Origin of the sequence: Intrasporangium sp. (assembly GCF_035688975.1) — a bacterium.
GTDB lineage: Bacteria > Actinomycetota > Actinomycetes > Actinomycetales > Dermatophilaceae > CALMNV01.
In genome coordinates, this window is the sequence record NZ_DASSMH010000143.1 from 1 (window position 1) to 46,827 (window position 46,827).

A 46,827-nucleotide genomic window follows, 5' to 3' on the forward strand; every position below is an offset into this window, starting at 1 on the left:
TTCAACACCCCCACCCACCCCACCAAAGAGGCAGACAAGAGCAAACTTGAACCCACAAAGGGCCCGAAAACCTGACCGAAACAAAACAACTAGCAAAACCTAGTCATCCGAATCAACCAAAGGAAATCATCACCACGAGACCACCCCAACCCAGCCACAACGACCAGGCCAGCGCCACCCCGCGACGAGGTAAAACTTGGCATCGATTATTTGACACGCTGTTGAGTTCTCAAGAATCGGACACCCACCATCACCCAACCCAACCCAACCAGGCCAGACTCCGGGGCAACCCTTCAAAGTTTGCCGCGATCCAGCTTGGGAGTCAAATCCGTGAACCGCCTCTTGGAGGGGCCGGACGAGATCGCTTGGTTTCCCGCGGTGACCCGACTCTAGCAGGGCCCGGGGACCGGCGCTAATCGCCTGGCGCGCCCGGCCCGCGGGGACGGGCCGTCGGGCGGCGGCCACACCCGCGGCTCAGGCGACGCGCTCGATGACGATCGGCGAGAGCGCGGGCCGAGACCCCTCGGGAGCGATCGTGACGCCGCCCTCGAGGGCCTCGAGGGCTCGGGGGATGCGCTCGGGCGTGTCCGTGTGCAGGGTGAGGAGCGGCTCTCCGCCACGCACCGTCGCTCCCGGCTTGTAGTGCAGCTCGACCCCGGCCGCCGCCTGCACCGGGTCCTCCTTGCGCGCGCGGCCCGCGCCGAGTCGCCACGCGGCCAGGCCGACCGCGAGCGCGTCCAGCTCGACGAGGACACCGTCGGCCGGCGCCAGGACGGTGTGGGTCTCCTTGGCCGTGGGGAGCGGCGCGTCGGGGTCGCCACCCTGCGCGCGGATCATCCGGCGCCACACGTCCATGGCGCGCCCGTCGGCGAGCACGTCGGCGGGGTCGACGCCGGTGCGGCCAGCGCCCTCCAGCATCTCCCGCGCGAGCGTGAGGGTGAGCTCCACCACGTCCGGTGGCCCGCCCCCGGCCAGCACCTCGACCGCCTCGCGCACCTCGAGGGCGTTGCCGGCGGTGAGGCCGAGCGGGGTCTGCATGTTGGTCAGCAGGGCCACCGTCCGCACGCCGGCGTCGGTGCCGAGGCGGACCATCGTCCCGGCCAGCTCGCGGGCGTCCGCGAGCTCCTTGAGGAAGGCACCGGAGCCGACCTTGACGTCGAGCACGAGCGAGCCGGTGCCCTCGGCGATCTTCTTGCTCATGATCGACGTGGCGATGAGCGGGATGCACGAGACGGTCCCCGTGACGTCCCGCAGGGCGTAGAGCTTCCGGTCCGCGGGCGCGAGGCCCGCGCCGGCCGCGCAGATGACGGCTCCGACGTCCTCGAGCTGGCGCATCATCTCCGTGGTGCCGAGCGACGCCCGCCATCCCGGGATCGACTCCAGCTTGTCGAGCGTCCCTCCCGTGTGGCCGAGTCCCCGGCCCGAGAGCTGCGGCACGGCGACGCCGCACGCGGCGACGATGGGTGCGAGCGGCAGCGTGATCTTGTCGCCGACTCCTCCGGTGGAGTGCTTGTCGCTCGTCGGCCGGCGCAGGCCCGAGAAGTCGAGCCGCTCTCCCGAGCGGATCATCGCGTCGGCCCAGCGGGCGATCTCCCGGGCCCCCATCCCGTTGAGGTAGATGGCCATCGCGAGGGCCGCCATCTGCTCCTCCGCGACGACGCCGCGGGTGTAGGCGTCGATGACCCAGTCGATCTGCGCGTCCGACAGCTCGCGGCGGTCCCGCTTGGTGGCGATGACCTCCACGGCGTCGAAAGCCTCCGGTGCCGAGCCCATCCTCAGTCCTCCTCGACCGTCGGTGCGGCGAGCCGCGTGAGAGTGTCCCGCCCGAAGGCTTGGGGCAGCAGCTCGGTCATGGGCAGCACCCCCTGCGGGGTGAGGACGAGGCACCCGGGGCCGCCGTGCTCCCACAGCAGCTGGCGGCACCGGCCGCACGGCATGAGCGCCGCGCCGTCCCGGCCGACGCAGCATACGGCGACGAGCCGCCCGCCTCCGCTCGCGTGCAGGTCGGAGACCATGCCGCACTCCGCACACAGGGCCACGCCGTATGCCGCGTTCTCCACGTTGCACCCCGCGACGACCCGCCCGTCCTCGACGAGGGCGGCCGCGCCGACCGGGAAGCCGGAGTAGGGCGCGTACGCCCGCCCCATGAGCTCCACCGCGCGCCTGCGCAGCAGCACCCAGTCGACGTCGGGCAGGCCCTCCAGGGTCGGCGACCCTCCCGCGGTCACGTCGCCTCCCCCTTGCGGTAGATGGCGCCGTCGGCGGCTGGCATCCGCAGCCGCTGGGCGGCGAAGGCGAGCACGAGGAGGGTGGCGATGTAGGGCGTCATACCGGTGAGCTCGTTGGGGACGACCGACGTGAGGGCGAACCAGCCGAAGGCGAGCACGGCCGTCACGAGCGCCACCACGCCCGTGGCCGGCTTGCCCCGGCGTCGCCGCGCGAGCTGCCAGACACCCCACGCGAGCAGCCCCGCCGCGAGCGGCAGCAGGTAGGCGTGCACGACGTCGCCGCCTCCGCGCAGCTGCACGGAGTCGGAGTAGCCGAAGAGGAGGGCCCCGCTCGCCAGCCCTCCGGGGCGCCAGTTGCCGAAGATCATGGCGGCCAGGCCGATGAAGCCGCGGCCACCCGTCTGGCCGTCGCGGTAGAGGTTGGACGCGACGAGCGCGAGGAAGCCGCCGCCGAGGCCCGCCAGGGCGCCGGAGACGAGGACGGCCACGAACTTGTAGCGGTAGACGTCGACGCCGAGCGTCTCCGCCGCCGTCGGGGACTCGCCGCAGGAGCGCAGCCGCAAGCCGAAGGGCGTGCGCCACAGCACCCACCAGCTGAGCACCAGCAGGCCTGCGACGACCACCGTGAGCACGGACAGCTGGGTCACGAGCGCCCGCAGCAGCGAGGCGATGTCGGCGACGAGGAAGGTGCGGCCCTCCTCGAGGGAGCCGAGCCAGTCCGACACCGGCCCGACGGTCACCGTGGGCAGCTGGCGCAGCGGCGGCGACTGGGTGGGCCCGCCGCCGGGCAGCCCGGTGAAGGTCCGGGCCGCGAGGTAGGCCGCGGCCCCGGCCCCGAGCGTGTTGATCGCCACCCCCGACACGATGTGGTCGACGCCGAAGACGACCGTCGCGAGGGCGTGGATCGCCCCGCCGACGACACCGAGCAGCACGGCCCCGAGCAGTCCCGCCCACGGTCCGTAGTGGTAGCCGAAGAACGCGGCGCCCCACGTGCCGAGGATCATCATGCCCTCGAGGCCGATGTTGACCACACCGGCCCGCTCGGACCACAGGCCGCCGAGGCCCGCGAGGGCGATCGGCGCCGCGAGGGCGAGAGCCGCGCGCAGGGCACCGGAGGAGTCGATGTCGTGCGCCCCGGTGAGGACGCGGACGAGGGACACGACGACGAGGCCGACGGCGGCATACAGCAGCATGCGCTGCCAGCGAGGACGCCCCGTCGCCGCCTCGGGTGCACCGCCCTCGGGAAGCGCGGCTGTGTCGACGAGCGGCGACGAGGTGCTCATACCGGCGCTCCTTCCGCCGCGGGAGCGGCCTGGGCGGCGAGGATCGAGGCGACCCGCCGCTGCTCGAGCGCCACGCCCGCGCGGCGGACGAGCTCGTAGGCGATGACGACCGACAGGACGATGACGCCTTGGATGACGCCGACCAGCTTGTCGCTCACCCCCGCCGTGATCTGCAGGGCGTTGGACTGCTGCTCGAGGTAGGCCCAGAGCAGGGCCGCGAAGCCGATCCCGACCGGGTGGTTGCGCCCGAGCAGCGCGATGGCGATGCCGGCGAAGCCGAGCCCCGGCTGGAAGGTCGAGCCGTAGGCGTAGTCCTGGCCGAAGAGGAGCGGCATCCCGACGAGGCCGGCGATGACGCCGGAGAGGACCATCGACGTGACGACCATCCGCCGGACCTTGACGCCGCTGGCGATGGCGGCCGACTCCGAGGCGCCCGTGGCGCGCAGGTCGAAGCCGAAGCGGGTCTTGGTGAGGACGAACCAGTAGAGGAACCCGACGAGCAGGGCGAGGAACACGAGGCCGTAGACGTGCCGGGAGACGCCGGGCACGAGGGGCACCCCGGGCACCCGGGAGGACTCCGGCAGCGGACGGGTGCTCACGACGTTGGAGCCGCCGCCCTCGACCGCGACCTTGCGCAACAGGAAGGCCACCAGGAAGGTCGCGATGGCGTTGAGCATGATCGTCGAGATGACCTCGGACACGCCGCGGTAGATCTTGAGCAGCCCGGCGATTCCGGCCCACAGCCCCCCGGCGACCATGGCGACGGCGAGGCCGAGCCCCACGTTGAGCGGGCCGGGCAGCCAGCCCTGCCCCGCCACGACGGCGGCGGCGAACGCGGCCACGCGGTACTGCCCGTCGACGCCGATGTTGAACAGGTTCATCCGGAAGCCGATGGCGACCGCCACCGCCGAGATGTAGTAGACGATCGCACCGTTGACGATGGCGACGACGAGGCGCGGCCGAGGGGCGGTGAGCAGCGTCGACCAGACCTGGCCCACCGGGTCCCGGGCCACGACGAGGATGAGCGTCGTGACGACGAAGGCGACAACGACCGCGAGGAGCGGCGCGGCGAGCGCGAGCAGGACGCGACGCACGTCGAGGCGACCAGTCATCGGCTCCTCCCCTCGCCGGGCCGGCCCGCGGCCGTCGGACCCGGCGCGTCGCCGGCACCCGTCATCGCGGCTCCCAGCTCTTCCCTCGTCACGGTGTCCGGGTCGAACTCCCCCGAGAGGCGGCCGCGCAGGATGACCCGGATCGTGTCGGACAGGCCGACGAGCTCCTCGAGGTCGGCGGAGACGAGCAGCACCCCCAGCCCCTCGCGGCGGGCCGCCTTGATGTGGTCCCAGATGGCCGCCTGGGCGCCGACGTCGACGCCGCGGGTCGGGTGCGCCGCGACGAGCACGCGCGGGTGGCGGCGCATCTCCCGGCCGAGGATGAGCTTCTGCTGGTTGCCCCCGGAGAGGGACACCGCCTTGACGTCGATCGACGGCGTGCGCACGTCGTACTGCGCGACGAGCTCCTTCGTCTCCGCGCGCGCTGCTGCGGCGTCGATGAGCGTCCCGCGGGGGCCGGTGAGGTAGAGCGGGTCCGTCTGGTGCCCGAGCACGACGTTCTCCCACAGGGGTGCCTCGAGGAGCAGGCCGTGGCGGTGCCGGTCCTCGGGGACGTAGCCGATGCCCGCCTCACGGATCTCGCGCACCTGCCATGCGGACGTGTCGACGTCACCCAGCAGGATGCGCCCGGACGACGGCTCGCGCATCCCCATGATCACCTCGACGAGCTCGGCCTGCCCGTTGCCCTCGACCCCCGCGATGCCGACGACCTCGCCGGAGTGGATGGCGAGGTCGATGCCGTCGAGGAGCCGGCGGCCCCCGCGCGGGTCCTCGAGGGACGTGTCGATGACGGTCAGCAGCGGCGTGTCGGTGACCGTCGACTCCTCGGTGCTCGGAGAGGGCAGCTCGGAGCCGACCATGAGCTGGGCGAGGTCGCGGGGCGTCACCCCCCTCGGGTCCACCTGCGCCACGGTCGTCCCGCGACGGATGACGGTGATGGCGTCGGCCACCTTGAGCACCTCGTCGAGCTTGTGCGAGATGAAGATGACCGTGAGCCCCTCGGCCTTGAGCTCGCGCAGGTTGTCGAAGAGCTCGTCGACCTCCTGGGGGACGAGCACCGCGGTCGGCTCGTCGAGGATGATGGTCCGCGCGCCCCGGTAGAGCACCTTGAGGATCTCGATGCGCTGGCGCGCGCCCACCCCGAGGTCCCCGACGAGGGCGTCCGGGGAGATCCCGAGGCCGTATGCCGTCGACAGCTCGCGGATCGCGGCCCGGGCCCGGTCGCCGATGCCGTGCAGCTTCTCGGCGCCGAGCACGACGTTCTCGAGGACGGTGAGGTTGTCGGCGAGCTGGAAGTGCTGGAACACCATGCCGATGCCGGCTGCGATGGCGTCGGCCGGGCTGCGCAGCTGGCGGACCGTGCCGTCGAGGGTGATGCTGCCCTCGTCTGGGGACTGCACGCCGTAGAGGATCTTCATGAGGGTGGACTTGCCGGCGCCGTTCTCGCCGACGATGGCGTGCACCGTGCCCCGGTCGACCGTCAGCTCGATGTCCTTGTTGGCCACCACACCCGGGAAGCGCTTCGTGATGCCGTGCAGCTCGACCGCCGGCGTGCCGTCGGCCGCCGGTGTGCCGGCCGGCCGCCCTCGGTGACTCGCAGCCTGGGTCCCGACGATGGCGCACGCTCCTCATCCCGGCCCGCTGATCGCGGGCACGACGATTCTCCACTCATCCCCGCCGAACCTAACAACGTTGACCCTGGCGCGAAGCGGAACGGCCCGGACTCTCGACCACGTCGAGTGGCCACTTCCGCCCGCCCGCCCGCCACGTCGAGTGGCCACTTCCGCACGACGCCCGCCACGTCGAGTGGCCACTTGCGCACGCCAGCGCACCGAAGTGGGCCGCTCGAAGGGCGCGGCCGACCTGGATAGCCCCGCGGTCGGGGTCAGCGAGCACACGGACGACCAATGGTGCGGCGCTCGCCGCCTGGTGAGCATGAGCCGCGAGTCGCGCCTCTACCAATGGTCGTCGGTGTGCACATGGGCGCGACCGGTCCGTACGGAAGTGGCCACTCGACCGGGTGGGCGAGTACGGAAGTGGCCACTCGACCGGGTGGGCGGGGACGGAAGTGGCCACTCGAGTGGGTGGGCGGGTACGGAGCCCAGAGGGCCTCTCAGGCCGAGGGCACCTTGATCTCGCCGGAGATGATCTTGGACTTGTAGTCGTCGAGCTTGGCCTTGATGTCGTCGACCTTGCCGCCGGTGGTCGAGTAGTCGATCCCACCGGCCTTGAGGTCGAACACCTTTGTGCCGGCCTTGAAGGTGCCGTCCTTGACCGACTTGATGAAGTCATACACGCCGACGTCCACCTTCTTGACCATGGAGGTGAGGATGACGTCGCGCACGGCGGCGTCTGCCGTCAGCGCCTGGTCCGAGTCGACCCCGATCGCGAGCTTGCCGGCCGCCTTCGCGGCCTGGAAGACGCCGCCGCCCGAGCCGCCGGCAGCGTGGTAGACGACGTCGGCCTGCTGCTGGTACATCCCCTCGGCGGCGGCCTTGCCCTTGTCCACCGACGCGAAGCCGCTGAAGTCCGGCGGCTGGGTGAGGTACTTGATCTTGACCTGGATCGACGGGTTGACGGCCTTGGCGCCCGCGACGAAGCCGGCCTCGAACTTCTTGATGAGCGTGGTCTCCACCCCGCCGACGAAGCCGAGGACGTTGGTCTTCGTCTTGAGCGCCGCGGCGGCACCGACGAGGAAGGAGCCCTCGTGCTCGGCGAAGGTGACGTTCTCGATGTTCGGCCCGGCGGCATCCGTCGAGTCGACGAGCGCGAACTTGACGTCGGAGTTCTCGGCCGCCACCTTCTTCACGGCGGGCGCGTAGGCGAACCCCACCGCGACGATGTTGCTGTAGCCGGCGTCGATCAGCTGCTGCAGACGCTCCTCACGGGCGGACTCCGGCTCGCCCGTCGTGGCGGCCGCCTCCTTGCCGTCGACGCCGAGCTCCGACTTGGCCTTGTCCAGCCCAGCGGCGGCGGAGTCGTTGAACGACTGGTCCCCGCGCCCGCCGACGTCATACGCCATGCCGATCTTGAGGGCCCCCCCTCCGGCAGCGCCCCCGGTGGACCCGGCACCCGTCCCACCGGGCGCGGGGGGCTCGGCCGAGCTGCCGCCGCACGCCGCGAGGCCGAGCGTTGCCGCCGCGACGACCGCGGCCACCTTGGTTGCCTGACGCAAGAGGGTGCTCCTTAGCTGTCATGTCTGGGCGGGGAACGACCCCACCTGCCTCCGCACTGTAGCCCGGTGAGGAGCACGGCCCGCACCCGCGACCGGCGACTTCCGGGAAGTGTTACCGATCCGCGACCGGCGTCCCGGCGGGGACGCCGACCGGCAACACCGGACCAGCCGGCTGCGGCAGCGCGACGCTGCCGAGCACCGCGCCCGCGAGGGTGCGCGCCCCGATCGCGATGGCGTCCTCGTCGATGACGATGTCACCCCGGTGCAGGTCGTAGGTCGGCCCGCCGACGCTGCGGGTGCCGAGCCGGGCCATGGCACCGGGGACTCTCGTCAGGTACCACGCGAAGTCCTCGCCGCCCAAGGACTGCGGCGTCGGCGCGGCGATGGCGTCGGCCCCGTGCACGGCCTGCGTCAGCGCCTCGATGCTGGCGGCGTCGTTGACGACCGGCGGCACCCCCCGGACGATCGACACGTCGGCGGTCACGCCGTACGGCGCGACGACGGCCTTGACGAGCTCGTCCAGGAGCCGCTCCGAGCCCTCCCACGCGTCGGCGTCGAGCATGCGCAGCGTCCCGGACGCCTTGCCGGTCGACGGGATGACGTTGTGCGCGCCCCCCGAGTGGATGCTGCCCCACACGAGGGCCGCGCCCGCCCGCGGGTCCATGCGCCGCGACAGGGCTGCCGGCACGTCGGTGACGAGCTTGGCGAGGGCGAAGGTCAGGTCCTCGGTGAGGTGCGGGCGGGAGGTGTGGCCCCCGCGACCCGTGAGAGTCACGTCGACCTGGTTCGCCGCGGCCGTGACGGGCCCGACGCGCAGGCCGACCTCGCCGACGTCCAGTGACGGGTCGCAGTGGAGGGCGAAGATGCGCTCCACGCCGTCGAGCCCGCCCTGGGACATGACGTCCTCGGCGCCTCCGGGCATGACCTCCTCGGCGGGCTGGAAGATGACGCGCGCGCCGACCCCGCGTGCGTCGAGGTGGTCCTCGATCGACGCCAGCGCGAGCGTTGCCCCGAGTGCGGCCGCCGTGTGCACGTCATGGCCGCACGAGTGGCTCACGCCGTCGGTCCGGGACGCGAACGGCAGGCCGGTCTGCTCGCGGATGGGCAGCGCGTCGAGATCGGCGCGCAGCCCGATGAGGCGGCTCGGCTGTCGCGCGCCGAGGTCGACGAGCAGGCCGCTGGCGCGCAGCCGCCGCACGGCGATGCCTGCCGCTTCCAGCCGGTCGGCGACGACGGCCGTGGTGCGCACCTCGCTGCGGCCGAGCTCGGGGTGCGCGTGCAGGTCGCGCCGGATCGCGACCAGCTCGTCCGTGTTCGCCGTCACGCTGCGCCGGATGGCGTCGAACGGCGAGGACTCGGTCACGAGAACGGGAGTCTAGCGAGAGGATGTGCCGGTCGACGTGCCGAGGACGGGAGCAGCCAGTGGACGGCCCGGTGGCGCCGCGGCCCGACGCCGCGGCGGTCCTGCATCTCGTGGACCGCTCCGTCGGCTGGGTGGACGTCGGCCTCGAGCGGCGGCCCGGGGACGTCGCCTGCGGGGAGCTGGTCCGCGCGGCGCGTGCGGGCGGGGACCCGCTGAAGCGCTGGCGTGACGCGCTCCGGGACCAGCTCGCGTCAGAGGGCGGCACGGTGCCGCGACACCTGCCGGCGGCCTTCGTCCTCCAGTGGTGGTGCCAGGTCGCCGCCGTCCCGCTCGCGTATGCCGCCTCCCTGGGACCGTGGGTGCTGCGGCCGCGCCCCGACGACGTGGCCTTCGACCTCGCGCCGGGGCTCTACCCGGGCCGGATCGTCCTCGACCCGCAGACGCCTGTCGACGTGGTCGACGACGTCGCTGCCCGGCTGGCGGCCGGGCGGACGGCATACGGGATGCTCGTCGACGATGTCACCCGCGGCTTCGCACCCGACGTGCGCATGGGCTCACGCCAGCGCTGGGGCGTCGTCGAGGACACGTGGCGCGCCGCCCTGCACGGCGCTGCCAGGGTGCCCGGCGCGCTGACGGGGCCGGCTGCTGGGGGGCCGCCGCGGCGGGTGTCGTGCTGCTTCCTCTACCTCCTCCCGGGCCGGCACGAATGCGCGACATGCCCACGTGGCGCAAATCCCCGCGGCGGTCGCTGACCGGAACTACCGTGGGGCGATGGGGCGCCCGCCTGTTCGGCCGGTGTGCGGCCTCGTCGTCGGGGACGAGGCGCGTGGCGCGCTGCACGTCGGCCTCGGCGCCCGCGCGCACCGGGTTGGTGGGCATCCGGTTGGTGGGCATCGGCTTGGTGGGCATCGGCTTAGTGGGCATCGGTGGGGTGCGTCATGACGGCCCTCGCCGAGCCCTGCACCCGTCCGGTGGTCGTCGTGGGCGACGTCGGCCTCGACGTCATCGCCCGCCCCCGCGGGCCGGTCAACCTCGCCTCCGGCACTCCCTCGAACGTGCACCTCGCGCCCGGTGGTGCGGGCGCCAACTCGGCGTCCTGGCTCGCGTGGGCAGGGATGCCGGTGACGTTGCTCGCCCGCATCGGCGACGACGAGGCCGGCCGCGCGGCGCGCCGTGAGCTCGAGTCGCGACACGTCCGCTGCGCCTTCGCCACGGACCGGGTCCGGCCCACGTGCGTCGTCGTCGTGCTGCTCGACGCTTCGGGTGACCGGACCATGTTCCCCGACCGGGGCGCCAACGAGGGCTTCGGCGTCGAGGACGTCGACCTCCCCGGGCTCGGCATGGAGCCCGTGCCGGTGCCGCACCTGCACCTCAGCGGCTACGTCCTGTTCGACGAGGGCTCGCGGGCAGGCGGTCTCTCCGCGCTGCGCCAGGCGCGGGCGCTGGGGTGGACGACGTCGGTCGACCCACAGGCGGCGGCCCTCATCGAGGCGGTCGGCGCGCGGACCTTCCTGGAGTGGGTGGACGGGACCGACCTGCTGCTGCCCAACGAGCGCGAGCTCGCGGCCCTCGGCGGCCTGCGGGCGGTGCTCGCGCACGTGCGGGAGGTCGTGACGACCTACGGCCCACACGGGGCCCGGTGGGTGGGCGACGGCTTCGAGGACACGGCCCGCGCGCCGCACGTCGACCACGTCGACGCGACGGGCGCCGGGGACGCGTTCAACGCGGGCCTGCTGTCGGTGTGGCTGAGCGGTCGCGACCGCTTCGCCGCGCTGCGGGCCGGGATCGAGGCCGGCAGCACGGCCTGCCTGCGGCTGGGGGCCCGACCGAGCTGACCGGCCTACCGCCGGCCCGGGTCACCTCGCCCGTCGGGTCGCACCAGGTGTCGCACCAGGTGTCGCGCCAGCAGCGCCGACGATCTGACCGCCGACGTGCCCCGTCAGAAGGACTCCCGCGGCTGGTAGACGCCCCACACCTCGCGCAGGGCGTGCGCCACCTCGCCCCCGGTCGCACGCGCGGCGAGGGCCTCCTTCATCGGGTAGAGGAGGTTGTCCGTGCCGCGGGCGGCGTCCCGCAGCCGCGCCAGCGCCGCGGCCACCGCGTCCCCGTCCCGATCGGCGCGCAGGGCGGCGAGCCGCGCGCACTGGTCGGCCTCGATGGTCGGGTCGACGCGGAGCGGGTCGTACTTCTCCTCCTGCTCGACGGTGTAGCGGTTGACACCCACGACGACGCGCTCGCCGTTGTCGACCTCGAGCTGCACGCGGTAGGCCGAGCGCTCGATCTCCGACTTCTGGAAGCCCTGCTCGATCGCGGCGACGGCCCCGCCGCGGTCCTCGACCTGCTGGATGAGCTCGAGCGCGGCCCGCTCGATGTCGTCGGTCATCGACTCGACGACATAGGACCCGGCGAACGGGTCGACCGTCTTGGTGACGTCGGTCTCGTAGGCGAGCACCTGCTGGGTGCGCAGCGCGAGGCGGGCCGCCTTCACGGTCGGCAGCGCGATGGCCTCGTCGAAGGAGTTGGTGTGCAGCGACTGCGTCCCCCCGAGCACGGCGCCGAGGGCCTGGAGGGCGACGCGCACGAGGTTGACCTCGGGCTGCTGGGCGGTCAGCTGCACTCCCGCCGTCTGGGTGTGGAAGCGCAGCATCTGCGACTTGGGGTCGCGCGCCCCGAACTGCTCCTTCATGATCCGCGCCCAGATCCGGCGGGCCGCGCGGAACTTGGCGACCTCCTCGACGAGCGTGGTGCGCGCCACGAAGAAGAAGGACAGGCGGGGCGCGAAGTCGTCGACCTCGAGCCCGGCCGCCTGCGCCGCGCGGACGTACTCCATGGCGTTGGCGAGAGTGAAGGCGATCTCCTGCACGGGCGTCGCGCCCGCCTCGGCCATGTGGTAGCCGGAGATGGAGATGGTGTTCCAGCGCGGCAGCTCCTTGGCGCAGTACGCGAAGACGTCGGCGATGAGGCGAAGCGACTCGCGGGGCGGGTAGATGTAGGTCCCGCGCGCGATGTACTCCTTGAGGACGTCGTTCTGGATCGTGCCCGTGAGCCGGTCTGCAGCGACGCCCTGCTCCTCGGCGACGAGCTGGTAGAGCAGCAGCAGCGTCGACGCGGGTGCGTTGATCGTCATCGACGTCGAGATCTCGCCCAGCGGGAGGTCCTGGAAGAGCACCCGCATGTCGTCGATGGAGTCGATCGCGACGCCCACCTTGCCGACCTCCCCGTGGGCGATCGGCTCGTCGGAGTCGTACCCCATCTGGGTGGGCAGGTCGAACGCCACGGACAGGCCGCCGGTGCCGGCGGCGACGAGCTGGTGGTAGCGCTGGTTGGACTCCTTGGCGGTGCCGAAGCCGGCATACTGGCGCATCGTCCACGGCCGGCCGGTGTACATCGACGGGTACACGCCGCGGGTGAACGGGTAGGAGCCTGGGGCACCGAGCTTGGCCACCGGGTCGAACCCCTCGAGGGCCGACGCGTCGTAGACCGGGCGGATCGGCAGGTCGGACTCGGAGCGCGCGCCAGCGGGGTCAGCCATGCGTCGAGCCTAGCCGCGGGCCAGTGCCCGGGGACCGCGCGGCGGGCGAACGTAGCCGACATCACCCGGGCTCCCTCCCGGAACCACCACCTGCCGGGGACCGCGCGCGTAGCGTGGTCGCCATGAGCTCCGCGATCTCGGTCGCCGGCCTGCGCAAGCGCTTCGGCGCGACCGTGGCGCTCGACGGGCTCGACCTCGACGTGGCGACCGGGGAGATCCACGGCTTCCTCGGGCCCAACGGCGCGGGCAAGTCGACGACCATCCGCATCCTGCTCGGGCTCGTCCGGGCGGACGCGGGACGGGCGAGCCTGCTCGGCGGTGACCCGTGGCGCGACGTCGAGGCCCTGCACCGGCGGCTCGGCTACGTGCCCGGCGACGTCGTGCTGTGGCCGAACCTCACGGGGGGCGAGGTGATCGACCTGCTCGGCCGCCTCCGGGGCGGCCTCAACGAGCGGCGCCGCGCCGACCTCGTCGAGCGCTTCGAGCTCGACCCGACGAAGAAGGGACGCTCCTACTCCAAGGGCAACCGGCAGAAGGTGGCCCTCGTGGCGGCCCTCGCCTCCGACGTCGAGCTGCTCCTCCTCGACGAGCCGACCGCCGGGCTCGACCCGCTCATGGAGGCGGTCTTCCGGGCCTGCGTCCGCGAGTTCGTCGGGGCGGGAGGGACGGTGCTGCTCTCGAGCCACATCCTCAGCGAGGTCGAGGCCCTGTGCGACCGCCTCAGCATCATCCGCGCCGGCCGCAAGGTCGAGTCGGGCGCCCTGGAGGAGCTGCGGCACCTGGCCCGCACGACGGTGACGGCGACCGTGGAGCAGCCGGCCGGGCTCGACGCCCTGGCCTCCCTGCCCGGCGTGGCAGGCTTCGCCGTCGCCGGCAACGAGGTCACCTGCTCGGTCGAGACTGCCCGCCTCGGCGCCCTGCTCGAGCGGCTCGGCGCACACGGCATACGGACCCTGACGAGCCAGCCACCCAGCCTGGAGGAGATCTTCCTCGAGCAGTACCGCACGACCGAGGCGGCGACCCACCCGTGAGCGGGTTCGCCGGAACCGGCGCCCTCGTCCGCCTCGCCGCCCGGCGGGACCGCGTGTCGGTGCTGGCCAGCATCGTCGCCCTGGCCGTGCTCGTGGCGGGCTCGGCGAGGGCGACGTTCGACCTCTACCCCGATGCGGGCGCGGCCCTTGCCGACCTCTCCGACGTGCTCACGAACCCGGCCCTGCTGGCGATCTACGGCCCGCTGTCCGACCCGCGCAGCCTCGACGCGCTCGCCACCTTCAAGACGGTCCTGCTCGGGGCCGTGCTCCTCTGCATCCTCGCGTATGCCGTCGTGCGCCGGCACACGCGCACCGAGGAGGAGGAGGGCCGGCTCGAGCTGCTCGGGGCGGGCGTCGTCGGCCGGCGTGCCCCGCTGGCCGCCGCCGTCCTCCTCGGCACCGCCGCGGTGCTCCTCACGGCGCTCGTCACCGCGGTCGCCGCGGTCCGCGTCGGGCTCGACCCCCGCGGCTCGGTCGCCCTCGGCGTCTCCTGGGTCCTCGTCGGCCTGACATGGGTCGGCGTCGCGGCCGTGGCGGCGCAGCTGACGTCGACGAGCCGAGGGGCGGCGGGCTTCGCGCTGGGGGCGCTGGGCCTCGCCTACCTCGTGCGGGCGGTCGGCGACACGGCGCCCGAGGGCAGCGCCCTGGGGTTGCTGGTCTGGCTGTCGCCGCTGGGCTGGGGCGAGCAGGTCGCCCCGTACGGCGCGAACCGGCTCTGGCTGGCCGCGCTCGGAGTCGCCCTGTATGCCGCCCTCGTCCTGCTCGCCTTCAGGCTCCTCGAGCGCCGCGACCTCGGCAGCGGCATCCTCGGCAGCCGCGCGGGCCCCGCCCGCGGCGACCTCGGCACGAGTGCCGACCTGGCCCGCCGCCTGGCCCGCGGCACCGTCATCGGATGGGTGGTGGGCTTCGCCATCGCGGGAGTCGTGGTGGGCAGCCTGGCGGCGAGCGTCGAGTCCTTCGCCCAGTCGCCGCAGATGGTCGACCTGCTGCGCAGGATGGGTGGCATCGGGGGCGCGCTCGTGGACACGTACTTCGCGACCGAGCTGGGCTTCACCGCCGTCGTGGCGGCGGCCCTCGGGGTGACGCTCGCGGTGCGGCTGCGGTCGGAGGAGGTCGGGTCCCGGGCGGAGGTCGTGCTCGCGTCGGGCGCCACCCGGGTGCGGTGGGCGGCGGGCCACGTGCTCGTCGCCGCGGCGGGGACCGTGCTCGTCATGGCGGTGCTCGGCGTCGCGATGGGCGTCGTCCGGGGCGTCCAGGTGGGTGACGTCCCCCGGACTGTCGGCACCCTGCTCGCCGCGGCCCTGCTGCAGCTGCCCGCGATCTGGGTGTGCATCGGCGTCGTGACGGCCCTCTTCGGCCTGGCGCCCCGGTGGACCGCGCTGGCCTGGGCGGTGCTGCTGCTCTTCTTCGCGCTCGGGGAGCTCGGCTCGCTGCTCGGGATCCCCGAGGCCGTCCGCAACGCCTCGCCGTTCGTCCACGTGCCCCGCCTCGGGCAGCCGGTCGAGGCGCTGCCGCTCGTCGTGCTGGCCCTCGTCGCCGGCCTGCTCGTCGCCGTCGGTCTGCTCGCCTTCCGGCGCCGCGACCTCGCCTGACCCGCGCGGGCGGCCCCCCACCGTGCATGCGGACGACCATTGGTCCCGTGGCCGTGGTGCGCTGAGCATGCCCGACTCGTCGTGGCGGCACCAATGGTCGTCGGGGTGCACACGAGCCGGCTGCCGGACCGCGTTGAGCCGCCGGATAGCGTGGCCGCCCATGGACGAGGACTTCTGGGCCGTCATCCCCGCCGGCGGCGCGGGGACCCGCCTGTGGCCCCTGTCGCGGCGCAGCTCACCCAAGTTCCTGCACGACCTCACCGGGTCGGGACAGTCGCTGCTGCGGGCCACCTGGGAGCGGCTCGAGCCCCTCGTCGGCCACCGCTTCCTCGTCGTCACCGGGGCCGGCCACGCCGACGCCGTGCGGAGGCAGCTGCCCATGCTGCCCGACGACGCGGTCGTCGCCGAGCCCGCTCCGCGGGACTCCATGCCCGCCATCGGACTGGCGGCGGCGTTGCTCGAGCGCCGCGACCCCGATGCGGTGCTCGGCTCCTTCGCGGCGGACCACGTGGTCACCGACCCCGACGCCTTCCGGGCCGCGGTGGGTGAGGCGCTGGTGCTCGCCCGCCGGGGGGAGCTCGTCACGATCGGCATCACCCCGACCAGGCCGGCCACCGGGTTCGGCTACATCCGCCAGGGGGCCTCGCTCGGCGTGCCGGGGGCGCCGAGCGGGTGCCGGGTCGAGGCCTTCGTCGAGAAGCCGGATGCCGCGACCGCCGCCGGCTACGTGGCCGACGGGCGGTACAAGTGGAATGCCGGCATGTTCGTCGTGCGGGCCGCCACCCTGCTCGAGCTGCTCGCCGAGGGCCACCCCGAGATGGCGCGCGTCCTGCGGGCGATCGCTGCGGCACCGGAGCGCCTCGGTGAGCTGTGGCCGACGCTGGACAGGGTCGCCATCGACCATGCCGTGGCCGAGCCGGCGGCGGCGGCGGGCCGGGTCGCGGTCGTGCCGGCCGACTTCGGCTGGGACGACGTCGGTGACTTCGGCTCGCTGGCCCCGCTCCTGGCGGCCACCGCCGAGGTGGGTGGGGTCCGCGTCGTCACCGGCGCCGAGCACGTCCTCGCGCACGATGCGACCGGCCTGGTGTCCGCCGGCTCGGGACGCCTCGTCGCGGTCCTCGGCCTCGCCGACGTCGTCGTCGTGGACACCCCCGACGCCCTCCTCGTCACGACCTGCTCGCGGGCCCAGGACGTCAAGAAGGTCGTCGACGCGCTCGTCGAGCAGGGCCGCAGCGACCTGCTTTGACGCGGGGCGCGGCGACCTGCTCTGACGCGGGGCGCGCTCGCCGCCGCTCGGCGGCATACGGCCGGGTGGAACGCCCGCCGACCGGCAAGGGCCCGGCGGCCCGCCCGGGTCGTGCGATCTGTCACACCCGCCCCGCGCAGGGGGTGTAGCAGCCGGGTCACTCTGCTGGCGGGGATAGGTTGTCCTCCGTGGCCACCAACACTCTTCCCCCGCTGGGACAGGTCTCGGCTCGCCGCACCACGGTGTTCCTGAAGATCCTCATGGCACTGTCCGGCGCGTTGTTCGTGTTCTACGTCCTCATGCACATGTACGGGAACCTCAAGATCCTGGGGGGGACGCAGGGCTTCGACGAGTACGCCCTGCACCTGCGCACCCTGCTCACGCCGATCCTGCCCTTCGGCGGGTTCCTCTGGCTCTTCCGGGCGCTGCTCGTCGTCGCCCTCGCGGCGCACGCGTGGGCGGCCTTCACGCTGTGGGCCCGCGCCAACGGCGCGAGGACGACACGCTACGTCGCCAAGGCGGCGGCACGGGCGACGGTGAAGTCCCGGATGATGCGGTGGGGCGGCGTGGCGATCCTGCTCTTCCTCGTCTGGCACCTCATCCAGTTCACCATCGTCAAGGTCAACGTCAACGGCTCCGTGCCCGCGGCGCGGATCGGCGAGAGCGCCGGGGCCCTCGTCGTCGCCAGCTTCCAGGTGTGGTGGATGGTGCTCATCTACCTGCTCGCCCTCGTCGCGCTCGGGATGCACCTCTACCACGGCGTCTACAGCGCCGCCCAGACGCTCGGCTGGACCAACACGGGCAGCGCCCGGGCCACGGCGAAGACGACAGGGCTCGCCGTCGCCCTCGTCACGGCGGTCGGCTTCGCCGTGCCGCCCCTGGCCATCCTGTTCGGAATCGTGAAGGGAAGCTGACGATGACGGATCTCACGACGGCGACCGACCCCGAGGTGCGCTCGGACCTGGTCCAGGGGCTCTACACCGTGGGGGCCCCGGTCAGGGACACCAAGGCGCCCACCGGCCCCATCGAGAGCCGGTGGTCCAAGCGCAAGTTCGAGGCCGCGCTCGTCAACCCGGCCAACCGGCGCAAGCTGTCCGTCATCATCGTCGGCACCGGCCTGGCCGGTGGGGCCGCCGCCGCGACGCTCGGCGAGGCGGGCTACAACGTCAAGTCCTTCTGCTACCAGGACTCCCCACGTCGGGCCCACTCCATCGCCGCCCAGGGCGGGATCAACGCGGCCAAGAACTACAAGGAGGACGGCGACTCGGTCTTCCGCCTCTTCTACGACACGGTCAAGGGCGGCGACTACCGCTCCCGCGAGTCGAACGTCTACCGCCTCGCCGAGGTGAGCGCCAACATCATCGACCAGTGCGTGGCGCAGGGCGTGCCCTTCGCCCGGGAGTACGGCGGCCTGCTCGACAACCGCTCCTTCGGCGGGGTGCAGGTCTCGCGCACCTTCTACGCCCGCGGCCAGACGGGCCAGCAGCTGCTCATCGGCGCCTACCAGGCCATGGAGCGCCAGGTGGCGGCCGGCACCGTGCAGGAGTTCACCCGCCACGAGATGCTCGAGCTCATCGTCGTCGACGGCCGGGCCCGCGGGATCATCGCCCGCGACCTCGTCACGGGGGCGATCGAGACGCACCTTGCCGACGCGGTGGTCCTCGCGAGCGGCGGCTACGGCAACGTCTTCTACCTCTCGACCAACGCCATGGGCTCCAACACGACGGCCACCTGGCGGGCCCACCGCAAGGGCGCCTTCTTCGGCAACCCCTGCTACACGCAGATCCACCCCACGTGCATCCCGGTCTCCGGCGAGTACCAGAGCAAGCTCACCCTCATGTCCGAGTCGCTGCGCAACGACGGGCGGATCTGGGTGCCCAAGAACCCGGCCGACCGGGAGAAGGACCCGCGCCAGATCCCGGAGCAGGAGCGCGACTACTACCTCGAGCGCATCTACCCCAGCTTCGGCAACCTCGTCCCCCGCGACATCGCCAGCCGGGCCGCGAAGTACCAGTGCGACGCCGGCAAGGGCGTCGGCCCGGGCGGCCTCGGCGTCTACCTCGACTTCGCGGACGCCATCTCCCGGCTGGGCCTGGCGGCGGTCAAGGAGAAATACGGCAACCTCTTCGACATGTACCAGCGGATCACCGGGGAGAACCCCTACGAGGTGCCGATGCGCATCTACCCCGCGGTGCACTACACGATGGGCGGCCTCTGGGTCGACTACGACCTGCAGTCGAGCATCCCCGGCCTCTTCGTCACCGGCGAGGCGAACTTCTCCGACCACGGCGCCAACCGGCTGGGCGCCAGCGCCCTCATGCAGGGCCTGTCGGACGGCTACTTCGTGCTGCCCAACACGATCCGGGACTACCTCGCAAGCGGGCCGTACCCCCGCGTGGCCGAGGACGCGCCGGAGGTGCTCGAGGCGCGACGCTCCGTCGAGGAGCGGGTCGCCCACTTCCTCGGCGTCCAGGGCACCCGCAGCGTCGACAGCTTCCACAAGGAGCTCGGCCAGATCATGTGGGAGTACTGCGGCATGGAGCGCACCGAGGAGGGGCTGCGCAAGGCCATCGAGATGATCCGCGAGCTGCGCAAGGACTTCTGGTCCAACGTCAAGGTGCTCGGGGCGGCGCAGACCCTGAACCAGTCGCTGGAGAAGGCCGGTCGCGTGGCCGACTTCCTCGAGCTCGGTGAGCTCATGTGCATCGACGCGCTGCACCGGCGCGAGTCGTGCGGCGGGCACTTCCGGGCCGAGAGCCAGACCGAGGACGGCGAGGCGCTGCGGCACGACGACGAGTTCGCCTACGTCGCGGCCTGGGAGTTCGGCGGCGACGACGGCGCGCCGGTGCTGCACAAGGAAGACCTCGTCTATGAGTTCGTCGAGCTGAAGCAACGGAGCTACAAGTGAGCACCCCACCAAGTCCTACGTTCGTTCCTCACTCCGGCACTGTGCGGGGGCCCCGATGAACCTCACCCTCAAGATCTGGCGTCAGCCGAGCGCGACGGCCAAGGGCGCGATGGCGACGTATGCCGTGCAGGACATCTCGCCCGACATGTCCTTCCTCGAGATGCTCGACGTGCTCAACGAGCAGCTCAACGCCAGGGGCGAGGAGCCCATCGCCTTCGACTCCGACTGCCGGGAGGGCATCTGCGGGTCCTGCGGCCTGATGATCTCCGGCCAGGCGCACGGCCCCGAGGTCACGACGACGTGCCAGCTGCACATGCGCTCCTTCGCCGACGGCGACGAGATCACCGTCGAGCCGTGGCGTGCGGACGCGTTCCCGGTGATCAAGGACCTCGTCGTCGACCGGTCGGCCTTCGACCGGATCATCCAGGCGGGCGGCTACGTCAGCGTCAACACCGGTTCGGCGCCCGAGGCGCACTCGGTGCCCGTGCCCAAGCCGGACGCGGACCGGGCCTTCATGGCCGCGGCGTGCATCCAGTGCGGCGCGTGCGTCGCGGCGTGCCCCAACGCGTCGGGCATGCTCTTCCTCGGAGCCAAGATCACGCACCTCGGCGAGCTGCCGCAGGGCCAGCCGGAGCGCAGCGCCCGCGTCGTGAAGATGGTCAGCCAGCACGACCACGAGGGCTTCGGTGGCTGCACCAACGTCGGCGCGTGCTCGCTCGCCTGCCCCAAGGAGATCCCGCAGGACGTCATCTCCCAGCTCAACCAGGACCTGCGGCACGCGCTGCGCACGAGCTCCTGACCGCGACCTCCTGACCGCGACCTCCTGACCCGCCTCGGCCGCGGTGTGGCGGGCAGGCCGTGCGTGAAAGGTGCCCCGGTAGGCGAAAAGTGCCGACGTGGCTGACACTCCACCACCCGGGGCAGGTTTCGCTGTCAGCGGCAGTCTTCGACGACACCAGCTGTGCCCGGTGCTCGCCCGGTCACGGCTCCAGGGGCAGGGCCGGCAGGATGCGGCCGCGGCACTCGCCGAAGCCGATCCGCGAGCCCCGCGGCCCCGGGGCAGTGGCGGTGAGGACGACCTCGTCTCCGTCCTCGAGGAAGGTGCGCCACTCCCCGGCCACCTGCACGGGCTGCGCGCCGTCCCAGGTCAGCTCGATCAGGGAGCCGCGCTCTCGCGTGCCGGGCCCGGAGACCGTCCCTGAGGCGAAGAGGTCGCCGGGTCTCGTCGAGGCGCCCGCCACCGTGAGGTGCGCGAGCATCTGGGCGGGTGACCAGTACGTCTCCCGGTAGGGCGGGCGGCTCACCTCCTCGCCGTTCCACACCACGCGCAGCTCCACGTCGAGGCCCCAGGGCTCGTCCATGGCCAGGTAGGGCAGCTGCTCGTCCTGCGGTGGGGTCGGCACGCGGGCCTCGGCGAGGGCGGCCATGGGCACGACCCATGCCGAGACGGACGTGGCGAAGCTCTTGCCGAGGTGCGGGCCGAGCGGGACGTACTCCCACGCCTGGATGTCCCGCGCCGACCAGTCGTTGAGCAGGACGACCCCGAACACGTGGTCGTCGAAGTCCCCGGTGCGCACCCGGGAGCCGAGTGGCGAGCCGGTGCCGACGACGAAGCCGAGCTCGGCCTCGAGATCGAGCCGCGTCGACGGCCCGAACACCGGCCCGTCGTCCCCCCGGCGCTGCCCGCAGGGCCGGCGGACGTCGGTGCCGCTCACCACGACGGTGCCGGACCGCCCGTGGTAGCCGACGGGCAGGTGCTTCCAGTTGGGGGGAAGTGGCTCCTGCCCCGGGCGCAGGATCCGGCCGAGGATTGTCGCGTGGTGCTCGGAGCAGTAGAAGTCGACGTAGTCGCCCACCGCGAACGGCAGGTGCAGCCGCACCGCGTCGAGGGGCAGCACGGCATACGCGGGCGGATCGCCGTCGACGACGGCGCGGACCCGGCGGCGCGTCTCGGCCCAGGCCGCCCGTCCCCGCGCGAGGAGGCCGCCCAGCGACGGCTGCGCGAAGCGGTCGTCGCCGAGCGCCGCCGCGAGGTCGAGGACCGAGTCACCGACCCGCACGCCGACCCGCGGCTCGCGGCCGGGCGCCGAGAAGACGCCGTAGGGCAGGTTGTCCCGGCCGTAGGGCGAGCCCGCCGGGACGGGGACCGGCGTCACGGCTGCGTCGGCCCCAGCTGCCGGCCCGCCCACGACCACGCGTAGTCGGGGTCCTCGCAGGCCGTGGCGCCCTCGCCGAGCTCGAGCGGTCGGAAGGTGTCGACCATGACCGCCAGCTCGTCGAAGAACGTGGCGCCCAGCGAGCGCTCGACCGCTCCGGGCTGCGGTCCGTGGGTGTGCCCGCCGGGGTGGACCGACACGGAGCCGCGACCGATGCCCGAGCCCTTGCGGGCCTCGTAGTCCCCGGCGACGTAGAACATGATCTCGTCGGAGTCGACATTGGCGTGGTAGTAGGGCACCGGGATCGCCAGCGGGTGGTAGTCGACCTTGCGCGGCACGAAGTTGCAGACCACGAACCCGTGCCCCTCGAAGACCTGATGGCTCGGCGGGGGCTGGTGGATCCGGCCGGTGATCGGCTCGTAGTCGTGGATCGACAGCTTCCACGGGTAGAGGCAGCCGTCCCAGCCGACGACGTCGAACGGGTGGTGCGGCATCGTCAGCCGCGTGCCGACGACGCCCCCCGCGCCCGTGTGCTTGACGTAGACCTCGACGTCCTCCCCCTCCAGCTGGAAGGTCTCGCTGGGCCCGTGCAGGTCCCGCTCGCAGTAGGGTGCGTGCTCGAGCAGCTGCCCCCACCGCGAGAGGTAGCGGTGCGGCGGGGTGAGGTGGCTCGCGGACTCGATGACGTAGGCCCGGACCGGCTCGGCCCCGCGCGGCAGGAACCGGTGCGTCGTCGCCCGGGGGATGTTGACGTAGTCGCCGGCCACCGCCTCGATGACCCCGAAGACCGTCTCGACGCGGACCTCGCCGGACTCGACGTAGACGAGCTCGTCCCCGATGCCCGAGCGGTAGAGCGGCGACTCCTTCGATCCCACGACGTACTGGATGCGCACGTCCGGGTTGGCGAGGAGCAGGCGCCGGCCGGTCACGAGGTCGGTGCCCGGCCAGCTCTCCGGCGCGAAGAGCTCGTGCAGGCGCAGGTGGCGCGGCCGCAGCGGGTGGTTGGGGACGGTGCGGTGGTCACCCGGCTGCCACGGCTCGCTCGCCACGATCGCCGACGGGACGTGCCTGTGGTAGAGCAAGGAGGAGTCGGAGGAGAACCCCTCCTCCCCCATGAGCTCCTCGGCGTAGAGCGTGCCGTCCGGCGCGCGGTGCTGGACGTGGCGCTTGGGAGGGACGGTGCCGACGCTGCGGTAGTAGGCCATGTGCGCACCTCCGAGGGATGCGGGCGACGTCGCCCGACAGGCGATCACCGCCCGTCTCCCGAACTATCGCACGACCCGCCGTCACCCGTGGCGTGCTGGGTTCCGGGTGCGCCGTATGCCGCCCACGGCGGCGGCGAGTGCCGCGCCGAGCAGCGCCCCGGTCGCGAGCGCGAGCCGGTCCGCCCGCCGCACCTCACCGGTGTGCGGGGCCGCGCCCGGCGGGGCCGCCCCGGCCGGGTCCGCCCCGGAGTGCGCCGGAGCCGGCACCGTCGCCGGAGCCGGCGCCCCGGCCTCCCCCACCCCGGCAACGCGGTCGACGTCGTTGGCCGCCCACGCGGCGCAGAAGAGGACGACGCGGGCCATGAGGTTGAGCCAGAAGAGCAGCCCGACGGCGACCGCGACGGCGCCGAGAAGCGGGTTGCTCGTGGCGCGCGCGATGAGCTGGCCGCCGAAGAACTTCAGCAGGGTCAGGGCCGCCGCGCCGAGGACGGCGCCGTTTCGCACGTCGACCCAGGGCAGCGGCACGCCGGAGAGCACCCGCAGCAGCACGACCATGAGCAGGGTGTCGACGAGGAAGCCGACGAGCAGCCCGACCGCGCTGACGAGCAGGCCGCCCCCGGGCAGCCCGACCAGGCCGGCGAGCCAGCCGGCCAGCCCGCCGACGGAGCTGGTGAGAACGGCGGACAGGGCCACGCCGAGACCCAGGCTGGCGAGGACGCCGAGGTCGCGCAACTTGGTCACGACCGGGTTGCCCAGGCCGCTCTCGAGCCCGAAGACGGCGCGGATACCCGTGCGCAGGGCCCCGATCCACCCGGACCCGGCGTAGAGCAGCGTGACGACGGACACGATGCCGGTGATGGTCAGCGTCGACGTGGCCGGAGCCGACAGACCGAGCAGGCCGTCGGGGTGCCGGGCCGTGCGGACCATGCCGGGCAGCGAGTCGTCGACCGCGTTGCCGATGGCCTCCAGCAGGTCCGGCCGTCCGCCGAGCACCGCACCGAAGACCGTGAAGCCGAGGGCGAGCGCGGGGAAGATCGAGAAGAAGGCGAAGTAGCCGACGCCGCCGGCGAGCAGGTCCCCGTTGGCGCGGCCGTACCGCCGCCAGGCCCGCAGGACGTGGGTGCCCTGGAGCCGCTCCCAGAGGGCGCGCAGCGCCGACACGTCAGCCGCCCCCGAGGGCGAACTCCTCGGCGGGTCGCCAGACGTCGTCGGCGCCGAGCTCGTAGAGGTGGAAGGAGTCGACGGTGAAGTCGGCCGAGTAGCCGGACAGCTCGTCGAACGCGCGGTCAAGGGCCTGCGCCGACGCGTCGTGGGCCACGGTGACGTGCGGGTGGTAGTAGAAGGCCAGCTCCCGCAGGACGGGACCCGACCGCAGGGCGATCTCGAGCCGCTCGCACGCCGACACCCCCTTGGCGACCTGGATGAAGACCACGTCGGAGACTGGGCGGAACGTGCCGGTGCCGCGCAGCACCACCTCGAAGGGCGAGTGCGTGGCGGCCACCTTGGCGCAGTGCTCGCGCATCGCGGCATACGTCTCGGCGTCGACGGCGGTCGGCGGCAGCAGCGTGATGTGGGCGGGGATGCGCCACGCCGCATGGTCGCCGAAGTCGGCCCGCCGTTGCTGCAGGTACGTCCCGTCGGGCTCCGGGACGGCGATCGAGATGCCGATCGTCGTCGGTGACGGCACCCCGGGGGGCTCGGGCTCGCGATCCCCGATCGCGTCGACGTCCCTCGACATCACGCCCGGCTCGCGCTGGGGAGCAGGCCCACCGTGTCGTACACCCGGCGCACCGTCGCCTCGGCGACCTCCCGGGCCCGCTCAGCACCGTCGGCGAGAATCTTGTCCAGCTGCGCCGGGTCGCCCATGAGCTCCAGCGTGCGCTCGCGGAAGGGCGTGAGGGCCGTGACGACGACGTCGGCCACCTCCTGCTTGAGGTCGCCATAGCCCCGGCCCGCGAAGACCTCCTCGAGCTCGGGCACCGGGGTGCCGGACAACGCCGAATGGATCACGAGCAGGTTCGACACGCCGGGCTTGGCGTCAGGGTCGTAGCGGACCTCGCGCCCGGTGTCGGTGACCGCGGAGCGGATCTTCTTCGCCACCCGCGCAGGCTCCTCGAGGACGGAGATGAGCCCCGCGTCGCTCGAGAGCGACTTGCTCATCTTGGCGGTCGGCTCCTGCAGGTCCTGGATCTTGGCCGTCCCGCCCACGATGTGCGGCTCAGGCACGACGAGGGTCTCGCCGAAGCGCTGGTTGAAGCGGGCGGCGAGGTCGCGCGAGAGCTCGAGGTGCTGGCGCTGGTCCTCCCCCACGGGCACCACGGCAGGGTCGTAGATGAGGATGTCGGCCGCCATGAGGATCGGGTAGGTGAACAGCCCGACGCTGGCCGCCATGCCCTTGGCCACCTTGTCCTTGAACTGCGTCATCCGGTTCGCCTCGCCGAACCCGGTAAGGGTGGCGAGCACCCAGGACAGCTCGGAGTGCTGGTGCACGTGGCTCTGGACGAAGAGGACGGATCGCTCCGGGTCGACGCCCGCGGCGAGGAACTGCGCGGCCGTCACGCGCGTCCGGTCGCGCAGCACCTCGGGGTCGGGCCCCGCCGTGAGCGCATGGAGGTCGGCCACGAAGTAGAAGGCGTCGTGGGACTCCTGGAGGCGCACCCACTGCACGAGCGCCCCGAGGTAGTTGCCGAGGTGGAGCGAGTCGCTTGTCGGCTGCATGCCGGACAGGCTGCGGGGCGTGGGCGTCGAGGGCATGGGATGCATTCTGGCTCATGTCGGCCCCGACCCGTGACGGGGTCGGGGCCGACGTGCGGCGGCTGGACTCGGGCGGCTACCGCGGGCCCCCCCAACGCGCTTCCCCCCAGTTATCTGCGGGGCCAGGTATCGCCATAACGACGTCCCGCCTCCCAGTTGTCTGCGGGGCCAGGTATCGCCATAACGACGTCCCGCCTCGCAGACAACTGGGGGGTCAGCTGGGGGTCACTGCCAGGCGATGGAGCGCAGCTGGGTCCCGGCGGCGTAGTAGATGCGGCTGCCCGACACGGCCAGGCGGGGCGTGCTCACGCCGCTCGGCACGGCCGCGGTGACCCGCAGGGTGCTGGGGTCCACGGCGTAGACCTTGTCCATGGCCGCCAGGTAGATCAGGCCGCCGGCGAAGACGATGTCCGCGTTGCGGTACACCGCCCCGGTGGTCGGGGGTGCCGGGTAGACCATGACCTTGCGCAGCACCTGCCCGTTGCGGGGGTCGAGCTCGAAGAGCAGCGGGCCGCTCGCCGCCCACAGGGTGCCGGTGGGGCCCATCGCCACCGCGCCGAAGGCCTCGACCCCGGCCTGCGGGGCGACCTCCCACAGCTTGCGGTTCGTCGACGCGTCGTAGGCGAAGAGCTTGGCCGAGGGCTGCGTCGGGTTGATGCCGAGGCCACCCCAGCGGGACGTCCCGCCGTAGACCACGTTGCCGGAGGCCGCGAGGCTCACGACGCTCTGGTCCGTGACCGGCTCGGAGACGATCCGCGGCGTCGCCGTCTCGTTGTCGATGATGCCGAGCGCACCGCCCAGGACGCCGTACTTCGGGATCGTGCCGAAGAACGTCCGCGTACCGGCCGACGCCCAGGCGAGGGGGCGGTCCTGCTTGTAGGTGGGGCCGAGGACGCTGATGAGCTTGGGGTTGGTGCCGTCGACCCAGGGCTGGGTGGTGTCGTAGCGGAACACCTTGCCGTCGGTGTAGGTGCCGATGTACTGGAACCGGCCGTTGGCCGTGGTGCCCTCGACCTCGCCGAGGCTGTTGCTCGTGGCGGTGGCCGAGGTCGACGGGTACTGGTTGCGGGTGCCGGTGGCCGGGTCGACCACGGTCAGGCTGGAGCCACCGAAGCCACCTGCGTAGAGCGCGCCGTTCGGGCCCGAGTCCAGGGACTTGATGCGCATCTTGGTGGGCAGGAAGGACAGGCCGAAGGACAGCTCCTTGAACGTCGTGAGGCCCTTGGCGGCCACCGACCCGGCAGGGTCGTAGGCGAGGAGCCAGTCGTCCGTCACGCCGCCCAGGGTCGCGTGCACCACGAGCCGGTCACGGCCGGCCGCCATGGTCGTGGCAGCCACCGAGGTCTTGACGCCCGTGTCCGCGTCGACGGCCCACAGCTGCTTGTAGCTGAGGTAGTAGAAGTTGCCCTTCGAGTCGAGCGGCGACGGTGTCTGGGCGGCCATGTTGGCGGCGACGTCCCACGACCCGGTGCGCGTGTCGTAGAGGCGTCGCTCGCTCGCGACGGCCGTCCCACCCGAGGTGGTGCCGCTCGGCGTGCGCACCTCGAGGTAGCGGCCGAGCAGCTCGAGCTCGGACACGTTGCCCGCGGTGACGCTCGTCGGGAAGGGGATCTGGGTCTTGCTGGCCGGGTTGGCGAGCGCGACCCGCATCAGCGTGGGGTTCGTCGAGCCGAGGCCGACGTAGGCGTAGGTGCCGTCCACGGCGAGGCTGCGGGCGTAGTCGTGGCTGGCGCTCACCGTGCCGAGGCTGGTCACCTTGCCCGCGGCCGGGTCGTAGTTCCACAGCTCGGACTTGGGGTAGGACACGCCCCAGATGCGGCCGTCCGGGCCGGTCTCGAGGTCCCAGACGGTGGTGGCCGACGCGGTGACCTTGCCGAGGTCGGTCAGTGCGCTCGCGCCCGGGACGTAGCGGTAGAGGTGCCCGCCGCCGCCACCGAGGTAGATGCTGCCGTCCCTGCCGACGGTCATGCCCCAGCCGACCTCCATGCCCTCGGCGGGGAGCCGCACCTCGACCTTGCCGGTCTCGAGGTCAGCGAGCTGGAACTCGCTGGGGAAGCCCGAGATGACGGTGAAGACCTTGGCCCGGCCGCCGATGACGGTGGTGCCGGAGGTGTTGGAGTTGTTGAAGGCGTCGAGCGGCTCGCCGTTGCCCGTCGAGGCGTAGGAGAGCACCGGGGCGCCGGACGTGGGGGTGATGCCGGCGACGTCCCAGGCACCCGACCCCGTGCCGGCGATCGTCGTGCCGACCTGGACGGCGGCGAAGGCGCCGTTGCTGGGCGCCGTGGCCTGGAAGCTCGCGAGGCTCCACGTGTTGAGGGGCTTGGCGACCGGGACGCTGCGCGTGCTGATGAGGCTCTTGTCGCGGTCGTACCAGCGCACGGTCAGGGCGAGCGAGCCGGCCGTGGGTCGCACCCAGGCCCGCACGTCGTGCGTGACGTTGGGGAAGACGGGGGTGAGGGCGCTCGTGACGTTGGTGGCGCCGGCGGTCGTGGCGTCGGAAACCTGCAGCGACTTCGTCCCGAGCCGAGCCTGCGCGGTGGTCACGGCGAGGCTGGCGCCACCGCTCACCGCCGTCGTCCAGCCGGGCACCGGGGCCGTGCTCGTGGGGGCGGTCTCGAAGCTCGAGTTGCCGACGGCGGGCGCGATGGCGTAGACGCCGTCCCACCACGCCTGCGACAGCGACGCGGAGGCCGAGGACACCTCGATGGAGGCCGTCGTCGCGGTGGCGGGCGCCGCCGCGTGCGTCTCGACGCGGGACCACACCATGGTGGCGCCGGTCGTCGGCGTCGTGGAACGGCCCACCACCGCGCCGCTGGCGTCGTAGAAGACCAGGGACAGGCTCTGGAAGCCCTTGGTGCTGTAGGCGTAGCCCTGCGCGTGGTACGTGGTACCCGGGGTGACGTAGAACCGGGCTCGCGACACGGAGACCGGTGCCGTCGTCGAGGTGTCCTCGACGAGCAGCGACCGGGTGCCGGAGATGGCCCGGCTCGTGGAGACGACCCCGCGGTTCGGGTCGGGGGCGGTCACGTTCCAGCCCTGCGGGGTCAGACCGACGGTCTCGAAGTCCCCGACCGTGTCTCCGGACGTGATCTGCTCGAGCGCAGCGCTCGGAGAGGCAGCGCTCACGAGGAGGCCGGCGGCCGTGGCCAACGCCGCGCCTGCGGCAGTCAGCTTGGTTGACCGCGGAAGGAATCGGACATTGAGTGCATACCGGGAGGACATGTCCCAAATCCTACCGGACAAAACGGGACATGTCACAATTTGGCATCGGCGCAGCGTATTCGCTGGCGCCAAAGCGCCCCCCGGGGGTATGGGCTCGCGTCTCTCCACCAGGTTCGCGGGCGCCGTCTCGCCCCGGGCGGCGCGTTCGGCGCCCACGCCCCCGGCGCACCTACACTTGGCCGGTGGACAGCACCTCCCAGCAGCCCGACGAGACCCAGCTCATCCCCCTGGGCGACGAGACCGGCGACCACACACCTTCGGGGCCGAGGCACCACCCTGCACACGCCGAGAGGCGGCGCAACCGCAAGGTGCTCCTCGCCGCGGTGCTCCTCGTCCTCGTGCCCGTGCTCGCGATCGGCGGTTACCTCGCGTGGCTCAACCACATCGTCACGAGCAACATCCGCGAGGACCTGCTGAAGCCGAGCACGAACACCCAGCCCACCGACAAGGCCGGCCGCGTCGTGCCGCAGCCGGATGCCAACGGCACCAACTACCTCCTCATCGGCAACGACTCCGCCCCCGGGCGCGAGGGCTCCCGCTCCGATGTCATGGTCCTCGTGCACGTCCCGCAGGACCGCAGCACCGTGCAGCTCATCCACTTCCCCCGCGACCTCTGGGTGCCGATCCCCGGCCACGGCCAGGCCAAGCTCAACGCGGCGTACGCCTACGGCGGCTCCCCCCTGCTCGTGTCGACGATGCAGAACATGCTGGGGGTCACGGTGGACCACGTCGCCATGGTCGGTTTCGAGGGCTTCAAGCGGATGACCGATGCCGTGGGGGGCGTCGACGTCAACGTGGAGGAGGCGAGCACGAGCGCCGGCTACCGCTTCGACAAGGGCGTCATGCACATGGACGGCGACATGGCGCTCGCCTTCGTCCGGGAGCGCAAGCAGCTGAGCGAGGGCGACATCTCCCGGGGCAGGCGGCAGCAGGCCTTCATCAAGGCGCTCATGCTGAAGAGCCTGAGCAAGGACACCCTGACCGACCCGATCCGCCTCAAGGACTTCATCGACGCGGCCACGGGCAACCTCACCGTCGACCAGGACCTCGACGTGGGCACCATCCGGTCCGAGGCGGTTGCCATGCGCAACCTGCGCGGCAGCGACATCACCTTCGTCACCGCCCCGTTCACCGGGTTCGGCACCAGCCCCGACGGGCAGTCCATCGACGTCGTCGACGACGCGAAGATGACCGCCCTCGGCGAGGCGCTGCGCACCGACTCGATGGCGTCCTACCGCTGAGCGCGGCGTCCCGGCCCGCGACGCGGCCGGGCGCGATTGCCCACAAATCCGGTAGCGTGTGGCGAATCGACTGGGCCCTGGCAGGGCCGTACCGAGAGTTGGAGCAGTGACCGGGGAAGCAGCCACCGACGTCGAGCGCGGGCCGGGCAGGCTGGCCCGTCGCTGGCCGACCGCCCTGCTCATGCTCCTCGACCTGACCATCCTCGTCGTCACGCTCGTCCTGCTCGCGAGCGCCCGGTACGACCTCACGGTCTCGGCCGTCAACCGCAGCGGCATCGCCCTGTCGCTCCTGCTCGCGTCCGGCGTCTACCTCGTCACCTACGGCCTGCTCGTCGTCCGTCGCTACCGGTGGGGCTCACCCGACGAGATCGTGGGCCTCGTCGTCGTCGGCTTCTTCCTCACCGCCTGCCTGAGCGCCGCCTCGGCGCTCACCGCGCCGAGCGTCGTCCCGCTCTCGGTGGCCATCACGACCCCGCCCACCTCCATCGGCGGCTGGCTGCTGCTGCGGTATGCCGCAGTGCGCTTCCACCGCTCGCGCCAGCGCCGGAAGCGACACGTGGGCCGCGCGACGGTGGTCGTCGGCGCCGGGCAGGGCGGCCAGCAGGCCGTGGCGATGATGCTGCAGGACGCCGCGGGAGCGCTCAACCCGGTCGCCCTCGTCGACGACGACCCGGGCAAGCGACGGCTCAGCATCTCCGGGGTCCGCGTCGCAGGCACGCTCGACACGCTGCCCGACGTGCTGGCGGAGACAGGAGCCGAGGTCCTCCTCCTCGCCATCCCGTCGGCGCCGCCCACCACCGTGCAGCGGGTCGTCGACGCGGCCGAGGACGCCGGCGCCGAGCTGCTCGTGCTGCCCTCCTTCGACGAGATGCTGGCGGGCACGAGCGCCCCCGACGGCCGGGGCGGTGGTCCCACCGGGGCCGCCATCGAGCTGCCGCGGCAGGCGTTCCGGCCGGTCCTGCTCGAGGACCTGCTCGGCCGGGGCTCGGTCGACATCGACACGGCCGGCATCGCGGCATACCTCGAGGGCCGCGTCGTGCTCGTCACGGGCGCCGGCGGCTCCATCGGCTCCCAGCTGTGCCGTGAGATCGCCCACTACCGCCCGGCGCGCCTCGTCATGACCGACCGGGACGACAGCCTCCTGCACTCCGTCCAGCTGTCCGTCGACGGCAGGGGCATGCTCGACTCCGAGGACCTCGTGCTCGGCGACCTGCGCACTCCGGGCTTCGCCGCCGACCTCGTGCGCCGGGTGCGGCCCGACGTCGTGTTCCACGCGGCCGCCATCAAGCACCTCACCCTCGCCGAGCGCTTCCCCGCGGAGGCGTTCCTCACCAACGTCGTCGGCACGGCCGACCTGCTCGCCGCGTGTGCCCGGGCCGAGGTCGAGCGCTTCGTCAACATCAGCACCGACAAGGCCGCCGACCCTCAGAGCGTGCTCGGCTACACCAAGCGCATCACCGAGCGGCTCACCGCCAGCTTCGGCGCCATGGTCGGACCCGAGTCGAGCTACATCTCGGTGCGGTTCGGCAACGTGCTCGGCTCGCGCGGCTCGGCCCTGACCACCTTCGCCGCCCAGCTCGCGGCCGGACGCGCCCTGACCATCACCTCGCCGCACATGACGCGGTACTTCATGACGATCCACGAGGCGTGCCAGCTCGTCCTCCAGGCCGCCGTCGACGGGCGCACCGGCGAGGGCCTCGTCCTCGACATGGGACACCCGCACAACATCGAGGACCTAGCCCGGCGGTTCGCGGCACTGCAGGGCTTCCCTCCACCCGAGATCGTCTACACCGGGACCCGGCCCGGGGAGAAGATCGCGGAGACCACGCTGGCGAGCGACGAGCCGGACGAGCGACCGTTCCACCCGCTCATCAGCCGCGTCCAGGTGCCGACGCTCGACCGGAAACTCCTGCTCGTCGTCGACGAGCTGCGCCGAGACGCGTTGCTGCCCGGCACGGGCGCACGACTCGAGAGCTGGCTGCGCACGACGGCGACGGCTCCGAGTCCCGGGGCCGGCCCCGCGTCCATCGTGGAAGGCCCGGCCACCCGCCCGGACCACCCGGTGGTGGAAGCACCGGCCGCCCGCGCCACCAGCCGGCTGTCGTGACGTCGGCGGCCGTCATCACCGGGCTGGCCGGGGCCCTCGTGAGCGCCGTGATCGTGGCGGTGCTCATCCCCCAGCTGCGTCGGCGCGGCGTCCTCGACCTTCCCGCCGGACGGTCGCTGCACTCGACTGCCGTGCCCCGCGGAGGCGGGATCGGCATCGTCGCGGCGGTCCTCATAGCCCCCTCCCTCGGACTCGCCCTGTCGCCGGACCGGTCGGGCCTCGCCCGCCTCCTGCTCGCGTGGGCGCCCATCGTGTCCTTCGGCGCCGTGGGTCTGGCCGACGACTTCTTCTCCCTGCGGCCCCAGCCGCGCCTGGTGGCGCAGGCGGCGCTCGCCGTCGCCGGCGCCAGTGTCGCCGTCGCTGCCGCCGGCCGCAGCCCCATGCTCGTGCTCCTCCTGGTGCTCGCGCAACTCGCGCTGGTCAACCTCACCAACTTCATGGACGGGGCCAACGGGCTCGTCTCCGGTCACGCCGCGGTGGCCTCGGCCTGGTACGTCGTCGTCGCGGCCAGGACGGGGGAGGGGATCGCGCTCCTCCTCGCCGCCGCGCTGCTCGGCGCCGCCTTGGGCTTCCTGCCCTTCAACGTGCCGCGCGCCCGGGTCTTCCTCGGTGACGTGGGCTCGTATGTGTTCGGGGCGAGCTGGGCGGCCGTCGGCGTGCTCCTGCTCTTCCACGGCGCGCGGGCGGAGGCCGTGCTAGCGCCGCTCCTGCTCATCGGCACGGACGCCGGCGTCACGGTGGCACGCCGCATCCACGCGGGTGACCGGATCTTCGAGCCGCACCGGCTGCACGTCTACCAGCGGCTCGTCCACGCCGGCTGGTCGCACACCGCGGTGGCGGCGGTGTTCGCGGGCACGACCGCCCTGCTCTGCCTCCTCGCCCTGCCCGCCCTCGTCGGGGCCGCACGGCCCTGGCGGGTGGCGATGCTCGCGGTCATGCTCGCTGTGGCGACGGCATACGTCTCGCTCCCACGCCTCGTCGGGACCAAGGCGCGCTGGGCGCAGGTGCGCAGCGAGGTCGGGGCGTGAGGATTCTGCTGCTCACGCACTACTACGAGCCGGAGGTCGGGGCGCCGCAGCAGCGCTGGGGCGCCCTCGTCGACCACTTCGTCGCGGCCGGGCACTCGGTGAGCGTGGTGGCCCCGGCCCCTCACTACCCCACCGGCGCGCTCCTGCCCGGCGCCGAGGCGATGCGACCCGGCCGGGCCCACGACGGCCTCCACGGCGAGCGGGTGCACCGGGTCGCGTTCTCGCCGTATGCCGCGGGCGTCGGCTCACGCGCGCGCGACCAGGCGGTGGCGGCCGCCGACATGGTGCGGACCGGCTCGCGGGTCTTCCGCAGGCATCCTCCCGACGTCGTCGTGGCCACCGTGCCCTCCATCCCCACTCTCGCGGCCGGCGCCGTCCTGGCGCGGCGCCTGCGCGCCCCCCTCGTGACCGAGATGCGCGACGCGTGGCCGGACCTGCTCGCCGTCGCCGAGGACTGGGACGCGACGGCCGGGCGGCCGGGGCGCTCCCGTCCCGGATCCCGGCTGCGGCCCCCGGTGGTGCGCCTGACGACGGTCGCGACGACACTCCTGCAGCGGCGCTCCGCCGCGGTGGTGGCCACGACCGAGTCGTTCGCCTCCGCCTTGCGGACCCGGGGGGTGCATGACGTCGTGGTGGTGCGCAACGGCGCCCGCCCCCTCCCCGCGGCCACGACGGCCGGGCCGCGCCCCGCCGACGGGACCCTGCGGGTGCTCTACCTCGGCACCGTGGGCCGGGCCCAGGGGCTGGCCACCGCCGTGCGGGCGGCCGGCGTCGCCCGGCGGGCCGGCACCGCCGTGGTCCTGCGCGTCGTCGGGGACGGCGCCGAGCGGGACGCCCTGCGCACGCTCGCCCGTGCCGAGGGCGCGCCGGTCGAGTTCGTCGACCCGGTGCCCCGCGACAGGGTCGCCGAGCACTACGCCTGGGCCGACACGGTGCTCGTCTCCCTGCGCCCGTGGCCGGCCCTGTCGCTCACCGTCCCGTCCAAGCTCTACGAGGCCCTGTCCCTCGGGATCCACGTCAGCGCCTCCCTGTCGGGGGAGGCGGCCGAGCTCGTCACGTCGACGGGAGGGGGCGACGTCGCCGGTGCCGGGGACCCCGCCGCCCTGGCCCTCGTGTGGCAGCGCCTGGCGCAGGACCCGGCACGCTTGCGGGTGGGCCCGGGCGGCACGGCCTGGGTCGCCGAGCACGCCTGCGACGAGCGGCTGGGGGCCCGCTACCTCGCGCTGCTCGAGCGGGTCGTGGCCGGCCGTGGCTGAGCCGGGCCAGCCGGCCGCCGTCCGGCGGTTCGCCGGGCGTGCCCTCCGGGTGGCCCGAAACCTGCGGCTGCTCGCCGGCGTCGCCGCGCGGCACGCCCAGGACGACCCCGCGCTCCTCGCCGTCCAGGTCATGCGACGGCTCCCGGGCCGCGCGCGCCACCCGCTGTCCCGCTGCCTCCAGCGGCTCGGGGGCCGCGGGCCGTCCGCGGCGCGGGCCCTCGGGGACTTCCTTGCCGACCGGCCCGCGGATGCCCGCCGCGCGCTCGAGGCCCTCGCCGCGACCGGCTCGAGGGCCACCCGCCTCACGACCGAGGTGGCCGTCCAGCTCGGCCTCGAGGCCCCGGCCGGAGCGCCCCCGCCCGTGCTGGCCCGGTCGCGCTGGAACCGGGGCGACCTCTCGGGCGCCATCGCGGCCCTCGACGCCGGCGCCCGGGCGGACCGCAACCAGCGGGACCGGCTCGCCTCCCTGCGCACGGCGATGACAGTCGGCTACCGCGTGGCCCGCCCCGAGCGGGCGATCGCGCCCAAGCGGGCGACCGCGCCGCGTCCCCCGGCGCCCCGCAGGCCGAGGGCGAGCCTCCGGGTCCTGCACCTGCTCACGAACTCCCTGCCGCGCACGCAGTCGGGCTACTCCCTGCGGTCGCACGCGATCCTGCGGGCGCAGCAGGCCTCGGGTCTGGCCGTCGAGGCGGTGACCACCCTGGGCTACCCGGTGACGGTGGGCCTGCCCCTCGCCCGGGAGGTCGACGTCGTCGAGGGCATCCGCTACCGCCGGCTGCTCCCCGCGCGCCTGGCGAGCACCCCCACGGCGCGGCTGGAGCAGGCCGTGGCGGCCCTGCTTCGCGTCGTCGAGTGCTTCCAGCCCGACGTCCTGCACACGACCACCCACTTCCCCAACGCACTCGTCACGAGCGCGGTCGCGGGGGAGACCGGCCTGCCGTGGGTCTACGAGGTGCGCGGGCAGCTTGAGAAGACGTGGCAGGCCTCCCGCCCGGCGGCCGAGCGGCAGGCCGCCGCGAGGAGCGAGCGCTTCCTGCTCTCCCGCGCCAAGGAGACCGAGATGGCGCTCGCTGCCGATCACGTCGTCGTCCTCTCCGAGGCGCTGCGGGCCGACTTCGAGGCCCGAGGGGTGCCCGCGGACCACATCACCGTCGTGCCCAACGCCGTCGACTCGGCCCTGCTCCGAGACGTGTGCCCACCGGCCGTGGCCCGGCGGGACCTGGCCCTCGACCCGGGGGGCTTCTGGGTCGGCAGCGTGTCCTCCCTCGTCGGCTACGAGGGCCTCGACGTGCTCCTCGATGCGGTCGCCGTGCTGCGCCGTCGCGGCCTCGACGTGCGCTGCGCCATCGTCGGCGACGGCGTCGCGCGTCCCGAGCTGGTGCGCCGCGCCGACCTGCTCGGCCTGGGTGGCGCCGCCGTCCTCCCGGGGCGGGTGCCCCGCACCGAGGCGCCGCGGTGGCACCGCGCGCTCGACGTCTTCGCCGTGCCCCGGCGCGACCTCGAAGTGTGCCGCACCGTCACCCCGCTCAAGCCCATCGAGGCGATGGCGTGTGGCCGCCCGGTCGTGGCGAGCGACCTGCCGGCGCTGGCCGAGATCGTGGCCGCGCCGCGGAGCGGCCTGCTCTTCCCACCGGAGGACCCGGTCGCGCTGGCCGACACGGTGCAGCTGCTGCTCGAGGACCCGGCCCTGCGCGACGAGCTGGGCCGCGGCGGCGTCGACTTCGCCGCGACCCGTACCTGGGACGCCATGGCGGCGCGATACCGCACGATCTACGACGCGCTGACCGCGCGCCGCTGAACGCGGTGCGGCCGTCAGGCGCGCGCCCCGGGACCGAGCCCGTCCCGGGGCGCGCCGACACCGCGCTCGGCGGCATACGGTCCCTCAGGCGGTGGCCATCGCCTGCTGCAGGTTCTCGTCGATGGCGGCGAGGAACTCCTCCGTCGTCAGGTAGCCCTGGTCCGGGCCGATGAGCAGCGCGAGGTCCTTGGTCATCTTGCCCTGCTCCACCGTCTCGACGCAGACGCGCTCGAGGGTCTCCGCGAACCGCGTCACCTCGGGGGTGTCGTCCATCTTGCCGCGGTAGTGCAGGCCGCGCGTCCACGCGAAGATCGAGGCGATGGGGTTCGTCGAGGTCGGCCGGCCCTGCTGGTGCTGGCGGTAGTGGCGCGTCACGGTGCCGTGCGCGGCCTCGGCCTCCACCGTCTTGCCGTCGGGCGTCATGAGGACCGACGTCATGAGGCCGAGCGAGCCGAAGCCCTGAGCCACGGTGTCGGACTGCACGTCGCCGTCGTAGTTCTTGCACGCCCAGACGTAGCCGCCCTCCCACTTCATCGCGGCGGCGACCATGTCGTCGATGAGCCGGTGCTCGTAGGTGAGCCCGGCCGCCTCGAAGCGGTCCTTGAACTCGGCGTCGAAGACCTCCTGGAAGAGGTCCTTGAACTGGCCGTCGTAGGCCTTGAGGATGGTGTTCTTCGTCGACAGGTAGCACGGGACGTTGCGGTCCAGCGCGTAGTTGAAGCTGGCCCGGGCGAAGTCGCGGATCGAGTTGTTGAAGTTGAACATCCCCATGGCGACTCCGCCGTCGTCGCCGTAGGTGGCGACCTCGTGCACCTCCGGGGCGCCGCCGTCCGCGGGCGTGTAGGTGATCGTCACCGTGCCGGCGCCGGGCACCTTGAAGTTCTGCGCCTTGTACTGGTCGCCGTGGGCATGGCGGCCGATGATGATCGGCTTCGTCCAGCCGGGCACGAGGCGGGGGATGTTGCTGATGATGATCGGCTCGCGGAAGATGACGCCGCCGAGGATGTTGCGGATGGTGCCGTTCGGGCTCCTCCACATCTCCTTGAGGCCGAACTCCTCGACGCGGGCCTCGTCGGGGGTGATGGTCGCGCACTTGACGCCGACGCCGTGCTCCTTGATGGCGTTGGCCGCCTCGACGGTGATCTGGTCGTTGGTCTCGTCGCGCTTCTCGATGCCGAGGTCGAAGTACTTGAGGTCGACGTCGAGGTAGGGGTGGATGAGGCGGTCCTTGATGAACTGCCAGATGATGCGCGTCATCTCGTCGCCGTCGAGTTCGACGATCGGGTTCTTGACCTTGATCTTGCTCATGAAGAGACTCCTCTGGCTCTGGGGCGCGTCGGCGGGCGGAGCGGTCCGGGCCAGAATACCTTGACATCAAGATACCTGCATCGGCGAGCGCCGCCCGTGGGTCCACTACGCTGCAAGGCATCCCGACCGACCGCCTGCGCGCCAGCCCGGGCAGCGCTCAAGGAGACCCATGTACATCCCCAAGCTGCGCTCCCGCCTCGGGGCCGAGGCGCTCGGCACCTTCTGGCTCGTGCTCCTCGGCTGCGGCTCCGCTGTCTTCGACAGCCGGTTCCTGACGCGTGAGCTCGCGGACCAGGCCCCGGTGCAGGTCGGCGTCGGGCACCTCGGCGTGGCGGTCACCTTCGGGCTCGCGGTCACGACCCTGGCGTATGCCGTGGGCCACGTCTCGGGGGCGCACTTCAACCCCGCGGTGACCGTCGGGCTCGCCGTCGCCAAGCGCTTCGACTGGCGGCACGTGCCGGCATACGTCGCGGCGCAGCTCGCCGGAGGGCTCCTCGCGGGCGGTGCCCTGGCCGGCCTGCTGTCCTCCAAGGGCCTGGCCACGACCGGGAACCTCGCGGCGAACGGCTTCGGGGCCCACTCGCCGGGCGGCTTCGGTCTCGGCGCCGTCTTCGCCCTCGAGGCGCTCGTCACGGCCTTCTTCGTCTATGTCGTGCTCGGCGCGACCAAGGACGACGCGCCCCAGGGCTTCGCCCCCCTGGCCATCGGGTTCGCCCTGCTCGCGGCCTACGTGCTCGCCATCCCGTTCAGCAACGGCGCGGTCAACCCGGCGCGCTCGAGCGCCGTCGCGTTCTTCAACGGCGACGGCGCACCCGGCCAGCTGTGGGTCTTCTGGGTGGCGCCGGTGGTTGGGGGCGCCATCGCCGGTGCGACGTACGCGTGGATCACGGGCGACGACCGGCGCGACGAGGACGTCGAGGGCTCCACCACCAACCTGGCGAACGCCGCCCGCGACGTCACGGGCCGCCCGGTTGCGAGTTGAGCGGCCGGCAGTGCGGCCGGGGGGGAACGTAAGCCGACGGCTTCACCCATGCTCTCTGAAGCTATGATCTTCATATGCCGCACCTGAAGGACTTGGCTTCACGCGTCGTGCTCATCGGCGATGTCGTGGGGTCTCGCTCGACCCTCGACCGCCAGGCCCTGCACGACCGGCTGAGCGCGGTCCTGCGGGGCGTCAACGAGACCGTCCGCGCGCTGGAGCCGGCCGTCATCACGGTGGGCGACGAGTTCCAGGGCGTCTACGCCTCGCTCGGGGACGGCCTGCGGGCGAGCTTCCTCGTCCGGGCCGGGCTCTTCGCGGACGCCGACGTGCGCTTCGGGCTCGGCCGCGGACGGGTGCAGGTGCTCGACCGGGCGCGCGGCATCTTCGACGGCTCCGCCTTCTGGTGCGCCCGCGCCGCCATCGAGCAGGCCAAGGAGCAGGCGGACCGGGCTGCCCTGCACCGGGCGAGGACGGCATACCGCTGCACTTCCAACCACGACGGCACGGGCCACGACGGCACGGCTGAGGACGGGGACGACGCGGGCTTCGGCACCGCCGTCAACGCGGCGCTGCTGGCCCTCGACCACCTCGTCGGCGCCATGAGCGAGCGTTCCCGTCGCATCCTTCGGGGCCTGCTCGACGGCGCCACGCAGCACGACGTGGCCCTCGCGGAGGGTGTCTCCCCGTCCGCGGTCTCGCAGCGGGTGCGCCGCGACGGCATCGGCGCCGCCCTGGAGGTCATGGAGCGGCTGGGGACCCTGGCATGACCTGGATCTCGGTCCTGCTCGTCGGACTCGGCGTCGCCGACCTCGTGCGCGCCGGCCCGGCCCCCAGGTGGTCGGGCCACGCCGCTGGTCTCGCCACGGTCGTCGCCGTCGCCCTGCTCACGCAGCTGACGTCCACGGCGGACGTGCTCGCTCTTGCCCTGTGCTCCCTCACCGTCACGGGTTGGATCGAGCTGTCCCGGCGCACGCAGACGACCGGCCGGGCCGCCTGGGCGCCGCTCACGGTCGTGCTCGGCGCGCTCGCCCTGCTCGTCGGGTTCTCCGGCTTCGCCAGCCGCCCGGACGGCGCCCTCGGCGCGTGGCTGCGGTGGGCTGACCTGCCCGGGGCTGCGGCGGGGGTGGCTCCGGGACGCGTGCTGCTCCTCGCCGGCCTGATGCTGCTCAACCTTGCCACGGCCAACGTCCTCGTGCGCCTCGTCCTGCTCGCCGTCGGGGCCATGCGGCCCGACGCGGTCCGCGCGTCGGCCGGGCCCCAGGCAGCCGACCGGCTCAAGGGAGGCCGGCTCCTCGGGCCGCTCGAGCGACTGGTCATCCTGGGGCTCGGGCTCGCCGGCGAGTACGGCGCCGCCAGCGTCGTCATCGCCGCCAAGGGCCTGCTGCGCTTTCCCGAGATCCAGGCGGCGGGGCGGCAGCCGGGCGACCCCCGGTCCCCCGGCGCCGCCGGCGCGATCGGCGCGATCGGCGCGGCCAGCCCACCCGGGCGCCGACCGGGCGGACCGGTCGGCATCGACGACGTCACGGAGTACTTCCTCGTCGGCAGCTTCGTCAGCTGGCTCATCGCCCTGGTGTCCCTCGCGGTTGCCCGGTGACGCTGCACCCCGAGACGCGGCTGGTACGGTCGGGGGCGTCCACCGACACACCGAGGTGAAGGGTCTCCCGTGAGCACAACCCCCTCCAGCGCTCCCGTCAAGGTCGCCGTCACCGGCGCTGCCGGCCAGATCGGCTACAGCCTCCTGTTCCGCATCGCGAGCGGTGCGCTGCTCGGGCCGGACACCCCCGTGGAGCTGCGCCTCCTCGAGATCACCCCGGCGCTCAAGTCCCTCGAGGGCGTCGTCATGGAGCTCGACGACTGTGCCTTCCCGACGCTCGCCAAGGTCGAGATCGGCGACGACGCCACGAAGGTCTTCGACGGCGTCAACCTCGCGCTCCTGGTCGGCGCCCGCCCCCGCGGCCCGGGCATGGAGCGCGGCGACCTCCTCGAGGCCAACGGCGGCATCTTCGCCCCCCAGGGCAAGGCGCTCAACGCCGTCGCCGCCGACGACATCCGCGTGACCGTGACCGGCAACCCGGCCAACACCAACGCGCTCATCGCCATGTCCAACGCCCCCGACATCCCCACCGAGCGGTTCTCCGCCCTGACCCGGCTCGACCACAACCGCGCGATCAGCCAGCTCGCGGCCAAGCTCGGGGTGCCGGTCACCGAGGTGAAGAAGATGACGATCTGGGGCAACCACTCCGCGACGCAGTATCCCGACCTCTTCCATGCCGAGGTCTCCGGCCGCAACGCCGCGGAGGCCGTCGGCGACCAGGAGTGGATCGAGAAGACCTTCATCCCGACGGTCGCCAAGCGCGGCGCGGCCATCATCGAGGCACGCGGCGCCTCCTCGGCGGCATCCGCGGCCTCGGCCACCATCGACCACGCCCGCACCTGGGTGCAGGGCACGCCCGAGGGCGACTGGGTCTCGATGTCGGTCCGGTCCGACGGCTCGTACGGCGTCGAGGAGGGGCTCGTCAGCTCCTTCCCCGTGACCGTCAAGGACGGGCAGTGGAGCATCGTCTCGGGCCTCGACATCGACGACTTCTCGCGCGGCCGGATCGACGCCTCGGTCGCCGAGCTGGCTGACGAGCGCGACGCCGTGAAGGGCCTCGGCCTCATCTGACCCCCCTCGAGTGGCCACTTCCGTGCAGCCTCACCCGTCGAGTGGCCACTTCCGCCCGGGCACCGCAGTGCGAAAGTGGCCACTCGACGTGGTGGCGCGAACGAAAGTGGCCACTCGACGGGGTCAGCGGGTCCCGGTCCGACCGGGCGGGATGCGCTGGGGGTCGTCCGGGCTGAGGTTGACCGTCGCGGAGGCGACGAGGACCCCGACGCCGAGCAGCAGCAGGATCGTGACGTCGAGCGACCTGGAGCGGGCCGTGAGACCGCCTGCCCCGCGCGGCGACCGCACGAGCCGGATGAGTCCACCGAGGAGGAACCCCCCGCTCATGATCTGACCCCCCAGACGCAGGTGGCCGGCCACGATGACGAGGAGCCCCGACCCGACCACGGCCGCGACGAGCCACCACAGCCCGAGGACGACGAAGCCACTGCCCCGCAGGCGCATTCAGGCCTGCTGCGCAGCCGCGGTCTGCGCCGCCCGCACGATGTTGGTCAGCAGCAGGGCCCGGGTCATCGGCCCCACTCCGCCGGGGTTGGGGCTGATCCAGCCGGCCACCTCGGCGACCTCGGGGGCGACGTCGCCGGCGATCTTGCCGTCGACCCGGCTGACCCCGACGTCGAGGACCGCCGCGCCGGGCTTGACCATGTCCCGGGTGATGATCCCCGGCACGCCGGCGGCCGCGATGACGATGTCGGCCTGACGCACCTCTGCCGCGAGGTCCTTCGTCCCCGTGTGACACAGCGTGACGGTGGCGTTCTCGCTGCGGCGGGTGAGGATGAGTCCGAGCGGTCGGCCCACGGTGAGACCGCGGCCGACGACGACGACCTTGGCGCCCGCGATCGGGACGTCGTGGCGCCGAAGCAGCTCGACGGCCCCCATGGGCGTGCACGGGAGGGGGGCCGACTTGCCGAGGACGAGCCAGCCGAGGTTGGTCGGGTGCAGCCCGTCGACGTCCTTGTCGGGCGCCACGCGCGACAGCAGGGCCAGCTCGTCCAGACCGGTCGGCTGCTGGATGAGGAAGCCCGTGCACGCCGGGTCGGCGTTGAGCTCGTCGATGACGGCCTCGACCTCCTCCTGCGTGGCGGTGGCCGGCAGGTCGCGCCGAAAGCTGCGGATGCCGATCTGCGCACAGTCCCGGTGCTTGGCGGCCACGTACCACTGGCTCGCGGGGTCCTCACCGACGAGGACGGTGCCCAGGCCGGGCACGATGCCTCGCTCCGCGAGCGCCGCGACCTGCTGGGTCAGCTCCGCCTTGATGGTCTTGAGGGTCCCAGCGCCGTCGAGAATCTGTGCCGTCACGCGGGTCATCCTGCCACGCAGGCTCAGCGGCCCACCTCGCCGAGCGGCACGCCGGCATCGCCGAGCCGGGCCCGGTCCACGGCGGTCCGGCTCCGAGCCAGCTCCTTGAGGTCGTCGATGGAGTCCCACATGTTGACGTGCATGCCGGCGAGGACCCGGTCGCCGTCGTCGAGCCAGAACGCCTGGAACTCGTTCGTCTCCGGGCTGCCCCGCAGCACCACGTCGGTCGCCGTCCCGCGGGGGACGTGGCCGGCATACTCCAGCCCGACGTCGTACTGGTCGGAGAAGAAGTACGGCACCGGGCCGTAGCTGACCTCCTCGCCGGCCATGGACTGGCCGGCCGCGAAGCCGCCGTTGAGGGCGTTGGCCCAGTGCTCCACGCGCATCCGCTCGCCGTAGGTGGGGTTGAACCAGCTCGCGACGTCGCCGGCGGCGAAGACGCCGTCAGCCGACGTGCGCAGCCGCTCGTCGCACACCACCCCGTTGTCGATCTCCAGGCCGGCCTCGGCGGCGAGCCGGGTGTTGGGCACGATGCCGATGCCGACGACGACGGTGTCGGCGGGCAGCACCTCGCCCGTGCCCGTGACGACGGACCGCACCACGCCGTCGCCCTCGAGCCGCTCCACCGAGTCACCGAGGCGCAGGGCGACCCCGTGCGCGGCATGCAGGTCGGCGAACCACCGGCCCACCTGCTCCCCCACGACGCCGAGCAGCGGCGCGGCCTGCGGCTCCACGATGGTCACCTCGCAGCCCCGAGTGCGGGCGGCCGCAGCCACCTCCAGCCCGATCCATCCCGCACCGATGAGCACGACGTTGCTGCCCGCGACGAGCCGCGACCGGAGCGCTGCGGAGTCCGGCATCGAGCGCAGGTAGAGCACGTCGAGCAGGTCGCCGCCCGGCACGTCGAGGCGCCGGACCGTTGACCCGGTGGCGAGCAGGAGCCGGTCCCAGGCGAGCGCACTGCCGTCCGCGAGGGTCAGGGTCCGGCCGGCCACGTCGAGCGCTGTGGCGGCGGTGCCGAGCCGCAGCTCGACGTCGTGCTCGGCGTACCACTCGGCAGGGTGGGTGAGCGCGGAGTCCTCCGGCTTGTCACCGACGAGCACCGCCTTGGACAGTGGCGGCCGCTCATACGGCAGGCGCTCCTCCTCGCTCACGATGACGATCCGGGCCTCGCTGTCGCTGTCGCGGATGCCGTCGGCGGCCCTTGATGCGGCCAGGCCGCCCCCGACGATGACGTGCGTGGAAGTAGCCATGGGCCCACTCTGGCCGCAAAAACGGCGGTGGGCCAGCCCCTATCACGCAAGCAATGCCATCTACCATCGGAGGCACAGGGGACACGGTTGGGGGCAATCGGCATGCAGTGCGACATCGTCGGCGTGACGGCGCAGCTGGCGCAGTGTCATGTCGACGAGGTCGACCTCTTCGACCTGGCCTACGACTTCGGCTCGCCCTCGACGGGCGGCTTGTGGCAGGCCCTCGTGCCGTCCCGGCGCGGCAACCCCGGCACGTACTACATCAAGCTCAAGCGACATCCGCGGCACTGGCCGCGCCTGCGGCTCCTCCCGGAGGGGCCCGCGCAGGAGGCGGTCCTGCGCCTGCCGTGGCGTCACCGGCTCGATATGTACCTCGCCGGCATCGAGGGCGTCCTGCCGGAGGGGATGCGGGCCCCGGCGCTCTACCACTTCGAGGTGTTCGACGACGAGCACGTGGGAGCGTGGTGGGAGCTCGTCAGAGACCGCGGTGGGCGCTGGTCCGCGGACGAGCTCGGTCGGGCGGCGTACCTGCTCGGCCGTCTTGCTGCCCGGCGTCGGGAGGGCGCCGAGGTCAACAACCTGCTCCCGGCATACTGCCACGACCCCGACGGGTCCTCCCTCCGGTCCTTCGTCGAGCACCAAGTGCTCGCCGAGCAAGTGCCGCAGCTGCGCGACGACCGCATCTGGCACCACCCCGTGGTCGAGGCCGCCGTGTCCGACACGGGCGACGCCCGGCTCCGCGGCCACCTCCTCGACCTCGTCGAGGCGATCCCCCTCGTGCTGGAGCGACTCGAGGAGGCGCCGCGCACCTACGCCCACGGCGACGCGGCCACCCGCAACCTGCTGCGCCCTCCGGACGAACCCGACGTGACCGTCGTCACGGGATGGGGTTTCGCCTCCCTCCTGCCGGTCGGCTTCGACCTCGGGCAGCTGCTCGTCGGGCAGGCGGAGGACGGGTTCGTGGACCCGGCCGAGCTCCCGCGGCTCGCCGCCGTGGTCTGTGACGGCTACCGCGCGGGCCTCGACGCCGAGGGGTATGCCGTGAACGCCCGGTCGGTCACCCACGGCTTCCTCGGCTCGCTCCTGCTCCGCTCGGCGTTCGGCCAGCTGCCCGTCGAGACGCTGAGCCAGGCGCCGACCGCCGCGGCGGCCCGCCTCGTCCGCCACCGGCTCGAGCTGACGAGGGCGATCGTGGAGCTCACAGCCCCGGCCGTGAACGGCTCGCATACCCAGTGAGGCGCTCGTCAGCGGCGGACTCCGGGCGCGCTGCGGGGCGACTCAGCCCGGCGTCAGGCGGGCGAGCGCGGCGAGCGCCTCGGTGAAGCACGCGGCCGGCGGCGTGACGAGGCCCGCGCCGACCTGCCCCACGCCGGCCACGCGTCCCGCCATGCCGGTGTTGATCTGCGGCAGGATGCCGGTGCGCGCCACCGCCACGACGTCGATGCCGGTGGGCGTGCCCCGGAACTCGAGGATCGGCACCTGGTATGCCGGGTGCTCGGCGACGGTGATCTCGTACATCAGCTGGGTGGTGCGCAGGGCGAAGGGCACGTCGCCGCCGACGAAGCGCACGATGGCCGGGGCGGCCGCCATCGCGAAGCCGCCGACGCCGGCCGTCTCGGTGATGGCCGAGTCGCCGATGTCGGGGTTGGCGTCCTCGGGGCCGTAGGAGCCGAGGAAGAGCCCCTCGGGGGTGTTCGCGGGACCGGTGAACCACTCGTCACCCGTGCCGGAGACGCGGATGCCGAAGTCGGTGCCGTTGCGGGCCATCGTCGTGACGACGCTCGAGCCCGGGATCCCATGTGCCGCAAGGGTGGCCAGCTTGCACGCCGGCATACCGAGGTTGAGGAAGAAGTGCTCGTTGGCACCCGAGAAGCGCACCGCCTCCGCGATGTCGGCGCTGGGGGCGTCGGCCGTGATGATGGTGGGCAGCAGCTCGCGGAGCAGCAGGAGCGAGCCGGCACGGTTGCGGTTGTGGCCCTCGTCGCCCATCTGGAGCATCTGGGCGACGATCGCCTTGACGTCGATGGGTCCGGCCCGGCGGCAGGCCTGCTGGAGGATGGGCCCCAGCACGGTGTTCATCCACCGCAGCCGGTCGATGACCTCGGGTCCGTAGGCGCCGTAGCGCAGCACCTTGCCCAGCCCCTCGTTGAGTGAGCACCACGACGTGTTGTCGTGCACGTCGTCCCGCAGCTCGTAGACCCACATCGACGGCGAGATGACCCCCGCCATCGGGCCGACCGCGTCGCGGTGGTGGCACGGCTCGAGGCGGATGCCGTCGCTCTTCTCGAGCTTGGCCTGCGCCTCCTCCGGCGTGTCGGCGAGCCCCTCCAGGAGCATCGCGCCGACCAGCGCGCCACGCAGCGGCCCCGAGGCCCGCTCGAAGGAGATGGGCGGTCCGGCGTGCAGGAAGGTGCCCCGGTCGAGGCCCAGGGCCTCGTGGGCCGGACGCACGTCGACGAGGTCGGCAGCGGCGGCGGTCATCCGGCTGACCGCCGCGGCGTTGGCCGCGTCGCGCCGGACGTCGCCGACGACCGTCGCCAGGTCGGCCTCGGTGCCGGGCAGCGGCGGCTGCCAGTCCGCCTCGGTGACCTGCACGGCCTGCGCCCGCAGCGCGTCGGCGAGGAGCGCGACGCCGGCCGCCGCCACGGAGACGTCCGTCGTCAGGAGGGCGGACAAGGGGCCGGCCCCGTGGGCTCCCTCCGGGGACGCGGGGGACGCGGAAGACGCGGAAGACGCGGAGGACACGGGGTGGCCCGGGGTAGCCGTGGCCCCCGCGGGCGCCGACGACGCGCCGGATGCCGACGACGCACCGGATGCCGACGACGCACCGGGCGGCAGCAGGGTCAGGGCGTGGCGGGTGGCCGCGGCGTTGGAGAGGAAGACCGAGGCCCCGGCCTGCAGCAGCGCGGTGGCGCACCGGGCGAGCCCCTGGGGGTCGCCCACGGTGCCGGTGAGCGACACGACGACCGGCAGGTCGCGGCCGCCGGACGCCGCGGTGGCCCGGGCCTCGGAGATGGCGGAGGCCAGCTCCCCGGCGGGGTCCGGGTGGGCGGCGTGCCCGAGGACGAGGTCGAGCAGGAGGA

General features: G+C 73.0%; 37 protein-coding genes. 18 read left to right on the forward strand and 19 right to left on the reverse strand.

The genetic code is table 11. The annotated features are described in order from the left end of the window. Positions 1-474: 474 nt before the first annotated feature. The 7 genes from VFJ94_RS14925 to VFJ94_RS14955 all read right to left on the reverse strand — a co-directional run bounded on the left by VFJ94_RS14925 (position 475) and on the right by VFJ94_RS14955 (position 9,161). A complete protein-coding gene (locus tag VFJ94_RS14925) occupies positions 475-1,773 on the reverse strand; it encodes a thymidine phosphorylase (RefSeq protein ID WP_325005016.1) in 1,299 nt (432 codons plus the stop codon). A 2-nt stretch (positions 1,774-1,775) separates the two neighbouring features. Beyond that, positions 1,776-2,228 (reverse strand): cytidine deaminase, encoded by a 453-nt coding sequence (locus VFJ94_RS14930; protein ID WP_414654622.1) that lies wholly within the window; start codon positions 2,226-2,228, stop codon positions 1,776-1,778. Further along, positions 2,225-3,511 carry an ABC transporter permease gene (locus VFJ94_RS14935; protein WP_325005017.1) on the reverse strand — a complete coding sequence of 429 codons (1,287 nt, stop codon included), beginning with the start codon at positions 3,509-3,511 and terminating at the stop codon, positions 2,225-2,227. The genes VFJ94_RS14930 and VFJ94_RS14935 overlap by 4 nt, the downstream gene beginning before the upstream one ends. Further along, positions 3,508-4,623: an ABC transporter permease gene (locus VFJ94_RS14940; protein ID WP_325005018.1), complete on the reverse strand. Its 1,116-nt coding sequence runs from the start codon at positions 4,621-4,623 to the stop codon at positions 3,508-3,510. Before VFJ94_RS14940 ends, VFJ94_RS14935 begins: the two co-directional genes overlap by 4 nt. Continuing rightward, entirely contained in the window at positions 4,620-6,131 is a 1,512-nt protein-coding gene (locus VFJ94_RS14945) for an ABC transporter ATP-binding protein (protein WP_325005019.1), read from the reverse strand. Before VFJ94_RS14945 ends, VFJ94_RS14940 begins: the two co-directional genes overlap by 4 nt. 605 nt (positions 6,132-6,736) lie before the next feature. Next, positions 6,737-7,798 carry a BMP family ABC transporter substrate-binding protein gene (locus tag VFJ94_RS14950; protein ID WP_325005020.1) on the reverse strand — a complete coding sequence of 354 codons (1,062 nt, stop codon included), beginning with the start codon at positions 7,796-7,798 and terminating at the stop codon, positions 6,737-6,739. 112 nt (positions 7,799-7,910) lie between these two features. Beyond that, positions 7,911-9,161, reverse strand: a complete 1,251-nt coding sequence (locus VFJ94_RS14955; RefSeq protein ID WP_325005021.1) for an amidohydrolase — start codon at positions 9,159-9,161, stop codon at positions 7,911-7,913. Between the two features lie 59 nt (positions 9,162-9,220). Here VFJ94_RS14955 and VFJ94_RS14960 point away from each other — a divergent pair, with 59 nt between their 5' ends. Together VFJ94_RS14960 and VFJ94_RS14965 are read left to right on the forward strand one after the other, a co-directional pair. Then, entirely contained in the window at positions 9,221-9,913 is a 693-nt protein-coding gene (locus VFJ94_RS14960) for a (2Fe-2S)-binding protein (protein WP_325005022.1), read from the forward strand. A gap of 186 nt (positions 9,914-10,099) precedes the next feature. Beyond that, a complete protein-coding gene (locus tag VFJ94_RS14965) occupies positions 10,100-10,996 on the forward strand; it encodes a carbohydrate kinase family protein (RefSeq protein WP_325005023.1) in 897 nt (298 codons plus the stop codon). 104 nt (positions 10,997-11,100) lie between these two features. Here VFJ94_RS14965 and VFJ94_RS14970 read toward each other — a convergent pair whose 3' ends face one another. After that, positions 11,101-12,693, reverse strand: coding sequence for an acyl-CoA mutase large subunit family protein (locus VFJ94_RS14970; RefSeq protein WP_325005024.1), 1,593 nt, complete (start codon positions 12,691-12,693; stop codon positions 11,101-11,103). A gap of 122 nt (positions 12,694-12,815) precedes the next feature. On the opposite strand from VFJ94_RS14970, the gene VFJ94_RS14975 reads away from it, so the two are divergent. The 6 genes from VFJ94_RS14975 to VFJ94_RS15000 all read left to right on the forward strand — a co-directional run bounded on the left by VFJ94_RS14975 (position 12,816) and on the right by VFJ94_RS15000 (position 20,269). Further along, complete coding sequence (locus VFJ94_RS14975) at positions 12,816-13,724, forward strand: ABC transporter ATP-binding protein (protein WP_325005025.1); 909 nt, start codon at positions 12,816-12,818, stop codon at positions 13,722-13,724. Then, positions 13,721-15,316, forward strand: a complete 1,596-nt coding sequence (locus VFJ94_RS14980; protein WP_325005026.1) for a polyketide antibiotic transporter — start codon at positions 13,721-13,723, stop codon at positions 15,314-15,316. Before VFJ94_RS14975 ends, VFJ94_RS14980 begins: the two co-directional genes overlap by 4 nt. A gap of 160 nt (positions 15,317-15,476) precedes the next feature. Further along, positions 15,477-16,562 (forward strand): mannose-1-phosphate guanylyltransferase, encoded by a 1,086-nt coding sequence (locus VFJ94_RS14985; RefSeq protein WP_325005027.1) that lies wholly within the window; start codon positions 15,477-15,479, stop codon positions 16,560-16,562. Positions 16,563-16,750: 188 nt separating this feature from the next. After that, a complete protein-coding gene (locus VFJ94_RS14990; protein ID WP_325005028.1) occupies positions 16,751-17,476 on the forward strand; it encodes a succinate dehydrogenase cytochrome b subunit in 726 nt (241 codons plus the stop codon). Between the two features lie 2 nt (positions 17,477-17,478). Further along, positions 17,479-19,470: a fumarate reductase/succinate dehydrogenase flavoprotein subunit gene (locus VFJ94_RS14995; protein WP_325005029.1), complete on the forward strand. Its 1,992-nt coding sequence runs from the start codon at positions 17,479-17,481 to the stop codon at positions 19,468-19,470. Between the two features lie 55 nt (positions 19,471-19,525). Further along, positions 19,526-20,269: a succinate dehydrogenase/fumarate reductase iron-sulfur subunit gene (locus VFJ94_RS15000; protein WP_325005030.1), complete on the forward strand. Its 744-nt coding sequence runs from the start codon at positions 19,526-19,528 to the stop codon at positions 20,267-20,269. 181 nt (positions 20,270-20,450) lie between these two features. On the opposite strand, the gene fahA is transcribed toward VFJ94_RS15000, so the two are convergent. The 6 genes from fahA to VFJ94_RS15030 all read right to left on the reverse strand — a co-directional run bounded on the left by fahA (position 20,451) and on the right by VFJ94_RS15030 (position 28,807). Further along, the gene (gene fahA, locus VFJ94_RS15005; RefSeq protein WP_325005031.1) at positions 20,451-21,626 is read right to left on the reverse strand and encodes a fumarylacetoacetase; all 1,176 of its coding nucleotides are present in this window, start codon (positions 21,624-21,626) and stop codon (positions 20,451-20,453) included. Further along, positions 21,623-22,831: a homogentisate 1,2-dioxygenase gene (locus tag VFJ94_RS15010; protein WP_325005032.1), complete on the reverse strand. Its 1,209-nt coding sequence runs from the start codon at positions 22,829-22,831 to the stop codon at positions 21,623-21,625. Before VFJ94_RS15010 ends, fahA begins: the two co-directional genes overlap by 4 nt. Before the next feature lie 81 nt (positions 22,832-22,912). After that, the gene (locus VFJ94_RS15015) at positions 22,913-23,992 is read right to left on the reverse strand and encodes a YihY/virulence factor BrkB family protein (RefSeq protein ID WP_325005033.1); all 1,080 of its coding nucleotides are present in this window, start codon (positions 23,990-23,992) and stop codon (positions 22,913-22,915) included. A 1-nt stretch (position 23,993) separates the two neighbouring features. Then, on the reverse strand, positions 23,994-24,569 hold the full coding sequence (locus VFJ94_RS15020; protein ID WP_325005052.1) for a 2'-5' RNA ligase family protein: 576 nt from the start codon (positions 24,567-24,569) through the stop codon (positions 23,994-23,996). Beyond that, positions 24,569-25,585 (reverse strand): tryptophan--tRNA ligase, encoded by a 1,017-nt coding sequence (trpS, locus tag VFJ94_RS15025; protein WP_325005034.1) that lies wholly within the window; start codon positions 25,583-25,585, stop codon positions 24,569-24,571. The genes VFJ94_RS15020 and trpS overlap by 1 nt, the downstream gene beginning before the upstream one ends. A gap of 225 nt (positions 25,586-25,810) precedes the next feature. Continuing rightward, positions 25,811-28,807, reverse strand: coding sequence for a hypothetical protein (locus VFJ94_RS15030; RefSeq protein ID WP_325005035.1), 2,997 nt, complete (start codon positions 28,805-28,807; stop codon positions 25,811-25,813). 182 nt (positions 28,808-28,989) lie between these two features. On the opposite strand from VFJ94_RS15030, the gene VFJ94_RS15035 reads away from it, so the two are divergent. From VFJ94_RS15035 to VFJ94_RS15055, 5 genes are all read left to right on the forward strand, one after another. Continuing rightward, the gene (locus VFJ94_RS15035) at positions 28,990-30,048 is read left to right on the forward strand and encodes an LCP family protein (RefSeq protein WP_325005036.1); all 1,059 of its coding nucleotides are present in this window, start codon (positions 28,990-28,992) and stop codon (positions 30,046-30,048) included. 106 nt (positions 30,049-30,154) lie between these two features. Next, positions 30,155-32,155 carry a polysaccharide biosynthesis protein gene (locus VFJ94_RS15040; protein WP_325005037.1) on the forward strand — a complete coding sequence of 667 codons (2,001 nt, stop codon included), beginning with the start codon at positions 30,155-30,157 and terminating at the stop codon, positions 32,153-32,155. After that, on the forward strand, positions 32,152-33,183 hold the full coding sequence (locus VFJ94_RS15045) for a hypothetical protein (RefSeq protein ID WP_325005038.1): 1,032 nt from the start codon (positions 32,152-32,154) through the stop codon (positions 33,181-33,183). The genes VFJ94_RS15040 and VFJ94_RS15045 overlap by 4 nt, the downstream gene beginning before the upstream one ends. Beyond that, positions 33,180-34,439 carry a glycosyltransferase family 4 protein gene (locus VFJ94_RS15050; RefSeq protein WP_325005039.1) on the forward strand — a complete coding sequence of 420 codons (1,260 nt, stop codon included), beginning with the start codon at positions 33,180-33,182 and terminating at the stop codon, positions 34,437-34,439. Before VFJ94_RS15045 ends, VFJ94_RS15050 begins: the two co-directional genes overlap by 4 nt. Further along, positions 34,432-36,237: a glycosyltransferase family 4 protein gene (locus tag VFJ94_RS15055; protein ID WP_325005040.1), complete on the forward strand. Its 1,806-nt coding sequence runs from the start codon at positions 34,432-34,434 to the stop codon at positions 36,235-36,237. Before VFJ94_RS15050 ends, VFJ94_RS15055 begins: the two co-directional genes overlap by 8 nt. Before the next feature lie 84 nt (positions 36,238-36,321). Here the strand turns inward: VFJ94_RS15055 and VFJ94_RS15060 are convergent, their stop codons facing one another. After that, a complete protein-coding gene (locus tag VFJ94_RS15060) occupies positions 36,322-37,545 on the reverse strand; it encodes an NADP-dependent isocitrate dehydrogenase (protein WP_325005041.1) in 1,224 nt (407 codons plus the stop codon). A gap of 169 nt (positions 37,546-37,714) precedes the next feature. On the opposite strand from VFJ94_RS15060, the gene aqpZ reads away from it, so the two are divergent. From aqpZ to VFJ94_RS15080, 4 genes are all read left to right on the forward strand, one after another. After that, positions 37,715-38,527: an aquaporin Z gene (gene aqpZ, locus VFJ94_RS15065; protein WP_325005042.1), complete on the forward strand. Its 813-nt coding sequence runs from the start codon at positions 37,715-37,717 to the stop codon at positions 38,525-38,527. Between the two features lie 74 nt (positions 38,528-38,601). Next, positions 38,602-39,294, forward strand: coding sequence for a SatD family protein (locus tag VFJ94_RS15070; protein WP_325005043.1), 693 nt, complete (start codon positions 38,602-38,604; stop codon positions 39,292-39,294). After that, positions 39,291-40,121, forward strand: a complete 831-nt coding sequence (locus VFJ94_RS15075; RefSeq protein ID WP_325005044.1) for a hypothetical protein — start codon at positions 39,291-39,293, stop codon at positions 40,119-40,121. Before VFJ94_RS15070 ends, VFJ94_RS15075 begins: the two co-directional genes overlap by 4 nt. Before the next feature lie 69 nt (positions 40,122-40,190). Then, complete coding sequence (locus VFJ94_RS15080; protein ID WP_325005045.1) at positions 40,191-41,192, forward strand: malate dehydrogenase; 1,002 nt, start codon at positions 40,191-40,193, stop codon at positions 41,190-41,192. A gap of 123 nt (positions 41,193-41,315) precedes the next feature. Here the strand turns inward: VFJ94_RS15080 and VFJ94_RS15085 are convergent, their stop codons facing one another. From VFJ94_RS15085 to VFJ94_RS15095, 3 genes are read right to left on the reverse strand one after another with little or no spacing between them, the layout of a single operon-like run. Next, a complete protein-coding gene (locus VFJ94_RS15085) occupies positions 41,316-41,636 on the reverse strand; it encodes a DUF3017 domain-containing protein (RefSeq protein WP_325005046.1) in 321 nt (106 codons plus the stop codon). Continuing rightward, positions 41,637-42,491 carry a bifunctional methylenetetrahydrofolate dehydrogenase/methenyltetrahydrofolate cyclohydrolase gene (locus VFJ94_RS15090; protein WP_325005047.1) on the reverse strand — a complete coding sequence of 285 codons (855 nt, stop codon included), beginning with the start codon at positions 42,489-42,491 and terminating at the stop codon, positions 41,637-41,639. Positions 42,492-42,514: 23 nt separating this feature from the next. After that, positions 42,515-43,744, reverse strand: coding sequence for an NAD(P)/FAD-dependent oxidoreductase (locus VFJ94_RS15095; RefSeq protein WP_325005048.1), 1,230 nt, complete (start codon positions 43,742-43,744; stop codon positions 42,515-42,517). 102 nt (positions 43,745-43,846) lie between these two features. Between VFJ94_RS15095 and VFJ94_RS15100 the strand changes: the two genes are divergently transcribed. Next, positions 43,847-44,980: a hypothetical protein gene (locus VFJ94_RS15100; protein WP_325005049.1), complete on the forward strand. Its 1,134-nt coding sequence runs from the start codon at positions 43,847-43,849 to the stop codon at positions 44,978-44,980. Positions 44,981-45,022: 42 nt separating this feature from the next. On the opposite strand, the gene VFJ94_RS15105 is transcribed toward VFJ94_RS15100, so the two are convergent. Further along, the coding region (locus VFJ94_RS15105) for a DUF1116 domain-containing protein (protein ID WP_325005050.1) at positions 45,023-46,827 on the reverse strand (1,805 nt) is incomplete at its 5' end.

Excerpts from the sequence above, each read along its gene's own strand:
- VFJ94_RS14925 (WP_325005016.1), bottom strand. The coding sequence starts at position 1,773 with ATGGGCTCGGCACCGGAGGCTTTCGACGCCGTGGAGGTCATCGCCACC.
- VFJ94_RS14935 (WP_325005017.1), bottom strand. The coding sequence starts at position 3,511 with ATGAGCACCTCGTCGCCGCTCGTCGACACAGCCGCGCTTCCCGAGGGC.
- VFJ94_RS14940 (WP_325005018.1), bottom strand. The coding sequence starts at position 4,623 with ATGACTGGTCGCCTCGACGTGCGTCGCGTCCTGCTCGCGCTCGCCGCG.
- VFJ94_RS14965 (WP_325005023.1), top strand. The coding sequence starts at position 10,100 with ATGACGGCCCTCGCCGAGCCCTGCACCCGTCCGGTGGTCGTCGTGGGC.
- VFJ94_RS14970 (WP_325005024.1), bottom strand. The coding sequence starts at position 12,693 with ATGGCTGACCCCGCTGGCGCGCGCTCCGAGTCCGACCTGCCGATCCGC.
- VFJ94_RS14975 (WP_325005025.1), top strand. The coding sequence starts at position 12,816 with ATGAGCTCCGCGATCTCGGTCGCCGGCCTGCGCAAGCGCTTCGGCGCG.
- VFJ94_RS14985 (WP_325005027.1), top strand. The coding sequence starts at position 15,477 with ATGGACGAGGACTTCTGGGCCGTCATCCCCGCCGGCGGCGCGGGGACC.
- VFJ94_RS14995 (WP_325005029.1), top strand. The coding sequence starts at position 17,479 with ATGACGGATCTCACGACGGCGACCGACCCCGAGGTGCGCTCGGACCTG.
- VFJ94_RS15000 (WP_325005030.1), top strand. The coding sequence starts at position 19,526 with ATGAACCTCACCCTCAAGATCTGGCGTCAGCCGAGCGCGACGGCCAAG.
- VFJ94_RS15010 (WP_325005032.1), bottom strand. The coding sequence starts at position 22,831 with ATGGCCTACTACCGCAGCGTCGGCACCGTCCCTCCCAAGCGCCACGTC.
- VFJ94_RS15020 (WP_325005052.1), bottom strand. The coding sequence starts at position 24,569 with ATGTCGAGGGACGTCGACGCGATCGGGGATCGCGAGCCCGAGCCCCCC.
- trpS (WP_325005034.1), bottom strand. The coding sequence starts at position 25,585 with ATGCCCTCGACGCCCACGCCCCGCAGCCTGTCCGGCATGCAGCCGACA.
- VFJ94_RS15030 (WP_325005035.1), bottom strand. The coding sequence starts at position 28,807 with ATGTCCTCCCGGTATGCACTCAATGTCCGATTCCTTCCGCGGTCAACC.
- VFJ94_RS15060 (WP_325005041.1), bottom strand. The coding sequence starts at position 37,545 with ATGAGCAAGATCAAGGTCAAGAACCCGATCGTCGAACTCGACGGCGAC.
- aqpZ (WP_325005042.1), top strand. The coding sequence starts at position 37,715 with ATGTACATCCCCAAGCTGCGCTCCCGCCTCGGGGCCGAGGCGCTCGGC.
- VFJ94_RS15070 (WP_325005043.1), top strand. The coding sequence starts at position 38,602 with ATGCCGCACCTGAAGGACTTGGCTTCACGCGTCGTGCTCATCGGCGAT.
- VFJ94_RS15075 (WP_325005044.1), top strand. The coding sequence starts at position 39,291 with ATGACCTGGATCTCGGTCCTGCTCGTCGGACTCGGCGTCGCCGACCTC.
- VFJ94_RS15085 (WP_325005046.1), bottom strand. The coding sequence starts at position 41,636 with ATGCGCCTGCGGGGCAGTGGCTTCGTCGTCCTCGGGCTGTGGTGGCTC.
- VFJ94_RS15095 (WP_325005048.1), bottom strand. The coding sequence starts at position 43,744 with ATGGCTACTTCCACGCACGTCATCGTCGGGGGCGGCCTGGCCGCATCA.
- VFJ94_RS15100 (WP_325005049.1), top strand. The coding sequence starts at position 43,847 with ATGCAGTGCGACATCGTCGGCGTGACGGCGCAGCTGGCGCAGTGTCAT.